The sequence below is a fragment of the Nesterenkonia alkaliphila genome, from assembly GCF_009758175.1.
GTDB lineage: Bacteria > Actinomycetota > Actinomycetes > Actinomycetales > Micrococcaceae > Nesterenkonia > Nesterenkonia alkaliphila.
In genome coordinates, this window is the sequence record NZ_WRPM01000027.1 from 1 (window position 1) to 57,671 (window position 57,671).

Consider the following 57,671-nt stretch of genomic DNA (forward strand, 5'->3'; position numbering starts at 1 on the left):
CAGCTGGCTAGAGCATCACCTTGCCATGGTGAGGGTCGCGAGTTCGAATCTCGTCATCCGCTCCACTCACAACACGTGAACATGACGCCCGGAGTCCCAGTGATTCCGGGCGTCGCTGTGTCTCAGCCCTGCCTCCCCACCGGATCTCCCCGCCGGATGTGGCACACTGGAGTGCATTACTTTTCGTGCTCCGGGGTCGGTGAAAGTCCGAACCGGCGGTCATAGTCCGCGACCCGCAGCCTTCCGTCACCACGGAGGACTGCGGTTGAACCGGTGGAATTCCGGTACCGACAGTTACAGTCTGGATGGGAGAAGCACGGAGGCTGCGGCCCGCTAACCGCGTGCAGCAGCTCAGACGTCTCCTGACGTCCCCCCGGAGCCAGAACCTCCGGAGGAGAGACGGACTGGCATGGAGACCCTGCGATGGCTGCTGGAAGCTGAGATCGTTGTGGCCGGCAGCGCCCTTCTGCTGCGCGAAGTCATCGGTAACGCCTTCGGCCTAGCCTGCGCCCTGGGCGGAATGTTCCGCAAAGTCTGGGCCTGGCCGGTAGGAATCGCCGGCAACCTCATCCTGCTGACCGTCTTCCTGGGCTCCTTCATCGGCTTAGAGGACAGCCCCTCCCTGCTCGGGCAGGCCGGGCGGCAGATCATGTTCCTGGCCGTCTCCGTCTACGGCTGGGTGCGCTGGAGCCGCAGCCGCCGCCAACGCGAAACCCACGGCGCCAGCGGGGCCATCACCCCCGAATGGGCCGGCTGGCGGGTGCGCATCAGCCTCATCCTCGCCCTGACCCTGGGCACCGCTGCCCTGACCCCACTGTTCCGAATCCTGGGCAGCTGGGAGCCGGTCTGGGCCGACGCCTGGACCTTTGTCGGCTCCCTGCTGGCCACCTACGGCATGGCCAAAGGATGGGTGGAATTCTGGCTGATCTGGGTGGCCGTGGACATCGTCGGGGTCCCGCTGCTCTGGTCAGCGGGCTACTACGCCTCCGCCTTCATGTACCTCTTCTACGGGGTCTTCACGCTGATAGGCTTCTTCGTCTGGTGGCGGGCAAGCCGCGGGGCACGCCCCAAACCGAGTGTGGAGACCGTCCACTTGGACCCGCGCATCCACCCCGCCAAGCGCCTCCGGGAGGGCAGATGAACCAGCCTGCAGCCGAACAGAGCATCATGCGCCAGGCTTATGAGGCCGCCATCCAGGGCCACCGCGGAGCAAACCCCCTAGTGGGCGCAGTACTGGTGGAGCACCCAGAGCACGACGCCGCCCCCCACATCCTCGCCACCGGATACCACCAGGGTGCCGGGACCTTCCACGCCGAACGCGACTGCCTGACCAAGGCGCGCGCGGCCGGAGTCACCGACTTCTCCCGAACCACCCTCTACACCACCCTGGAACCCTGCACCCACTACGGCAGACAGCCAGCCTGCACCGATTTGATCACCGAGGCCGGAATCCCCCGGGTGGTGGTCGGCGCCACGGACCCCTCACCCAACGGCGGCGGAGCCCAGCTGCTGCGCGGCAGGGGAGCGGGCGTCGTCGTCGGTGTGCTGGGGGAGCAGTGCCGCGAACTGAACCACCGGTGGAACCAGGCAGCAGCCCAGGGCAGGCCCTTCGTCACCGTGCACCTGGCGCAGAGCATCGATGCCCGGATCGCCGCGGCCGACGGCACCAGCCAATGGATCACCTCCGAGGCCTCCCGGCAGCACACCCACCGCATCCGGCAGCGGGTGGATGCCATCCTGGTGGGCACCAACACCACCCAGATCGATGACCCCCGGCTCACCGCCCGGGACACTCAGGGCCGCCCCACCGAGGCCCAGCCGCTGCGCACCGTGATGGGCCTGCGCCAGATCCCCGCCGCCGCCCGGCTCACACAGGACCGCGCGGAGGGGGACGGCTGGCTGCAGCTGCGCACCCGGGACCCCCTGCAGGCCCTGCAGACCCTGGCATCCACCACGCACAACGGCCACCCGGTCAAACACGTGCTGGTGGAGGGCGGGCAGTCAGTGCTCTCAGCATTCTTTGCCGCCGACCTGGTGGATGAGATCTTCCTCTACACCGCCCCGATCATCCTGGGCGCCGGGCGCTCCAGCCTGGGCGATATCGGGGTCAGCACCCTGGCCGAGGCCCGGCAGTTCGCCCTGGACCCTGCCGAGGGCGGGCCCACCACCATCATGGACAACGATGTCTGCATCCACCTTAAGCCGCATCCGAAAGGAACCCGCTGAATGTTCACCGGCATTATCACCGGCACCGGGCGTATCACCGCACGCACCCCGCACCCCGCCAAGGGGGTGGAACGGCTGAGCTTCTCCGCCCCCGGCCATGTGGCCGGCCTGAGCCTGGGCGGTTCCATCGCAGTCAACGGAGTCTGCGTCTCCGCCGTGGAAATCAGCGGCGAGCAGCTCACCGTGGAGCTGATCCCGGAGACCCTGAAGCGCACCACCTTCGGCGAGCTGGGCCCCGGGGACCGGGTGAACCTGGAGCGCTGCCTGCCCGCCGGCGCCCGCTTGGACGGGCACGTGGTGCAGGGCCATGTGGACGGCATCGGCACCCTGACCGAGCGCGACCTCAACGACGGCCGGCACCGATTCAGCCTCCCCCCTGAGCTGGCCGGATACCTCGCCGAGAAGGGCTCCATCGCCATCGACGGGGTAAGCCTGACGGTCACCGCCGTCGGTGAGGCTGAGGCTGGCCCCTGGTTCGAGGTGGGGCTGATCCCCACCACCCTCGCCGAGACCACCCTGGGGGATAAGGCCATCGGCAGCAACGTCAACCTCGAGGTAGACGTCCTGGCCAAATATGTGCGCCGGATGCTGACCCTCAACGCTGAACCCTCCGAACGCCTAGAGCTGTTCGCACCGCCTAGAGCTATAGCGCTCGGCAGTGTGAACAACGTGCGGCAAACCGTGCCCCAGCCGCAGACCCCGGCCCCTCTCCTGGACCCGGTGGAGGTGGCGCTGAACCAGCTGGCCGCCGGCCGCCCCGTGGTGGTGGTGGACGATGCCGACCGTGAGAACGAGGGCGATCTGATCTTCCCCGCCTCCGCCGCCACCGAAGAGCTGATGGGCTTCACCGTGCGGCACAGCTCCGGGGTGATCTGCGTGCCGATGACCGCCGAGCGCGCCCGGCACCTGCAGCTGCCGCCCATGGTCACCGATAACCAGGACCCCAAGGGCACCGCCTACACCATCAGCTGCGACGCCGCGGCGGTGACCTCCACCGGGATCAGCGCCGCCGACCGGGCCATCACAGCCCGCGCGCTCGCAGACCCCAACACCGAACCTGCCGCCCTGACCCGGCCCGGGCATATGTTCCCGCTCATCGCAGACCCAGCCGGAGTGCTCGGCCGCGACGGGCACACCGAGGCCGCCGTGGACCTCTGCCGGTTAGCCGGACATCCCGAAGTCGGGATCATCGCTGAGCTGGTCCACGAGGACGGCTCCATGATGCGGCTGCCCGCCCTGCGCGAGTTCGCCGACACCCACGAACTGGCACTGATCAGCATCGCCGATCTTATCGAGTACCGCGGCGGGACCCCCAGCCCGCAGGCGGTGCGCGAGTCCTACCTCACCTCCTGGGAGGCACCCCAGCAGGAGGCCGCCAAACTGGTCACCGGCGGCCCGGTGGTCACCCTGCCCACCGACTTCGGAGTCTTCAACGCCCAAGTCTGGACCGAGCACCTCACCGGGCACGAGCACCTGCTGCTCAGCGCACCCTCCCGCGCGGAAACGCCCCTGGTCCGGCTGCACTCCGAGTGCCTCACCGGGGACGTGCTGCACTCCCACCGGTGCGACTGCGGCTCCCAGCTGGCCTCGGCCCTGGAGACCCTGCACGAACACGGCGGCCACCTGCTCTACCTGCGCGGGCATGAGGGCCGCGGCATCGGGCTGGCCAATAAGCTGCGCGCCTATGAGCTCCAGGAGCAGGGCGCAGACACCGTGGAGGCCAACGAGATGCTGGGCCTGGCCGCTGAGCTGCGCGACTTCACCGGAGCCGCAGCCATCCTGCACGCGGCCGGGATCACCAGCCTGAAGCTGCTGACCAACAACCCCGCAAAAGTCGAGGCCCTGGCGGCATCCGGGCTGGATGTCCAGCAGGTGCCCTCCAGCGGCGTCGTCGGCCCCCATAACGCCCGCTACCTGCGCACCAAACGCGACCGGATGGCCCATAAGCTCGACCACCTGGTCCTCAACGAACAAGGAGACACCCACCCATGAGCGGAGCCGGACAACTGATCATCGATACCGAGGAGCTGCACCGGCTGGGGCTCCTCGCCAAAGACCTACGGGTGGCCGTGATCGCCTCCCGCTGGCACACCGAGGTGATGGATGGGCTGACCGCCGGCGCTGAACGGTTTCTGCAGGAGGTGAACCCGGCGGAGATCACTGTGCTGCGCGCCCCCGGCAGCTTCGAACTGCCTGTACTGGCCGCGCGTGCAGCCGCCTCCCATGACGCGATCATCGCCCTGGGCGTGGTGATCCGCGGCGGCACCCCGCACTTCGACTACGTCTGCTCGGCGGCCACCCAGGGGCTGACCACCGTCTCGGTCCAGACCGGAACCCCGGTCGGATTCGGCCTGCTGACCTGCGATGACGAGCAGCAGGCGCTGGACCGCGCCGGGCTGGAAGGCTCCAAGGAGGACAAGGGGTATGAGGCCGCTCACGCCGCAGTGGCCGCCGCCGCGGAGATCGCCAAGCTGGCATAGGGTAGTGCCGTGAAGAATTTTGATGATCTCTACGCCGAACTGGCCCGCAAAGCAGCCGAACGCCCGGAGGGCTCCGGCACAGTGGCAGCCCTGGACGCCGGGGTGCATCAGATCGGCAAGAAGATCGTCGAGGAGGCAGCAGAGGTCTGGATGGCCGCGGAGTACCAATCGCAGGCCGAGGCAGCCGAGGAGATCTCCCAGCTGCTCTACCATCTGCAGGTGATGATGCTCGCCAAGGGGATCACCCCCACCGATGTCTACCGCTACCTGTAGGGAAAGGCCCGCACTGTGACTGAACCGCTGACTGCACCGCGCAATGGGGAGATGCTGCGCGTGGCCGTGCCCAATAAGGGCGCGCTCTCCGAGGCCGCCATGGCCATGCTCACCGAGGCCGGCTACCTGCAGCGCCGCGACCGTAAAGAACTGGTGCTGGTGGACGAGGAGAACGGCGTGGAGTTCTTCTACCTGCGCCCCCGCGATGTGGCCGTCTACGTAGGCTCCGGGATCCTCCATGTGGGCATCACCGGCCGCGACCTCTTCCAGGACGCCCGGGTGGAGACCGGCGCCAGCGAGATCATGGGCCTGGGCTTCGGCCGCTCCACCTTCCGCCTGGCCGGGCCCCGCGGGGCCTTCAGCGCAGCCGCCGACCTGGCCGGAAAACGTGTGGCCACCAGCTACGATGCCCTGCTTCAGCAGTGGTTCGCCCAGCAGGGCATCCCCGGGGTGGATGTGGTCCACCTGGACGGGGCGGTGGAGTCCGCCGTGCGGCTCGGGGTGGCCGATGCCATCGCTGATGTGGTGGAGACCGGCAATACGCTCAAGGCCGCCGGTATGGAGACCTTCGGGGAGCCGGTCATGGTCTCCGAGGCGATCCTGATCTCCGGGAAGGGTACCGACCACGACGACGCCGAGGCCATCGAACGTGCCACCGGCCGGCTCATCCGCCGCCTGCAGGGCGTGCTGGTGGCCCGCCAGTACGTGATGATGGACTATGACATCCGCCGCACCGACCTGCAGGCCGCCATCGCCATCACCCCCGGCCTGGAATCGCCCACCATCTCCCCGCTGGCCGATGAGGGCTGGGTGGCGGTGCGCTCTATGGTCCCGGCCAAGAAGACCAACCAGCTGATGGATGAGCTCTACGATCTGGGAGCCCGTGCCATCCTGGTCACCACCATCCACGCCTGCCGGGTGTAGCCGATGAGCCTGGCGGTACGAGTCATCCCCTGCCTGGACGTGGACGCCGGGCGAGTGGTCAAAGGTGTGAACTTCCAACAGCTGCGCGATGCCGGAGACCCCGTGGAGCTGGCCCACCGGTACAACCTGGCCGGGGCCGATGAGCTGACCTTCCTGGACGTCACCGCCTCCTCCGCCGACCGGGCGACCACCTATGAGGTGGTCACCCGTACCGCCGGAGAGGTGTTCATCCCGCTCACCGTGGGCGGGGGAGTGCGCAGCGTGGAGGATGTGGACCGGCTGCTGAAGTCCGGGGCGGATAAGGCCTCCATCAACACGGCGGCAGTGGCCCGCCCAGCGGTGATCAATGAGATCGTGGCCCGGTTCGGCAACCAGGTGCTGGTGCTCTCCGCCGATGTCCGCCGCAGCCCACAGGCCCCCTCGGGCTTCGAGGTCACCACCCATGGCGGGCGCCGCGGCACCGGCATCGACGCCCTGGACTGGATCACCGAGGCCAGCCAGCGCGGCGTCGGGGAGATCCTGCTCAACAGTATTGATGCCGACGGCACCCAGACCGGGTTCGACCTGGAGCTGATCGCCGCGGCCCGTGCCGTCACCCGGGTGCCGCTGATCGCCTCCGGCGGGGCCGGTGCTCCTAAGCACTTCCCACCGGCCATCGCCGCCGGGGCCGATGCGGTGCTGGCCGCCAGCATGTTCCACTTCGGCCCGGTGGACATGATCGCCCAGGTGAAGGACCAGATTCGGAAAGCGGGGTACCCGGTCCGATGATCCCAGAGGTCAACTACAACAGTGACGGGCTGGTGCCCGCCATCGCCCAGGACGCCGATACCGGGCAGGTGCTCATGCTGGCCTGGATGAACGCTGAGGCGCTCGCCGCGACCCTGCAGACCCGCCGCGGCACCTACTGGTCCCGATCCCGGAACCAGCTGTGGGTCAAGGGAGAGACCTCCGGGCATGTCCAGCAGGTGCGTTCGGTCTCCTTGGACTGTGACGCCGATACCGTGCTGCTGCAGGTGGAGCAGACCGGCCCGGCCTGTCACACCGGGGCGGCCACCTGCTTTACAGACAGGGAAATCGGCTGATGAAGTCCTTGGGCGGCGTCGTACCCTCCCAGGAGGTGTTCCTGGACCTGGCCGAGCGGCACCGGGTGATCCCGGTGACCATGACCCTGCTGGCCGATGGCCACACCCCGCTGAGCATCTACCGGGCGCTGGCCGTAGGCGAGACCGGCACCGCGGAGCCCGGCACGTTCCTCATGGAGTCGGCGGCAGCCGGGGCCTCCTGGTCCCGGCACAGCTTCATCGGGGTCAACTCGCTGGCCACCCTCTCCGAACAGGACGGTCAGGCCCACTGGATCGGCACCCCGCCGGCGGGAGCGCCCACCGAGGGGCCCAGCGCCGAGGTGCTGCGCCAGACCCTGGAGTTCTTGGGCAGCCGGGCCTTCGCCGAGGAGCTTCCGCATCTGAGCAGCGGGCTGGTCGGCTATGTGGGCTGGGATGTGGTCCGCCAGTGGGAGAAGCTGCCGAACCCGCCGGAGGCCGGACTGGGGCTCCCGGAGCTGGCCATGAACCTGATCTCCGATCTGGCGGTGCATGACAACCGTGACGGCACAGTCACCCTGATCGCCAATGCCATCAATAAGGACGGCCAGCGCGCCGGGGCCAAGGAAGCATACGACGACGCCGTGGCCCGGCTGCACTCGATGCGCCAACGCCTGGCCCGCCCGGTCCAGCCCGGGCTGGCCGCCGCTGAGCCGGACTGGTCCCAGCAGGTGGAGCTGGACCTGCAGGACAAAGTGCAGCTGAGCTGGGATCAGAACGAGTACCTGGCCACCCTGGGCAAGGCCAAGCAGGCCATCGTGGACGGCGAGGTCTTCCAGATTGTGGTCTCCCGCCGGTTCGAGGTGGAGACCTCCGTGGACGCCCTGGCGGTCTACCGGATGCTGCGGCTGCTCAATCCCAGCCCCTATATGTACCTGATGCACTTCCAGACCCCCGGCGGGGAGCCCTACCAGGTCGTGGGCGCCTCCCCGGAGGCCCTGGTCACCCTGGATGCCGACCGGCAGGTGGTCTCGCATCCGATCGCCGGCACCAGACCCCGGGGCAAGACCCCGGCTGAGGATGTGGAGCTCGCTGAGGACCTGCTGGCCGATGAGAAGGAGCGCGCTGAGCACATCATGCTGGTGGACCTGGCGCGCAACGATCTGGCCAAGGTCTGCGTTCCCGGCTCGGTGGAGGTCACCAAGTTCATGGGAGTGGAGCACTTCAGCTATGTGATGCACCTGACCAGCCATGTCCAAGGTGAGGTGGCGGCGTCGTCGACCCCCTATGACGTGCTGGCAGCAACCTTCCCCGCCGGCACCCTCTCCGGGGCTCCCAAACCCCGGGCCCTGCAGCTGCTGGACGAATGGGAGCCGCACCGGCGCGGGGTCTACGGGGGAGTGGTGGGCTACTTCGACCTCTCCGGCCGGATGGATGCTGCCATCGCGATCCGCACTGCGGTGCTCACCGGCGGCAAGGCCTATGTGCAGTCCGGCGGCGGGATCGTGGCAGACTCCGTGGACGAGGCCGAGCGGCTGGAGACCGTCAACAAGGCAGCCGCACCGCTGCGGGCCGTACTGGCCGCTGATAGATTGGTGGGCTAATGGGCCATATCGCGTACTTCTTCCAGCGCCGCAACACCATCCTGCTGATCCAGCTCGGTGCGGTGCTGCTGCTGATCTCCACGGCACTGACCTGGGTGACTGCTACCGGCCTGCCTGAGACTGCGGCTGCGGCGGAGGTCAACCTTCTGGGCGGGGAGATGTCGCCCACCCTGCGGGCAATGGGCCTGGTGGGGGTGGCCGGCGGTGTGGCGGCCACTATCGCCCGGAAATGGCTGCGCGCGCTGATCGGAGCAGTGCTGCTGGGCGCCGGAGTGATCTCGGTGATCGGGGCCGGACTTGCGCTGAGCAACCCCGCCGCTGCGGCAGCCCCGGCCCTGGCCGACTACACCGGGGTCACCGAGACTGCCGCCGAGTACTCGGTGGGCTTCGCCGTGTGGCTGGCCGTCCTCGGCTCAGTGGTGCTGACCCTGAGCTCAGTGGCCATGCTGCTGTTCTCCCCGGGCTGGAACGATGAGAAGCGCAGCAAGAAATACTCCCGCGGCCAGGCCCAGGCGGAGAACCCCGACGAGATCGACATGTGGGACGACCTCTCCGACGGCGACGACCCGACGGATAAGAAGTAGCGCACCGATCTGGCAGAATAGAAACCAAGAACTTCGACACTGTGTAGAAGGAGCCCCGCGCATGGCCACATCCCAGAGCCAGACTGCCGTCCGCGATGTGGAGCAGCAGCCCGCATCCGCTGATGAATTCATCCATTACGACCACATTGGCCACGGCTCCACCCCCGCCGCCTGGGCGCTGTCGCTGACCATCGTCGCCGGTGCGGTGATCGCCGGAGTCGGCTTCATCGGTCTCTACTGGTCCGATGCCTGGTGGACCGCCATCTGGGTGGGCGCAGCCTTGGTGCCGGTGGCCCTGATCCTGGGCATTGTGCTGAAGAAGGCCGGCTACGGTGTGGAGATGGACTCCAACGCCGTGCTCAAAAGGGGTGCCGACCCGCGCAGCGAATCCGGCCCAGCAACACCGGACAACACCTCCGGCGGGCCGGAGAAGCGCGAGCCTGAATCCAGCCGCAGCTGAATGGCTACAGTCCTCGACTCCATCACCGAAGGGGTCCGCGAAGACCTTGCCGGGCGGAAGGCAGCCGTCTCGCTCCGTGACCTTGAAGAGCAGATCGCCGCAGCGCCCCCAGCTCTGGACGCCCACGCGGCCCTGGCCGGCGGGCGCAGCGACCCCGCCGGGGTGCGGATCATCTCCGAGGTCAAGCGCAAGTCCCCCTCCAAAGGAGACCTGGCCGAGATCCCAGATCCCGCCGTGCTGGCCCGCGCCTACCAGGCCGGCGGGGCCAGTGTGATCTCCGTGCTCACCGAGGCCCGCAGGTTCAGCGGATCACTGGCCGATCTGCAGGCCGTACGTGCCGCAGTGGAGATCCCGGTGCTGCGCAAAGACTTCATGGTGGATCCCTACCAGTTCTACGAAGCCCGCGCCTATGGGGCGGATCTGGTGCTGCTGATTGTGGCGGCCCTGGATGATGCTCAGCTGCGCGACTACCTGGCCCTGACCCAGGAACTGGGCATGCACGCCCTGGTGGAGGCCCATACCGTTGAGGAGATCGAACGCGCCGTGGCCCTGGGCGCGCAGATCGTAGGCGTCAACGTGCGCAACCTCAAGACCCTGGAGGTGGACGTCACCCACTACGCGGCCATGGCCCAGCACCTGCCCGAGCACGTGGTGCGCATCGCCGAATCCGGGGTCGAGGGCCCCGAGACCGTACGAGACTACGCCGCCCAGGGGGCCGACGCCGTGCTGGTGGGCGAAGCCCTGGTCCGCAACGGCGAGCCAGAGCTGGCCGTCAAAGAGTTCCGGGCTGCCTCACGGGCGCAGACCCCGGCAAAGGAGACCATGTGAGCACCGCATACCGCGAAGCATCCGGACCCTACTTCGGCGACTACGGCGGCCGCTGGATGCCCGAATCCCTGGTCGCCGCCCTGGACGAGCTGGAGGAGGCCTTCGGCAAGGCCAAGGCGGATCCGGAGTTCACCGACGAGTTCGAACGGCTCAGCCGCGAGTACACCGGCCGGCCCTCCCCGCTGACCGAGGTGCCGCGCTTCGCCGCCGAGGCCGCAGGCACCGCCCAGGGCGCCCGGATCTTCCTGAAGCGGGAGGACCTCAACCACACCGGCAGCCACAAGATCAACAATGTGCTGGGCCAGGCGCTGATCGCCCGCAGGCTCGGCAAAACCCGGCTGATCGCCGAGACCGGCGCAGGCCAGCACGGGGTAGCCACCGCCACCGCCGCCGCCCTGTTCGGCATGGAATGCGTGGTCTACATGGGGGCGGAGGACACCCGGCGCCAGGCGCTCAACGTGGCCCGGATGCAGCTGCTCGGTGCCGAGGTCGTCCCCGTGGAGCACGGTGCAGCCACCCTGAAGGACGCCATCAATGAGGCGCTGCGCGACTGGGTGGCCTCCGTGGAGAACACCCACTATGTGCTCGGCACTGTGGCCGGCCCGCACCCGTTCCCGGAGATGGTCCGCTGGTTCCATCAGATCATCGGGGAGGAGGCCCGTGCTCAGATCCTGGCGAGCACCGGGCGGCTGCCGGATGCAGTCGCCGCCTGTGTGGGCGGGGGCTCCAACGCCCTGGGCATCTTCCACGGATTCCTGGACGACCCCGGGGTGGCCCTCTACGGCTATGAGGCCGGCGGCGAGGGCCTGGAGACCGGCCGGCACGCCGCCGCCATCACCCTGGGCCGCTCCGGGGTGCTGCACGGGGCGCGCAGCTACCTGATGCAGGATGAGGACGGCCAAACCGTGGACTCCCACTCGATCTCCGCCGGACTGGACTACCCCTCAGTGGGGCCCGAGCACGCCTATCTGGCCGACGCCGGCCGGGTCACCTATGAACCGGTCACCGATGCCGAGTGCATGGCAGCATTCGAACGGCTCTGCCGCACCGAGGGCATCATCCCGGCCATCGAATCCGCACACGCCCTGGCCGGAGCCACCCGGCTGTTCGCCTCCTGGGGTGCGGACGGGGCGGAGAAGATCATCATCGTCAGCCTCTCCGGCCGCGGGGACAAGGATGTGGCCACCGCCGCAGCCTGGTTCGACCTGCTCCCGGCCGATGACGCCAGCGAGGCACCGCAGACGGGGGTAGAGGCATGAGCCGCACCGCAGCAGCCATCGACGCCGCCCAGGCACAGGGGCGCCCCGCCTTCGTGGGGTACCTGCCCGCCTGCTACCCGGATATGCAGACCAGCATTGAGGCTGCAGTGGCCCTGGCCGAGAACGGGGCCGACATCATCGAGATCGGCGCCCCCTACTCCGATCCGGTGATGGACGGGGCGGTCATCCAGCAGGCCACCACCGAGGCGCTGGAGGGCGGCTTCCGGATGGACCAGCTCTTCGAGGTGGTCCGCGAGGTCAGCTCCCGCACCGATGCCGCAGTGGTGGTGATGATCTACTACAACCTCATCGACCGGATGGGCGCCTCCGAATTCGCCCGACGCCTGGCCGAGGCCGGGGGAGCAGGGGCCATCACCCCGGACCTGATCCCGGATGAGGCCGCCGACTGGATCGCCGCTGCCGAGCAGCACCAGCTGGATCGGATCTTCCTGGCCGCACCCACCTCCAGCCCGGAACGGCTGGCCCGCATCGCGGAGTCCTCCCGCGGGTTCGTCTACGGAGTCTCCCTGATGGGGGTCACCGGCCAGCGCACCGCAGTCTCGGCTGCCGCCGAGCGCGTGGTGACCTCGGCCAAGGCCGCCGGGGCTCAACGGGTCTGCGTGGGCCTGGGTGTCTCCACCCGCGCCCATGTGGCGGAGATCGGCCGCTACGCCGATGGTGTCATCGTAGGAACCGCCCTGGTCGCGGCCCTGCGTGAGGGCGGTCCGGCGGCCGTGGGCCGGTTGGCTTCGGAACTCTCCGGAAACTCCTGATACGGTGCCTGCTGTGTTGACTCCTGAACTGACCAGCCCCGCTGTGACCTCCGCCGCCGGCGTCCTCGCCGGGTTCCCGCCGCCCCCGGCCCGCGGCATCGACCTGCCCGGACCCTTCTTCATCGCCTTCTACACTCTGGCCATCATGGTGGGGATCGTGCTGGCTGTGGTGGTGGCGACCAAGCTGTGGAAGTCCCGCGGCGGCAACAGCGACGATGTCTTCTCCGCCATGCTCTGGGCGGTGCTCCTCGGCATCGTGGGCGCCCGGCTCTACCACGTGATCAGTTCCCCGGACCGGTACTTCGGTGAGGGCGGGGACCTGATGGGGATCTTCCAGATCTGGCAGGGCGGACTCTCGATCATCGGCGCGGTGATGGCCGGCTCCCTCGCGGTGTGGTACTTCTGCCGCCGCAACGGCATCAAGTTCGGGGCCTTCGCCGATGCCGTGGTCCCCGGAGTGATTCTGGCCCAGGCCGTGGGGCGCTGGGGCAACTGGTTCAATCAGGAGCTCTTCGGCCGGCCCACAGACCTGCCCTGGGGTCTGCGCATCGACACTGATCAGGCGCACCAGGCGCTGCCGGCCACCACTATGGAGGACCCCACCTTCCACCCGACCTTCCTCTACGAATCGCTGTGGAACCTGCTGGGCTTCGTCGCGCTGCTGGTGCTGTTCCGCCGGTTCCAGTTCCGCCAGGGGCTCATCGCCTGGACTTATGTGGCCTACTACGCCCTGGGCCGGTTCTGGATCGAGTCCATGCGGATCGATGAGTTCAACAAGTCCACCCAGTACCCGCTGGCCGATCTGGGGCTGGACTGGCGGCTGAACCAGATCATCGCTTTCATCATCTTCGTAGTGGCCGTAGCCGCCCTGGTCTGGCTCTTCCTGAAGCGCCCGGTCACCGAGGAGGCCATCGCCGAGGAGGCTGAGATCTATACTCCGTCAGTCCGAGAGGGTGCCGGAGAGAAAGCCCAGGCGGACGACGCCGCGGTCAGCGTGAGTGCCGAAGCAGACAGTGAGAGCCCCCAGGAGGCGGAACCCGATAAGGGAACCCCGTCCAAGGACTGAAACCTTGGGTCACCGACTTGCACCAGGTCACCCACAGGCGCAAGATAGAAAACCGGCCGCCTGCTGCTCGCACCCAAGATTGAGCCAGGGGCTGCACACAGCACCCACCCACGGTGCTCCCCGCTGAGGACAGAGCTGTCCCGGTGTGCACGAGCGTGACCACTGCCGTGCTCCGCATCACGAGGCCCACAGGAAGGAACCGACGCATGTCCGCACGGCCCCAGGTGATCTCCCCCTACGAGCGCTTCGCTGCCTTTCCTGCCAAGGCCGGACTCTACGACCCGGCCAAGGAGCACGAGAACTGCGGTATGGCAGCCATCGCCACCCTGCGCGGGGAACCGGGCCATGACATTGTGGACTACGCCCTGCACGCTCTGCGCTGTGTGGAGCACCGCGGGGCAGTCGGCGGAGACGTGGGCACCGGCGACGGTGCCGGGATCCTCACCCAGATCCCGGACGAGCTCTTCCGCTCCGTTCTGGACTTCGAACTGCCCGCCGCCGGTGAATACGCCGCCGGCACCGCCTTCCTGCCCCAGGAGCAAGCCGAGCGCGAGGAGATCATCGCCAGCTTCGAGCAGATGGCCGGGGACCAGGGCCTGGTAGTGCTGGGCTGGCGCGATGTGCCCGTGGACGATTCGATGATCGGCAGTCTGGCCCGCGGCGCCATGCCGTTCTTCAAGCAGGCCTTCCTCACCCTGGCCGATGAGGACTCCTACGAGTACCAGGAGTCCGCCGAGGGCACCCTGGACCAGCGGGCCTGGCGGCTGCGCAAGCGCGCCCAGGTGCGGCTGGGCATCTACTTCGCCTCGCTGTCCTCGAAGACCATCACCTATAAGGGCATGCTCACCACCGCGCAGCTGGAGCCCTTCTACCCCGATCTCTCCGATGAGCGGTACAAGTCCACCCTGGGCATTGTGCACTCCCGGTTCTCCACCAACACCTTCCCCTCCTGGCCGCTGGCCCAGCCGCTGCGCCATATGGCCCACAACGGGGAGATCAACACAGTGGAGGGCAATCGCAACTGGATGCGCGCCCGCCAGGCCACGATGTCCGGGCCGGTGCTCGGCGATGATCCCGAGTACCTCTTCCCCATCTGCACCCCCGGGGCCAGCGACTCCACCAGCTTCGATGAGGCCGCCGAGCTGCTGATGCTCTCCGGGCGCCCGCTGTCCATGGCCATGCGGATGATGATCCCGGAGGCCTGGGAGAACCACGAGTCCATGGACCCCGATCTCAAAGCCTTCTACGAGTACCACTCCACCATGATGGAGGCCTGGGACGGTCCGGCCGCCATCGCCTTCACCGACGGCGACCAGCTCGGCGCGGTCCTGGACCGCAACGGTCTGCGCCCGGCACGCTGGTGGGTCACCGAGGACGGGCTCGTGGTGCTCTCCTCCGAGGTCGGCGTGGCTGAGATCGCCCCGGAGAAAGTGGTCCGCAAAGGCCGGGTGGCCCCGGGCATGATGTTCCTGGCCGACACAAAAGAAGGCCGGATCATCGAGGATGAGGAGATCAAAGCCGACTTCGCCTCCAAGCAGCCCTGGCGGGAATGGGTGGAGGAGAACCGGATCACCCTGGACGAGCTGCCCGAGCGCCTGCATGTCAAGCACCCAGCAGGCTCGGTGCGGCTGCGCCAGCAGACCTTCGGCTACACCCATGAGGAGCTGAAGATCCTCATCGGCCCGATGGCCGCCGCAGGCGCTGAGCCGCTGGGCGCCATGGGCACTGACACCCCCATCGCAGTGCTGGCCGAGCGGCCCCGGCTGCTCTTCGACTATTTTGTGCAGACCTTTGCCCAGGTCACCAACCCGCCGCTGGACGCCATCCGTGAGGAGCTGGTCACCGCCCTGGGCCGGCATATCGGCCCGGAGGGCAATCTGCTGGACACCGGACAGGTGCGCTCCAAGCAGATCCAGCTGGACTTCCCGGTGCTCACCAATGATCAGCTGGCCCGGATCGCCAACCACCGCAGCGAATCTGGGTCTAAGGCTGCGCTGCGGGTGCGCGGACTGTTCCGGGTGGGCTCCACTGAGGAAGAGTTCCGCCAGCGCATCCGCACCCTGTGCGAGCAGGTCTCGGCAGCGGTCAACCGCGGAGTGGGCTACATTGTGATCTCCGACCGGGACTCCAACGCCCAGTGGGCACCGATCCCCTCGCTGCTGTTAGTCTCCGCCATCCACCACCACCTGCTGAAGTCCGCCAACCGGACCCGCGCCTCGCTGCTGGTGGAGGCCGGCGATGTCCGGGAGGTCCACCATGTGGCCTGCCTGATCGGCTACGGCGCCTCGGCGGTGAACCCCTACCTGGCCATCGAGTCCGCCGAAGACATGGTGCGCCGCGGCGAGATCAGCAATGTCACCGAGGAGCAGGCGGTGGCCAACCTGATCAAAGCCCTGGGCAAGGGCCTGCTGAAGATCATGTCCAAGATGGGCATCTCCACCGTGGGCTCCTACTGCGGTGCCCAGACTTTCGAGGCCGTGGGCTTGGCCCAGAACGTGGTGGACCAGTACTTCTCCGGCACCCACTCACTGATGGGCGGCGTCGGAGTCGATGTCATCGCCGCCGAGGCGATGGCCCGCCATGCCAAGGCCTATCCGGCAGACGGCAACGACCTCGGCCGCGGCAACGAGCTGGAGGTCGGCGGTGAGTACCAGTGGCGCCGCGAGGGCCCGCCGCACCTGTTCAACCCGGAGACCGTGTTCAAGCTGCAGCATGCCTCACGGACCCGCCGGTACGACATCTTCAAGTCCTACACCAAGGCCGTGGATGATCAGTCCAAGGCGCTGATGACCCTGCGCGGGCTGTTCAAGCTCAAAGGCACCCGCGCCCCGGTGCCGATCAGCGAGGTGGAGCCGGTCAGCGAGATCGTCAAACGCTTCAACACCGGGGCGATGAGCTACGGCTCGATCTCCCAGGAGGCCCACGAGACCCTGGCGATCGCCATGAACCGCCTCGGTGCCCGGTCCAACACCGGTGAGGGCGGGGAGCACCCGGACCGGCTGATGGACCCCGAGCGGCGCAGCGCGATCAAGCAGATCGCCTCCGGGCGCTTCGGGGTGACCAGTCAGTACCTCACCCACGCCAGCGATCTGCAGATCAAGATGGCCCAGGGTGCCAAGCCCGGCGAGGGTGGCCAGCTCATGGGTAAGAAGGTCTACCCCTGGGTGGCTGAGACCCGCCACTCCACCCCCGGAGTCTCCCTGGTCTCCCCGCCCCCGCACCACGACATCTACTCGATTGAGGATCTCAAGCAGCTCATCTACGACCTCAAGCGCGCCAATACCGGCGCCCGGGTGCATGTGAAGCTGGTCTCCCTACATGGGGTGGGCACAGTGGCTGCCGGGGTGGCCAAGGCCGCCGCCGACGTCGTCCTCATCTCCGGGCACGACGGCGGCACCGGCGCCTCCCCGCTGAACTCGCTCAAACATGCCGGCACCCCTTGGGAGCTGGGCCTGGCCGAGGCGCAGCAGACCCTGATGCTCAACGGGCTGCGGGAACGGGTCACTGTGCAGGTGGACGGTCAGCTCAAGACCGGCCGCGATGTGGTCATCGCCGCTCTGCTCGGCGCTGAGGAGTACGGCTTCGCCACCAGCGCCCTGGTGGTCTCCGGCTGCATCATGATGCGGGTCTGCCACCTGGACACCTGCCCGGTGGGTGTGGCCACCCAGAACCCGGTGCTGCGCGAACGCTACACCGGCAAGGCCGACCATGTGGTGAACTTCTTTGAGTTCGTGGCCCAGGAGGTCCGCGAGTACCTGGCTGAGCTGGGCTTCCGTTCCCTGGATGAGGCCATCGGCCATATCGACGCCCTGAACCTGGACGAGGCGGTCCGGCACTGGAAGACCGAGGGCCTGGACCTGACCCGGGTGCTCACCGGCTGGGACCCCACGGATGAGGCCACCGCGGCTCAGCTGCGCCGCACCGGGGAGCAGGACCATGAGCTTCAGCGGCACTTCGACAACTCCGTGATCGAACAGGCCCGCGGCGCCATCACAGACGGCGAACGGGTCACCGTGGAGCGCCGGGTGGTCAACACGGACCGGGCTGTGGGCACCATGCTCGGCCATGAGGTCACCAAAGCACTGGGGCTTTCCACCCTGGAGCAGAACACCATTGAGCTCAACCTCACCGGCCAGGCCGGGCAGTCCCTGGGCGCCTTCATGCCTCAGGGCATCACCATCCGGTTGGCCGGGGACGCCAACGACTACGTGGGCAAGGGCCTCTCCGGGGGCCGGATCATCATCGCCCCGGAGCCGGAGGCACCCTTTGAGGCAGCGGCCAATGTGATCGCCGGCAATGTGATCGGCTACGGTGCCACCGCCGGCGAGATGTTCCTCTCCGGGCAGGTCGGCGAACGCTTCCTGGTCCGCAACTCCGGTGCCACCGCTGTGGTCGAAGGGGTGGGGGACCACGCCTGCGAGTACATGACCGGCGGGCAGACCCTCATCCTGGGGCCGGTGGGCCGGAACTTCGGCGCCGGGATGTCCGGGGGCACCGCCTACGCCCTGGACTTCCAGGAGGCCAAGCTCAACACCCAGGCCGCCAAAGCCGGGGAGCTGCTGCTGCTGGAGCTGGACGAGGAGGATAAGCAGATCGTCCTGGACCTGCTGCGCCGCCACCAGGAGGAGACCAACTCCGCTCTGGCCGCCCAGCTGCTGGAGGACCCGGAGGACACCCTGGGGCGGATCACCAAGATCCTGCCCCGCGACTACGACCGCGTGCTCGCCGCCCGCAGTGCGGCCCTGGATGAGGGGCTGGATCCCGACGGCGACGCCGCATGGCAGAAGATTCTGGAGGTGACCAGTGGCTGACCCGCGCGGATTCCTCAAGCACCCCGAACGCCAGGACCGGCCGTCCCGCCCGGTTCCGGTGCGCATCATGGACTTCAAGGAGGTCTACGAGCGCCAGCAGAAAGGCGTGACTCAGACCCAGGCCGGGCGCTGCATGGACTGCGGCATCCCGTTCTGCCACACCGGCTGCCCCCTGGGCAATCTGATCCCGGAGTGGAACGATCTCATTTGGCGCGACCAGTGGGAGGAGGCCTCGGCCCGGCTGCATATGACCAATAACTTCCCGGAGTTCACCGGCCGGGTCTGCCCCGCCCCCTGTGAGACCTCCTGCGTGCTGGGGATCAACCAGCCGGCGGTGACCATCAAGCAGTCTGAGGCGGAGATCGCCGATGAGGCCCTGGAGAAGGGCTATGTGGAGCCCGTTCCGCCGCGTCGGCTCACCGACAAGACGGTGGCAGTGGTCGGCTCCGGGCCGGCCGGCCTGGCTGCGGCCCAGCAGCTGACTCGCGCCGGGCACACAGTGGCCGTCTACGAACGCGACGACCGTCTGGGCGGGCTGCTGCGCTACGGCATCCCGGACTTCAAGATGGAGAAGAGCCTGGTGGACTACCGGATCTCTCAGATGGAGGCCGAGGGCACCCGGTTCTACCCCGCCACGGAGATCGGCTCGGACATCACCTGGGACACCCTGCGTGAGTCCTACGACGCCGTCGTCGTGGCCACCGGCGCCATGGTTCCGCGCGATCTGCCCGTGCCGGGGCGCGGCCTGGAGGGCATCCACTTCGCCATGGAGTACCTGGTGCAGTCCAATAAGGCAGTGGCCGGGGACTCGGTGCCTGATCAGATCCACGCCAAGGACAAGCATGTGGTGATCCTGGGCGGCGGCGACACCGGAGCCGATTGCATCGGCACCGCACACCGCCACCAGGCCGCATCGGTGACCACGCTGGCCATCGGCAAGGAACTGCCCACTGAGCGCCCCGAGCATGAGCCCTGGCCCATGGATCCGCGGGTCTTTGAGGTCTCCAGCGCCCATCAGGAGGGCGGCGAGGTCAAATGGCTGGCCTCCACTGTGGAGTTCCTCGGCGATGAGAACGGGCGGGTGCGGGCGCTGAAGGTCGCCGAGACTCAGTACAACGAGGACGGCACCCGCACACCCAAGCCGGGCACCGAGCGGGAGATCCCCGCAGATCTGGTGCTGCTGGCCCTGGGCTTCACCGGAGCCGAGCAACAGACCCTGACCGGGCAGCTCAGCGTGGACTTCACCCCCCGCGGCACAGTGGGCCGCGCCGAGGACTACCAGACCAACGCAGAGGGCGTGTTCAGCGTCGGCGATGCCGGCCGCGGGGCCTCCCTGGTGGTGTGGGCGATCGCCGAGGGCCGGGCCGTAGCGGCAAAGGTGGATGAGTACCTGGAGGGTTCCACCCGCCTGCCGGCCCCAGTGGCACCTTCAGATCGTGCGATCTCCCTCACGTAAAACACACTTTCTGCGATAGGCTCGTACCATCTGGCTCAACGTCGCGCCACCATTATTGAACCGCTCGACAACCAGTGAAGGTAGGCATGAGACACGCCAAGATCGTCGCCACATTCGGCCCCGCCACCGCAGGATATGAGAAGACCCGCGAACTCATCGAGGCCGGCGTGGACGTGGTCCGGGTCAACATGAGCCACGGCGATTACTCCGTCCACGAGGCCACGTACAGCACCGTGCGTGAGGTGGCCAAGGATATGCGCCGGGCTGTGGCCATCTTCGCCGACCTGCAGGGCCCCAAGATCCGGCTGGGCCGGTTCAAGGACGGCCCGCACTACCTGGCGGTGGGCGATACCTTCACTATCACCACGCGGGAGGTGGAGGGCACTGCCGAGATCTGCTCCACCACGCTGAAGACTCTCACCGATGATGTGGAGGTGGGCGATACCCTGCTCATCGACGACGGTAAGGTCTCCCTGCGTGCCACTGCGGTCAGCGACACCGACGTCACCACTACTGTGGAGGTCCCCGGAGCGGTCTCCAACAATAAGGGCATCAACCTGCCCGGTGTGGCTGTCTCCGTGCCGGCGCTGAGCGAGAAGGATGAGGAGGATCTCCGGTGGGCGCTGCGCACTGGGTTCGACATGATCGCCCTGTCCTTCGTCCGTGACGCCGCAGACATCGAGGCCGTCCACCGGATCATGGACGAGGAGGGCCGCCGGGTCCCGGTGATCGCCAAGATTGAGAAGCCCCAGGCCGTCGAGGCCCTGCAGGACGTCATCGACGCTTTCGACGCCGTGATGGTCGCCCGCGGCGACCTCGGCGTGGAGCTTCCCCTGGAAGAGGTTCCGCTGGTGCAGAAGCGCGCGGTGGAACTCGCCCGCCGCTGGGCCAAGCCGGTGATCGTGGCCACCCAGGTGCTGGAATCCATGATCGATAATCCTCGTCCCACCCGCGCCGAAGCCTCCGACTGTGCCAACGCAGTGCTCGACGGCGCCGATGCCGTGATGCTCTCCGGGGAGACCTCCATCGGTAAGTACCCGGTGCAGACGGTGAAGACCATGGCCTCAATCATCGAAGCCACTGAGGTCAAAGGTCTGGAGCGGATCCCCCAGCTGGGCACCAAGCCCAAGACCCGTGGCGGTGCCATCACCCGTGCTGCCAATGAGATCGCCGAGCAGCTGGAGGTGGAGTACCTGGCAACCTTCACCCGCTCCGGGGATTCCGCCCGCCGGCTCTCCCGGCTGCGGCCCAAGCAGCCCATCTTCGCCTTCACCCATGTGGAGCACACCCACCACATCTTGTGCCTGAGCTGGGGCGTGCAGCCGCGCTGGGTGGAGTTCGCCTCCCACACTGACAAGATGACCGCCCAGGTGGACAAGCTGCTGCTGGAGGAGGGCATCGCCTCCGACGGTGACCTGGTGGTCATCGCTGCAGGATCGCCTCCAGGCCAAGCCGGCACCACCAATATGGTCAAGGTCCACCGGATCGGTGATCTGCCCGACGGCGGAGCCTCAGTAGAGGCGCTGGCTCGCGGTGAGGAGCTGCCCCACAAGGAGCCGGTGGGCCCCTGGCCCTCATCCAGCGCATCCAGCGCCGCCAGCGCGCACTCGGCGCTGTAGATTCGCAGCCCCAGCTGCTCTCCGGGTAGACTTACCCGGTGCTTCAGCACGCCCGAATGGCGGAATTGGTAGACGCGCTCGACTCAAAATCGAGTTCTGCAAAGAGTGTGGGTTCGAGTCCCACTTCGGGCACCAGGTTGTCTCAGGAGGTGCACCCGGCGCGATGGAACCATCGCATGGTATCGGAGGTGGTCGCATGAAGCGAGTAGATGTGCACGCAGCGCAGCTAGGCCTGTCCCGCAACGAATATCTTCGCCGGCTGATTACTCAGCGACTTCCGGCGGCGCAGCCGCGAACTACCGTGGATGATCTGCAGCGCTCCGCTGAGCGGTTCAAAGATGCCCTCGACTCGCAGGTGATGGACAACGCGTGGTGAGGGACAACCGCTGGCTCATCGATAAGTCGGCAATATGCGGCTTGGGCAGTCCTCGGATGCCCAGGTGTGGGTTGACCGGATAGACCGTGGTCTGGTCTGGATTGCAACGGATTCTCTGCTGGAACTCGGGTACTCAGCTCGTTCGAAGTCTGATTGGGATAGTGAGCTGGAGGCTCCGCCGCTGAAGAATATGCCAGTGGAGCTGATCTCTCCGCGTGCTGAGCGACGAGCCGTAGAGGTACAGGGCGAATTGATGGTGCGGAGTCACCACCGAGCGGTGAAGGTACCTGACCTGCTAGTTGCTGCCACAGCCGAGACAGCAGGAATGATAGTGCTGCATGTGGACAAAGACTTCGACCTGATCGCCGACGTTACAGGGCAAGCCGTCGAGCGATTGATCGGAGATTTCTGAGTCGCGTGTTCTAGTTCTCGCCGCAATCCCGGGGTCAGGAAGCTCCAACGATCTGCCCGTTCCGGGGCAGCGCCCCGCTGAACGTCACAGGCACGGCTGAGGCGCGTTCGATATCCGGACTGTCGATAGCCTGGAGATGAAGGTGCGGCTCGGTGCTGTTGCCCGAGTTGCCGCAGCGGGCGAGCATTTCGCCCGGCCGGACTGTTTGTCCCGCGCGGATTGTCAGCGAGCCCTGCTGGAGGTGGCACAGGGCAACAACGGCCCCGCCAACCTCGATCAGAACATGATTTCCGGCAAGCGCCGTCCAGCCCGCGGCGGCTCGGCGCGATTGGGTCAATGCGTACCGGATCGAGGGCAGGCCTCGATATGCCGAATGATCGGGTTCCTTGTCATGGGCTGCGATGACGGTTCCCTCAACAGGGGAGAGGGTCGGGCGGCCGAAGCCCGGGAACCTCTCAGGAGGCTCTGGACGCAGCAGCGTGCTAAGAGTCACCGGTGCTGTACGGTCTGCCTCGCCCAGGGGCACAAAGTCGATCGCATAAGAGGTGGCGAACAGCTGTGTGCCGTGGCTGGGTACGCGGTTGGCGGGACTGTTCTGCACCAGCCAACGGCCGGTGAATGGGTACTGCAGGTCCATGGCGGCCTTCACACTGCCGTTCAACGCCGCGTGCACCCGGCACATTCCGGTCCGTCAGTGCTGAGCGGGGCGGGGCAGCCGCTGACCGGTTATCGCTGTGGATATCGACGGTGTGCTCAACGACTGAAGTTCCGGCGGGTGATGATGAGTCAATGTTACTGATCTTGCACATTCATGAAAGTGCAGGTACGGTAACACCATGAAGCAGGTCAGGAACCTCCGGGAGCTCGGAGCCATTATCCGCCACAAAAGGGTCGATCTTGGAATGACCCAGGCCCAACTGAGCAGCAAGGCAGGCGTGTCCAGACGTTGGCTGATCGCCCTGGAGACCGCTGATGCTACCTCTCCGGATGCCTCAAAGATCTTTGACACATTGCGAGCACTGAACCTCGCCTTAGCGATCGACGAGCCACAAGCGCAGCGGAAGCTCAACCCCGAGGCAGAAGCAGCGATGAGGGCGCTGGAGGAGTTCGATGAGTAAGACACTGAACGTCCTCCTGTACCGGGAACACGTTGCTGACCTTGTGGAAACCCGTGGCGGAGCCCATGAGCTTCGCTATATTGCGGATACACCGAGAACACCGGTGTCCCTGTCGATGCCTACAGCTGTATCTAAGCACGGTGGTCGAGTGGTCAACCCATTCCTCGAAGGGCTTCTGCCTGATCGGGCTGACGTCAAAGAGGCTATGGGCCGAAAGTTCGGGGTCTCAGGAAACAATCCGTTCGCGATCTTGAGGCACATAGGTGAGGATTGCGCCGGTGCGGTGCAGCTCGTGAATCCCGACAGACGCGACTACATCCTCGCGGGCCAGGGGGAGCTCATTACTATGACTGAATCCGAGATCGGCCAGAGGCTCTCGGAGTTGAGAGAGGACGAATCGACCAGCTGGGTGACGAACCAGGAACATTGGTCACTGGCGGGAGCGCAGGCAAAGTTCGCTGTGAGAATCGAAGGAGGGAATTACTACAGTCCCGAGGGGGCTGAACCTACAACTCACATCATCAAGCCCGGAGTAGCAGGATTCCGTGATCAGGCGCTCAATGAACACATTTGTCAGACAGCGCTACGGAACGTCGGCCTGCGTGCCGCTGAGACAGAATTCCGCAGCTTCGATGGCCAGGACGCCTTGGTGGTCACTCGGTATGACAGGCGCAGAGATCGCGATGGCAATATAATCAGATTGCATCAAGAGGACATGTGCCAAGCCCTGAGCGTGCGCCCAAGGGACAAGTACGAATCCTCTAACGGCCCCAGCGCTGTCCAAATCGTACGACTGCTACGGGAGTCGTCGGGAAATCAGGCGGAACCGAATATCCGCAGGTTTACCGATGGGTTGGCCGCAAACTATTTGCTAGGGGCACCGGATGCCCATGCCAAGAATTATGGCGTGATGCTGGCTGGGGAGCGAGTCACACTGACACCGCTCTATGACGTAGCTTCCGGTCTGCCTTACCGATCAACAGATCCTGATCGGAGTGGCTTATCTGCCGCGGCAATGAGGATAGGACGGGAGAACAGATTTGGGAGAATCCAACCGAAGCATTGGCAGCGGTTCTCTAAGGAATCCGGGGTCGACTATGAATCCGCCTGTAGGAGAGTCTACGAACTTGCTGAGCAGCTCCCCGATGCTGTGAGCGATGTTCTGAAGAAGGAGTCGCCCGCATCTGACGAGCTTGGTGTACGTCTCCTCGACCCGCTGGCAGAACAGTGTTCGATCGCAAAGAGCCAGTACAAGGACTTTAGACCATCACCCCTACCATCTGGCGGCATCGACCGCATCAGAGGTCAGCGGCGCCCAGAGTGAGCACCCTCGCGCTGACGCGTAGAATTCCCCTGTGTGTCTTTCAGGAGCTCGCCCCATCCCGCGGCCACCGGTAGAGGTTCCCTGAGTGCCACCTAGTGAAACCTCATCCGCCGATCTCTCCGACGCAGCGTTCATCGTCAGTCGCGAGCACACGCCACGGGGTGAGCGCATCGAGGCGGTGGTCGCTTCAGGGGTTGCCGGCAAATGGTATGAGCGCGTCGTCGTACTCGCCACAGGCACCGAGGACGCCGCCGTCACCTGCAGCTGCCCGGACTCACCAGAGGGTCCGGGGGCCCAATGTGCGCACGCCCAGGCGGCACTGGTGGCCGCCAGGCTGATCCTGCCCCCGCTGGGCCCCGGGCACCGCCGGGCACAGGAACCCCCGCAGATCCAGATAGCAGCGGCCGAGCCCAGCACTGCGGACTGGTTCGACCTCCAGGTCCGCGTCAGTATCGAGGGCGAACAGGTGGACTTTGAGGATCTCTTCGCGGCCTTAGTGCGGGAGGAGCAGATGTTCGTACTGCCCTCTGGCACCTACTTTCCGCTGATCAGCCCGGAGCTGGAGCAGCTGCGCCGGATCATCGACGAGGCCCGGCAGCTCAATGACCCCCGCGGCCGCGGGCTGCGGATCAGCCGCTACCAGGTGGACCTCTGGGAGGAGCTGGCCGGGCTGCCCACAGTGCAGGCCCAGCGCGAAGCCTGGTGGCAGAATCTGGCCCAGCTCAGTGACCAGGCGCAGCTGGTGCACCTGGACCCACCGGAGGCGCTGCAGGCTGAGCTGCGTGACTACCAGCGCCACGGGTACAGCTGGCTGAGCTTCCTCTACGACCACCGGCTGGGCGGGGTGCTGGCCGATGACATGGGGCTGGGCAAGACTGTGCAGACCCTGGCCATGATCCAGCGCGCCCGGCAGCAGAGTCCCGGCCCGCCATTTTTGATCGTGGCGCCCACCTCCGTGGTGAGCAACTGGGCGGCAGAGGCGGCCCGGTTCACCCCGGATCTGCGGGTGCGCACCATCAGCGCCACCGAAGCCCGCCGCGGCACCGGCCTGAGCGCAGCGGCCCAGGACGCAGACCTTGTGATCACCAGCTATGCGCTGTTCCGCATGGAGGCCGAGCAGTACCAGCAGCTGAGCTGGGCCGGGTTGATCCTGGATGAGGCGCAGATGATCAAGAACCACACCTCCCGCGGGCACCGCGCCGCCCGCACCCTCTCCGCACCCTTCAAGCTGGCGGTGACCGGAACCCCCATGGAGAACAGCCTCCAGGAGCTGTGGGCCCTGTTCTCGATCACCTGCCCCGGGCTGCTGGGCGGCCGGGACCAGTTCAACCGGGTCTACCGCACCCCCATTGAGAAGGAGCGCGACGCCGCCCGGCTCACCCAGCTCAAGCGCAGGCTGCGCCCCTTCCTGCTGCGCCGCCGGAAGGAGGATGTGGCCGCGGAGCTGCCGCCCAAGCAGGAACAGGTCCTGGAGCTGGAGCTGGACCCCGGCCACCGCCGGATCTATGACCGCAGACTGCAGCGGGAGCGGCTGAAGGTGCTGGGCCTGGTGGACAATATGGCCGCCAACCGGTTCGAGATCTTCCGCTCGCTGACCCTGCTGAGGCAGCTGGCCTTGGACGCCTCCCTGGTGGAGGAGGAATCCGCACCCTCGGCCAAGCTCATGGCACTCTCATCCCTGCTGGCCGAGGCAGTGGAGGAGGGCCACCAGGTGCTGGTGCTCAGCCAGTTCACCCGGTTCCTGACCAAGGCCCGTAAGGCGGCGTCGTCGGCCAAAATCCCCAGTGCCTATCTGGACGGTTCAACCACTGACAGGGATGCGGTGATCAGCCAGTTCCGCTCCGGGGAGGTCCCCGTCTTCTTCGTCTCACTCAAGGCCGGCGGCTTCGGGCTGAACCTGGTGGAGGCTGACTACGTAGTGCTGCTGGACCCCTGGTGGAACCCCGCGGCGGAGGAACAGGCCATAGACCGAGCGCACCGGATCGGGCAGACCCGCAGTGTGATGGTCTACCGCATGGTCTCCAAGGACACCATCGAGTCCAAGGTGATGGCCCTGAAGGAGTCCAAGCAGGAGCTGTTCGACCGGGTGCTGGAGAGTACCGGGGCCGCGGAGTCGTCCCAGCTGAGCGCAGCGGATATCCGCGCCCTGCTGGAGTGAAGGTAAGATCGGGGCGCATGAACGTGAGCGGCGCTACAGCGCGCCGTGCCACCGCAACTTGATGAGGAGCCCTGTGAGCAGCCCCGAAAATGAGGACAACCTGGAAGCACCGGATTCCCCCACCAGCAGCACCGCCGGCGAGCAGCGCCGGGTGCTGGTGGCTGAGGATGAGACGCTGATCCGCCTGGACATCGTGGAGATTCTCACCGGCGCCGGCTACCTGGTGGTCGGCGAGGCCGAGAACGGCGAACGCGCCGTGGAGCTGGCCCGCGAGCACAAGCCGGATCTGGTGGTGATGGATGTGAAGATGCCGGTGATGGACGGCATCACCGCAGCCAAGACCATCGCCGAGGAGAAGATCGCCCCGGTGGTGATGCTCACCGCCTTCTCCCAGCGCGACCTGGTGGAGTCCGCCCGGGAGGCCGGAGCGATGGCTTATGTGGTCAAGCCGTTTGGGGAGAACGATCTGGTGCCGGCCATCGAGGTGGCCGTCGGCCGGTTCGAGGAGATGCGCGCTCTGGAGCTGGAGGTCACCTCACTGGCGGATAAGTTTGAGACTCGCAAGCTGGTGGACCGGGCCAAATCCCTGCTGATCTCCAAGATGGGGCTCAGCGAGCCGGAGGCCTTCCGGTGGATCCAGAAGACCTCCATGGACCGCCGCCTCACCATGCGAGAGGTCGCCGAGACCGTTGTGGATCAGATGGGCTGATCAGCTCATTCCACACCGCTGCTTTGCCGAGCGCGGTGTGCCTTGGCGTTGAGCAGGGCAGCCCCGGTGGCGGCGTCGTCGACTGTCACCACTATTTTCCTGCCGCCGGAGCGGGCAACCTCTAGGGCCTCACCTGCGCGGATCACCACCCCGATAGTGCCCGCGGGGTGCTGCAGCGAGCTGCGAATGCCCCAGCCGCCGAACTCACCCATGGGAGACTTCACCTCGCCGAGCTGCGCGCCCTCGACCTCATCGGCCGGAACGTGCAGCTTGGGCCAGCCCATGACGCTGGCCGCGGTCAGCCCGCGGGAGTCCACCCGGACCCGCCAGGCATACAGCACCAGGACCAGGGGCACCGGAAGCAGCGTGAGCACCAGAGTGAACCAGGACTGCACCGACCAGGCCAACGCACCCATACTCACCAGGTAGAGCACTGCGATCACCGTGAACCAGGCCAAGAATCTCCGGCTGGGGGAGACGGTCTTGACCCAGACTGCGCGCTCATCCGGGGCCAGCTCAGCCTGCGCGCCGGTGACCGGACCGGTGGCAGGCATCCGCGGGTCCTTGCCAGCCAATCCGGCGGCAAGTGCCCCGGCGGCCAGGGCGGCGGCCAGCCCGATCAGCATGCCGAGCTCTGGAGCGTCCGGCACCTCGCCCGGTGCCAGGTCCAGCTGCACCGCAACAGACGCCAGCATCAGTCCCGCGAAGAGCACTGCCTGACCAGTGGCCAGCCCCAGCACCATCCGACGGATGAACGCCGTGCGCCCGGTGCACAAGGCGAACCCGGCCAGCACACTGACGCTCAACGCTGCCACGGCGCCCAGTACGCCAACCAGCTCCCACACCGAGCCGTATCGGTTCACATCCTGCGGCCCCCACTGCAGAGCCACCTCCTCGGGCAGCCGCGGAAGCCAGCTGAGCACCAGCAGGAAGGCTGATGCGAGGACGGCCACGGGCACGACGGCGCCCCAGGTCACTCTGCGGCCCCGATAGGGGATGGGCGGCCTGGACTGGACGGTGTCGCTGGTGGCGTCTGCACTCATGGCAGCTCCTTGAGTTCAGGGGTGGTGGACTGGGAGATAGAGGTGGTGGAGAGCGCGGCGGTGGGCTGTTCGATCATCGCGGCAACGGCACTCAGCGGCAGCCCCAGTTCCTGCGCTTCGGTTCGCACTGTGGTGATGGCATCGCGCAGCCTGCCATAGCGATGGGCGGCGTGTGCGGTGATCACCGCCCCGCGGCCGCGGCGCAGCTCAACTAGGCCCTCATCCCGCAGCAGCTGGTAGGCGTGCAGCACGGTGTGCTGGTTGATCTGCAGGGATTCAGCCAATTCGCGGGCGGCGGGCAGCCGCTCACCATCGGACAGCTCGCCGGTCAGCACAGCCTTGTGCACCTGGGAGGCCAGCTGCTCGAACAGCGGGCGCGGCGAACTGGGATCGATACGGAAGAGCACAGCACCAGTCTAGTTGTTCTAGTTGTATTAGAACAAATGAGGCGGGGTCGGGGGTCTGGAATGTGCGGTCAGGGCCAGATGGCGTGGGGAGGTGCTGCGCTGGGCCGTTCTCTAGGGATTGCTGGGCAGCAGGTGACGATGAACGCGGCAGTTGCGGCGCTTGTCGTAGCGAACTGCTCAGATTTGGCAGATAAGGAGAGGTTTTTGGGTAGTTGGCGACGATGTCCCGGCTTGTGCTGCGATGTGTCGTAGCGAACTGCCCAAAGGGGGTGGGGCGGCAGGAGGGCGGCCGGGGCGCGGGGTTCAGGTCACGGGTGCCGGGTGAAGGTCATGAAGATTTGTTGCATGAATGAGCGCAAACCCTTGATCTGGTGATGTGCATCACATTAGGATCGGGGACCAAGTGCTCGGCAAGCGTTTGCTCGGCTTGCTGTGGGCTGACCTTCGACTACTCGTACACCTGAGGGACACTATGCGCACTCGCAGAACATTTGCCCTGGCCACTGCCGCAGCCCTGGCCGTCTCCGCGCTGGGGGGTGCACCTGCCGCAGCAGATGAGACCGCCGAGACCACCCTGCTGAGCACCGAGTTCAGCTCCGGAGAGCTCCAAGGGTGGTGGGACAACGGCGGTGCCGAACGGATCAGCTTCCCGGAGCTTGACGGTGAGACTGTCCTAGCAGTGGACCGAGCGGCGGACTACCACGGCATCCAGTCCCCCCACGGGCTGCTGGCTGAGCACGGGGCGGGCCCCGGCGACACCGTGGTCTACACCGCACAGATCCGGCTGGATGAGGAGGTTGAGGAGCCCGTGGAGGCCCGCTGGGTCGCCCACGACGGGGGTGCCGGGCACAACTACCAGCACGGTCAGGCCACCCAGGTCGAGGCAGCAGAGTGGACCGAGGTGACCTCCAGGTTTGAGATCACCGAGGACACCGACCTAGGCGCATTCCGGGCCTATACCGGCCTCCCGGATGCGGACGGCCTGGAGGACTACACCTACTACATCCAGGCAGCCACGCTGGTGCTGGAACACGGCACCGAGGATGACCAGGACGGCAACGGCGAGGATAACGGCTTACCGGGGGAGCCCGAGTGGACTGTTGTTGCCGAGTACGACTTTGCCGACGGCGTCGGACCCTGGGAGGGCCGCGGCAGTGCCCAGGTAGAGCTGACAGATGAGGCCCACTACGGAGACGGTGCGCTGCTGACCACCGGGCGCAGCGCCAACTGGCACGGCCCTCAACTGCCGTTCAGTGCGATCGAAGGCTTCGAGAACAACGGCACTCTGCGCTTCACACTGCAGGTCAAGCTCCCCGAGGGCGCGGCGGGCACTGACACCCTCGGTGCCTCATTGGAAGTCCCCGGCGGCAGCAACGAGTACCCCTGGGTATCGGGCCGGGAGTCCGTAGGTTCCCAGGAGTGGGTTGAGCTCAGCGGCGAGTTTGAGACTGAGGCTGCCGCACCCAGTGCCTTCTACGTGGAGGCTGAGGGTGCTGACACCGAGCTCATCATCGACTCGGTAGTGATTGAGCATCTGCCGGGGGAAGACCACGGCGGGGGAGGGGACATCGCCGATTCCCCGGAGAGCCTCAGCCACGACTTTGAAGACGGCCAGCTGGGCCCCTGGCAGCCGCGCTACACCGAGCACGAGGACCATACTGTAGAGGTCACCGATGCAGAGTCATTCGGGGGCAGCTACTCCGCAGCAGTCACCGACCGGGTCCACCAGGGCCAGGGCATCGGCGCCGAGGCTACTGAGGCGCTGGCACCGGGGCAGCAGTACGACCTCACCGCCTGGGTGAAGTTTGCAGAGGGGGAGGAGACCGATGACCTCTGGTTCTCAGCGGCCTCCACCACCGGCGGCTCCACCAGCTACTCGACCCTGGGTCAGTTCAGCGGCCTCTCCAACAGTGAGTGGGTGCAGATTGAGCAGCGCTTCACCGCCCCGAGTGCCGATGAGCTGTTCATCTACTTCGAGACCGCCTACACCTCGGGTGAGGCCGGCAACACCTCCACCTTCTACATTGACGACATTGAGGTCAGCCGGGTGGAGGCGGCATTCGATCCGGACCTGCATGACCCGCCGCTGAAGGACACAGTGGACTTCCCGCTGGGGGTTGCCATTGATGAACGTGAAACCACCGGTACCGCATCCGCAGTGGTCAACCACCACTTCGACCGGCTCACTGCGGAGAACCACATGAAGCCCGAGGCCTGGTACGCCGGCGAGGGCGTGGAGACCTTCCGCATGCACCCGCAGACCGAGGCGATCCTGGACTATGCGGTAGAGAATGACCTGGACGTCTACGGCCATGTGCTGGTCTGGCACTCCCAGACCCCGGACTGGTTCTTCGAGGTGGGGTCCCCGGCGCAGATGCGTGAGCGCATGGACTTCCATATCCGCTCGGTGGCTGAGGCCATCTATGAGCAGTACGGGGCCTTTGGCTCCGAGACCAACCCCGTGGTCGCCTGGGATGTGGTCAACGAGGTCATTGACGACGGCGCCGCCCCCAGCCGCAACGGCATGCGGGACTCCAACTGGTTCCGGGCCTACGGCGGGGATGAGAGCTACGTGGATGATGCCTTCCACTTCGCGGAGCAGTACTTCAACGGCGAGTTCGCCGCTGAGGGCGCTGATCGGCCGGTGGCGCTCTACATCAACGACTACAACACGGAGCTGGCCGGTAAGCGGGAACGGATGATCGGCCTGACCGAGCGGCTGTTGGAGCGTGGTGCGCCGGTGGACGGCTTCGCCCACCAGTTCCACCTGAACCTCTCGATGCCCATCGACAATCTGCGCCAGGCGTTCAATGATGTGGAGGCCGCCCTGCCCGGTATCCCGCAGCTGGTCACCGAGCTGGACATCACCATCGGGGAGAATCCCACCGAGGGTCTGCTGATCGATCAGGCATACCACTACCGGGATGCCTTCGAGCTGTTCCGTCAGTGGTCGGCCCAGCACCAACTGGACTCAGTGGCGGTCTGGGGTCTCAACGACGGCCGTTCCTGGCGTGCGGCTCAGCTGCCGCTGATCTTCAACGATGACTTCAGCCCCAAGCCGGCCTACACCGGGATCATCGGTGGGGAACTGCCCCCGAGGGAGAACCGGGCCGTGGTCTTCGCCCATGACGACGACGCCGCCACCGCAGACCCGGAGGAGTACTGGTCTCGACTGCCCCTGCACACCACTGAGCAGGGCGAATCCGCGTTCCAGATGTATTGGGCTGAGGAAGGCCTAGTCTTCTCCGTGGATTCCGAGGCGGACTCCGTCACCGTGGAGCACCAGGGCCAGAGCTACGAGCTGAGCCCGGACGGGGTCAGCATCGCAGAGATCGGCGGACTGAGTCAGGGGGAGAGTTTCACCATTGACCTCCATGCCGGTGATGACTCCTGGCGCAACGGCAACCTGACCCTGGTGGAAGCGCTGAGCTACCACGAGGCACCTGAGGCCGCGCAGGCTCCGGAGCTGAACGCCGAGCTCACCCAAGAATGGGAGCAGGCCCCCGCGCTGGTCACCGAGACCGAGATTGAGACCGGCGCACGGCAGGGCGCCACCGCCGAGGTCTACACCCTCTGGGAGGGTGAGACCCTGCACCTGCTGGCCGATGTCACCGACCCGGATGTGGACGTCTCCGCCTCCGATCCCTGGGTGCAGGACTCCGTGGAGTTCTTCCTGGACCTGGGCAATGAGCGCAACGGTCCCTACCGGACCGCCTCCCGGCAGGGGCACCATCTGCTCTCCGAGCAGTTCGACTTCCAGTTCCGGATCTCCGCGGAGAACCAGGTCTCCTTCGGCTCAGGCGATGAGCAGTTCCAGGCCGAGCAGCTGCAGTCGGCCACCTCGATCACCGAGGACGGCTATATCGTCCAGGCCGCCATCGACCTCCGCGAGCACGGCGGCGCAGGTTCGGTCCACGGCTTTGACGTGCAGGTCAATGACTCCCATGAGGGTGCCCGCCTGGTGACCAGCTGGGCTGATCCGACCGGCAACGGCTATCAGAACACTGAGCGCTGGGGTGCGCTGCGCCTGGTCACCGAGGCCGGGGAGGCCCCCGGTGAGGAGATCTGGCCCCCGGACCCCGATGAGCTGAACGATGAGAACCGCGGGCCGGTGGAGATCCTCACCGATCCCGCAGTGGAGGGCGAGGACATTGAAGCTTTCATCGGTGAGAGCAGCGCAGGGGAGGAGGTCCGCGCCTGGCTGTTCTCCGGGCCCGCTGATCTCGGCTCTGCCACCGCGGATGCCGATGCGGTGATCACCGTGACTCTGCCTTCAGACAGTGCGGGCGAGCACCGGTTCGCCGTCTACACCCCCGAGGGTGAGCTGCTCGGGTGGACCGAGCTCACCGTAGTGGCAGCAGATGACGACGCCGCCCCCTCACCTTCTCCTTCGCCGGCTCCCACGGAGACCCCCACCGGAAGTCCCGCTCCGGAGGAGGACGATACAGGCGGCGCCGGGCAAGACTCCGCCGGGGAAGATACCGAGGATGAGGAGGACGGGGGCGGTCTGGCCGCCACCGGTGCCACTATCGGCGCAGTGCTGCTGGCCGCACTGCTCCTGTTGGGCACCGGCGCCGTGATCCTGCACCACCACCGCCGCCGGGCTGGCTCCGTCTGAGTGGTGGGCATCTGGCCCAGGCCTATGTCAAGGTCACCGACTATGGTGTGGCGTGTTGATCAGAAATGCTGAGCACATCGTCAATGACATTCAGCCCGAAAGTGATGTCTTGGGTGGTGATGTTCAGCGGGGGGCAGATATGCAGCCGGTTCATGTTCATAAAAGGAAGTACCCCCTGTGATTTAGCGGAGGCTACCAGCTGGTTCATCACTGGGTGTGTTTGCCCGTAGGGAGCCAGTGGCTCCTTGGTCTGCTGGTCTCGGACTAACTCAATGGCCCAGAATGCTCCTAATCCACGGACGTCGCCCACTGATGGGTGATCGGCCAGCATCTGCTGGAGCCTGGGGGCGATAAGCTCCTGGCCGAGCGCCGCAGCGTTCTCCACCATCTGTTCCTCACGCATAGCACCGATATTGGCCACAGCGGCTGCCGCTGCCAGGGGATGTCCTGAATAGGTGAGGCCGCCGGGGTATGGCTTCTCGGCAAAGGTGTTGTAGACGGCGTCGTCCATTGCCACTCCGCCTAGGGGAACGTATCCGGAGTTCACGCCTTTGGCGAAGGTGACGATATCGGGTTCAATGCCGAAGTGCTCAAAGGCGAACCATTTGCCGGTGCGGCCGAATCCTGCCATCACCTCATCGGCGATGAACACGATCCCGAATTCATCGCAGAGTTCCCGCACCCCCTGCATATAGCCCACCGGTGGCACGTAGATACCGGCGGTGCCTGGCACCGACTCAAGGATCAGGGCCGCGACTTGGTCAGGTCCCTCCAGCAGCAGCATGCTGCGCAGATGGGTCAGGGCGCGTTCGGACTCCTGTTCCTGAGTCTCGGCACTGAAGTAGGAACGGTAGGGGTAGGCGGGCAGAAAGTGCACCACTGCGGCGTCGTCATCATTGGGGATCCGGCGGGGATCTCCTGTGAGGTTGACTGCCAGCTGGGTTCCCCCGTGGTAGGAGCGGTAGGCAGAGAATACCTTGCGCCGACCGGTGTGCAGCCGGGCCATTCGCACCGCGTGCTCGTTGGCGTCAGCGCCGCCATTGGTGAAGAAAACGTGATTGATGTCATCAGGCAGCAGTTCAGTGATCAAACGTGCGGCCTCAGAGCGGGCGTCATTGGCATGTTGCGGGGCCACGGTACACAGTCGCTGGGCCTGTTCCTGAATGGCGGCGATGATTTTTGGGTGCTTATGCCCGGCATTGGTGAAGACCAACTGGCTGGCCAGGTCCAGGATCCGGTTTCCCTCGCCGTCCCAGATCCAGGATCCGGCTGCGTCGACCACCGTCATCGGTTCGATGGCCTTCTGGGCACTCCAGGAGTGAAAGACGTGCTGACGGTCTAAGGCGTAGCCGGTGCGTCCGGCAGCAAGGCGCTCCTCTGGTTTCGAGGAGGAAGGGGAGAGGCCGGCCGCAGCCGGTGTGTGCACATCAACCATGCAGATCATCATTTCGGAATCTGGGGATGAATCCTGGTGGCATAGTGTCAGGAACATCACAGCGAAAATGACACAGTGTAAAGCGGGTTGCTACCGGCTTAGTGCCTCCAGGCGTAGGGCCATATAGAGCAGGGCTAGGGACTCGCCCTTCAGGGGTATTCCCAGGGCACGTTCTAGCCTGTCAATACGGGCATAGAGAGTGGGGCGGCTGAGCTGGAGGTCCCGGGCCATCTGCGCCTTGTTCCCGCCAGTGTTTAGGGCAGCCCGGATAATCTCTTTGGCCTCCGGTACCTCTGAGGTATCTAGGGGATCCAAGTAGCGGCGGAGGAACCACGCGGTCTGCGGGTCCTTGGCAAGATGGGCCAGCAGACCGTCCATGCCCAGGTGATCAGCAGTCCAATAATGGGGGCGCGGCGCCGGGCCCTGATCTGCTTCTGTCTGAGTCACCAGTTCTGCGCTGCGGGCGATTGCTGCAGCCTCATTGATTCCCGACCAGATGTCCAGAAGGGGCGACAGCCGCTCTGATGAGGCGAGAAGGTGCCGGGGCAGCGGCTGTTGAGTGCGGCGCCGCTCTGCAGTAGTTTCCAGCCCCCGGCACAGCCGTCGAGCAGTCTGCGCCATGGCGGAGCCGGGCAGGTCTGTGCTGCGTTCCTGAGCTGGTAGCAGCACCGCCAGTTGCTGCTGCCCAGCGACTCCCACCAAGGCGGGGATGCGCAGCTGGGCGGCTGTTTCCCGCACTGCAGAGGCTAGGTCCGAGAGTTGATGCTCGGTGCTCTCATCTGGTGAGCCCGGCAAGAGGGCGCTCAGCGGGAAGTAGGCGGCATTGCGGGGCATCCCCAAAGCAGAGGCTCGTTCCTGGGCTTCTGCTGCTGGAAGGCTGCCTGGGGCTGCCAAATCGTTGAGCAGATTGGTCGTAGCACTGATGATCGGGTCCCAGGCCGGAGCTGCGGATCTGTGGTTCACCAGCTGCTGGGCAACAAGCTCATGATGAAGCGCCTGGGTAATATCGATAAACCGCGCCACCCGGGAGAAGAGCAGGATGGGGGTAAGTTCTGCAGCGCAGCTGAGCGTCTCACGCTCGGCGGCGACAGTATCTAAGGCACGGCGAAGCTTCGGCCGGTTCTCCAGCACCTCCACTGCAAGAGCGGAAACCCCCACGGAGTCCAGATCTGCCAGATAGTCACCCAGCACATGAGCCAGATCCGGACGGTCCTCAGTCATCCGGGGAAGAGTAGAGAGCACAAGTTCTCCGCCCTGCAGCAGATGAGCTGGGCGGTCCTGGCCGATGATGTGTACCCACCGCACAGTGCGATCCAGCCCGGAGCTGGGAGTCAGCAGTTCAGGATTCTGCCGAGCCACGGCGGGCAGCGAAAGGGCTTCCTGCAGACTCAGCCCCACACCTTCACTGCTGAACGTCACGCATTGACTCTATCGCAGGGTTTACATTCTGTAAGAAGTTACGGGTACTGTCGGCTTCCACGTTATGAGACGGTGCCGGGGAGCAGACGGAGGCGAGTAGGCGGCGTCGTACTATGGATCACATGTCCGCACCCACTCAGGATTCACCGCACACACCCCCTAAGGCAGTGACCGGCCCCTCCAACCCGGAGAAGCCTCGGTCCTGGCAGGTCACCGACGGCTACACCCGGGCCCCTGCCCGGGGCATGCTGCGCGCCGTCGGCATGGACGATGACGATTTCGGCAAGGCGCAGATCGGCATCGCCAGCTCCTGGAACGAGATCACCCCGTGCAACCTGTCCCTGGACCGGTTGGCCCAGGCCTCCAAGGAAGGCGTGCACGCCGGCGGGGGATACCCTCTGGAATTCGGCACGATCAGCGTCTCCGATGGCATCTCCATGGGCCATGAGGGGATGCACTACTCCCTGGTTTCCCGCGAGGTGATCGCCGACTCCGTAGAGACCGTGATGCAGGCCGAACGGCTGGACGGCACAGTGCTGCTGGCCGGCTGCGATAAGTCCCTGCCTGGGATGCTCATGGCCGCCGCCCGCCTGGATGTGGCTTCTGTGTTCCTCTACGCCGGTTCCATCATGCCCGGTATTGCCCGCTTCAGTGACGGCACCGAGCGCGAGGTCACCCTGATCGATGCCTTCGAAGGAGTCGGCGCCTGCGCCCGCGGCACCATCAGCGAGGCAGACCTGGATGTGATCGAACGTGCCATCTGCCCCGGCGAGGGCGCATGCGGCGGGATGTACACCGCCAACACTATGGCCTGCATCGGTGAGGCTCTGGGCCTCTCCCTGCCCGGCTCCGCCGCCCCGCCCTCAGCCGACCGGCGCCGCGACGCCTACGCCCGCAAATCCGGCCAGGCCGTGGTGGAGCTGCTGCGCAAGGGCATCACCACCCGGGACATCCTCACCAAGGAGGCCTTCGAGAACGCCATCGCAGTCACCATGGCCTTTGGCGGCTCTACCAATGCGGTGCTGCACCTGCTGGCCATCGCCCGCGAGGCCGGGGTGGACCTGCAGCTGGAGGACTTCAACCGGATCGGGGAGAAGGTCCCACACCTGGGCGACCTCAAGCCCTTCGGCAAGCATGTAATGGTGGATGTGGACCGAGTGGGCGGAGTGCCCGTGGTGATGCGGGCCCTGCTGGACGCCGGACCGCTGCACGGCGATGCGCTCACCGTCACCGGCAAGACCGTGGCGGAGAACCTCGCCGAGATCAACCCGCCGGATATCGACGGCACCATCATCCGCCACCTGGACAATCCCATTCACCACAACGGTGGGATCACCGTGCTGCGCGGCTCCCTGGCCCCGGAAGGCGCAGTGGTGAAGTCCGCTGGCTTCGACGCCGAGGTCTTTGAGGGCACCGCCCGGGTCTTCGAGCGCGAACAGGCCGCCCTGAAAGCACTGGAAGAGGGTGTCATCCAGGCCGGGGACGTAGTGGTGATCCGTTATGAGGGTCCCAAGGGCGGGCCCGGCATGCGCGAGATGCTCGCCATCACCGGTGCCATCAAGGGCGCGGGTCTGGGCAAGGACGTGCTGCTGATCACCGACGGGCGGTTCTCCGGCGGCACCACAGGGCTGTGCATCGGGCATATCGCTCCGGAGGCAGTGGACGGCGGTCCCATCGCATATATCGCCGACGGTGACCGGATCAAGGTGGACATCCCTGGCAAGAGCATCGAGCTGATGGTGGAGGAGGCAGAGCTGGCCGCCCGCCGGTCCAGTCCGGACTGGAAACCGCTGCCGCCCTACGTCACCACCGGTGTGCTTGGCAAATACGCCAAACTGGTGCGCTCCGCCGCAGAGGGCGCCTACTGCGGCTGAGTCGACTGCAGGCAGCGGCTTTCGGCCGTGGGTCTCGACAGCCTCAGCCCACCAAAGGCGCTAGCACTTGCTGTTCCTCATCAGTAAGCCTGTCTTTGTAGAACCGGAAGATGTTATCGGCCGCACTCTGCCGGGCACCGATGGGGTCCTGGGCCTGAATGTGATTATTCAGTGTGGCTGCGTCAAGGGCTGATTGCCGCAGACGTGCCGCCAAAGCGGGGCCATCGGCCTCATCGCCGAGCCGTCGCCGCGCGATCGTGGTGAGGGCACCATCGACGGCTTGACCTGTGGCCTGCAGCAGCTGGTTCCCGGAGGCAGCCCGAATGGCGGAATGGAACTCGGAGAGCAGGACTCCGAACTCCTCACGGAGCTCAGTCTGTGACTCAGCGGTGGTGGCCCTATCGGCCAGCGTGGCGAGATCCCCGGCGCAGGCAGAGATCTTGGCTTTGGCATCCTCGTTGTCAGTTGCCGCTGCCAGCAGCGCCGACTGGCTCTCCAGCAGCAGTCGGAACTGGATGAGCTCCACCCGCGTGGTCCCCTCCTGATCGGTCATACGCACCAGCGGCCGTTCCAAGGCTTCGGGCCTGAAAGGCAGGACCTCCGGCCCGCGAGGGTCACCCGCACGGGTGTGGACAACACCTGTCGCGTGCAGCACGCGCATCGCCTCCCGCACTGTGGCACGTGAGACAGAGAACGTCTGCATCAGCACACGCTCACCAGGAAGTCGGTCCCCCGGGTGGAGGCGCCCCTCCCGCACCCCAGCTTCGATCTGCTCTACGATCAGTTCGTAGGAGCTCACCTTCTTCACGGGTTCAAACTTCATCTACGCCGCTCTGTCCCTCAACCGGGGAATGGACTCTACGAGATCCGCGGTGTAAGGGTGACGGGGTGAGTCGAACACTGCCTCCGAGTGACCGCATTCCACCATGTGTCCATTGTGCATCACAGCGACCACATCGCAGCTGTAACGCACCACATTCAAGTCATGGGAAACGAATACCAGCGTGAGCTGATACTCGTCCACCAAATCCTGGAGCAGATTCAGCACCTGGGCCCGCACAGAGACATCGAGAGCGGAGACAGCTTCGTCGGCGACCAAAACTCTTGGTTTGGTGACCAGTGCCCGGGCGATTGCTATCCGTTGCCGCTGCCCTCCGGAGAACTCGTGCGGGTGCTTCTCTGCTGAGCTTCGTGGGAGCCCCACCTGTTCCAGCAGTTCGTGGACCCTCCGGCGCCGCTCAGCGCGGTCAGTGTTACGCAGCGGCTCCGCAATGATGTCGGTGACTTTCATCCGTGGGTCCAGAGATCCCATAGGGTCTTGGAAAATGATCTGCATTGTCTCGCGCAACCACCGCAGGTGCCGTTCCCTGCCGCCGGAGATTCGTTCACCAGTCACATCCACGTACCCTGAGGTGGGTTCATCGAGTGCTGTCAGCAGCCGAAGCAGCGTTGACTTCCCGCATCCTGACTCTCCAACGATGCCGAACCGCTGCCCGGCGGTCACATCAAAGGACACTCCCCGCAGGGCTTCGACCTGACGCCCCCGGCCTAATAAACCTGGCTTTCCATAAGTCCGGGTGAGGTCGCGCACCCGAATGGCGGGGTTCTGCGATTGGTTATATACCAGGTCAGTCCCGTCCACTGAATCGGCGAGGTGATCGATGCTGGGCATATCGAAGTCTGTTGTCCCGGTGCTGCTGCGAGCGGCCTCAGATGCAGCTTCCTTCACCTTTGTGAGCGCTGTGGCTCCCGTCTCGACCGAGGATTCAAGGGTGAGCAGTCGTCCAGTACTCGGATGCGTCTCTAGCGCGGAGGCCGCCAGCAGGGCTCGGGTGTAGGGGTGTTCAGGTGTGGTGAACACTCGATCGATGGATCCGCTTTCCACTATCCGCCCCTGGCGCATAATGATGACGCGATCACATAGTTCGGACACCACGCCGAGGTCATGAGTGATGAACAGCAGGGAGGATCCAGCGCGTTCGACCTGTTCGGCCATGAGGTTCAGCACCTGCTTCTGAACCGTCACATCAAGCGCCGTGGTGGGCTCGTCGGCGACGAGGAGCTCAGGGCCGTTTGCCATCGCCATAGCGAGCATGACTCGCTGCCGCTGTCCTCCAGACATCTGATGCGGGTAAACCTCGGAGGCCCTGGCCGGCTCGGGAATCCTTACCGAGGACAACAAGTCGATGACCTCCGCTTTGACCTGTTTGGTTCTCGGTCGGTGAAGCCGGATGACCTCGCGAAGTTGGTCACCGACTTTCATTAACGGGTTTAATGCAGTCATCGGTTCTTGGAAGACCATTGACAGTCGATTGCCGCGGATCTTAGAAAACTGATCCTCGTCTGCGCTCAATAGGTCGATTGACTGCGATTCAGCAGATTCCTCTTCAGCGGCCGCCCTGCGGCTGCCAAGGATGACACGTCCCTGGGCGTTGAGGCCTTGGTCCAACAGTCCGAGGACGGACAAGCAAGTCAAGGACTTTCCGGATCCTGACTCTCCGATCAGTCCGACACGTTCACCAGGCATGATGTCGAAGCTGATGTCCTTGACGAGTTGTTTCCTTCCAGCATGGACACTGAGGTTCTCAACACGGAGTAAGGGGGCAATGGCGCTGGTGGTCATCGCGATACCTCCATTCGGGGGTCGAATCGATCGCGTAGACCGTCGCCCAGCAGATTGAATCCTAGGACGGAGACTGCGACTGCAAGGCCCGGCCAGAGAATAGTCAGGGGGGCGTTGTGGAGCACAGCCTGTCCGTCCTGAAGCATGCGACCCCAGGATGCCGCGGGAGGTGGAGTGCCGAGGCCCAAGTAGCTCAGCGCCGCTTCAGCCAGTATGGCGATAGCGAAACCAACGGTGGCCTGAACGATCAGTATTCCTCGGATATTAGGCAGGACGTGTCGTATCGCCAGGAACAGTGGGCCTCGGCCTGCGGCACGGGCCGCGAGGGCATATTCGCGACTCAGAACCTGCAGGGTTCCGGACCTGGCAACGCGGGCAACTCCTGGTGCCAGTCCGAGACCCAGTGCGATGACGGCGGTAACAGTGCTGGGTCCGAAGATCGCGGCTAGGACGATAGCCAGCAGAAGAGCTGGAAACGCCTGGAGAATGTCGTTGCCCCGCATGACCCACGTGCCTGCACCCCGGTCGGTCATCGCCGCCAGTATCCCCAGGGGCACACCGATGGCAAAGCCTACGCCGACAGTTCCAAGCCCCACTAATAGTGGTACGCGGGATCCTACAAGAAGCATCGAAGCGATATCGCGGCCCAACCCGTCGGTGCCGAGCCAATGTTCAGCACTGGGGCTCGCCAGGCGATTGACCGCATTTGTGGCGGTGGGACTCTGAGGAGTCCACACGACGGAGACCAGTGCCATCATCAGGACTACAGCGACCAACACGCTGCCAGCGATGATCAGCGGAGTTCCTCCGCGACGGCGGGTGTTCTTCGCCGTCGGTGTGATGCCGTTTGCTGTCTCGGAGCTGCGCTTTGTCATGAGCTAATCCTCAGGCGAGGGTCAATGAGGGGGCGCACCAGATCGACCAGGAGGTTTACCGCAAGTACAAGGATCACCACGCACATCACAATGGACTGAATCATGACAAGGTCCCGGTTGGCCACGGCGCGGATGAGGTTGGATCCCAGACCGGGAATCACGAACACAGTCTCGATGACAACTGCGCCGATAATCAGGTTCGCAAACTCGATACTGGTCACCGTGACTACCGGAACCAATGCGTTGCGCAGCCCGTGACGGAGGAGGGCAGCACCGGGCTTGAGGCCTTTGGCTCGGGCCGTGCGCATGAAATCCTCCCGCATCACTTCTAGTACCGCAGCTCGGATGTACCGGGCAAGGATCGCTCCGTTGACCAAACCCAGAGCCAGTGCCGGCAGCGCAAGATGCCGGAAGAAATCAATCCCGGAGTTCGGTGGTGCCCAGCCTCCCGAAGGCAACCAGCTCAGTGTCACAGCAAAGACAGCGATGAGAAGAAGGCCGGCCAAGAAGTTAGGAACTGAGATCCCCAACTGGCTTATCGCTGAGAACACCATGCCGTCCGGACGGTGGTGCCGCACGGCGGCGAGAATACCCAGTGGCAGCGCGATGAGGACTGCCACGACGATCCCGCCGGTGACCAGCAGAAGTGATACCTGAAGGGCGTCTAACACTTGCGGGCCTACCGGGGACCTGGTGGCGTACGACGTTCCCATGTCCCCGGTAAAGAACCCGGTGACCCACTCCAAATATCGCACCGGCAGCGGACGGTCCACCCCGAGCTGTTCTCGCAGCGCTTGGACCTGTTCCTCGCTGGCTTGCAGACCCAGCTGGGCGCGCGCCGGATCCCCGGGCAGGACTCCCAAGAGGAAGAAGACAAGCACTGACGCGACTAAGACAGTCAGAGCAAATATGCCCAGACGGCGGATCACATTCAGCAGCACGATTCTCCTCAGATGCCGGGGTTACTGGGACACGGTCACATCGGAGAGATCAATGCCGACGCCCAAATCGTTGATCGGCAGGCCAGAGATCCCGGCAGTGGACAGCACCACGTTCGGAGGGTTGTAGAGCCACACACCGGGGGAGTCATTGACAATGCGCTCGGTCACTTCCTCCATGGCGGCAACATACTCCTGGTCGTCAGTGGCGGCCGCCGCTTCAGTGAATAGGTCTTGGGTCTCAGCGGAGTCATAACCCCAGTAATATTCGGGGTTGGCGTAGTTCGCCATATTGCGCGGTTCTACGTGGTTCACCACGGATAGGTCGTAGTCCTGATTCACCATAGTCTCCTCGACCCATACGGCCGGAAACTCCTGGGTGTCCAACGTGACGTCGATGCCGATTTCAGCGAGATTGTCCTGAATGACCTGAGCGGAGGCCTCAGCATATGCTCTGTTGGGCACGTTGAAACTCAGCGAAATGTCTTCGACCCCAGCGGAGGCGAGCATCTGCTCAGCAGTCGCTGGGTCGTACTCGTAAGTGTCGCTGAAGTCGATAAAGTAGGGGTCTGTGGGCACACTCGGTCCACCCAGAATCTCGCCATAGCCGCCGGTTGCGGCAGCCAAGACCGACTCTTTGTCGATCGCGTGTTGTATTGCCCTACGGACTTCAGGGTCGGCGAGCGCTTCATGTTCGTCGTTCATTGCCATGACCACCACGCCCTGAGTGGTACCGACCTGCACATCAATACTGTCGTCTGCTTCGAAGCTCTCCAGCTGATCGTATGCCTCTGAGCGCAGGATGGCATCTACCCCTCCAGTGCGCACAGCGTTAGCGGCTGCAGATGCGTCTTGGTAGTACACCAACTCGACTTCGGCCACGCCGGCCGGATCTCCCCAGTAGTCGTCGTAGCGACTAAGTTCCATGCGCACTGCATTCTCATACGTGACGAACTCGAACGGACCGGTTCCGTTGGCGTCCGTGGCCAAGTCATCAATGCTCTCCGGGGAAAACATAGCTCCTAAGGGCCCGGCCAACCAGAAGAGCGCGTCGTAGTCAGGCTCGGACAGCACGACAGTGACTTCGTGGTCATCTACGATTTCTACCGATTCGACAGCAGCCAGCTGTTCTGGTGTGTTGGCTGACCACTCGTCGAGGCGTTCGAGGGAGAACTTAACGATCTCCGCATCGAAAGTGGTTCCGTCGTGGAAAGTGACTCCTTCCCGGAGGTTGAAGGTGTACTCCAGTCCGTCATCGCTAATCTCCCACGACTCAGCCAAAAGCGGTTGGATCTCTCCCTCGGCATCGATGCGCACCAGGCCCTCGTAGACGTTGTACAGCAGAGCCTCAAAAATTGCGGCACCGCCGGTGGTCGTGAAGTCAAGGTTGGCAGGAACGGCGAACATGCCGATGCTGACGCTGGCGTCGGAGACCTCACCGTTGTTGGTTTCGGTTCCGTTGCTGTCACTATCGACTGTGGCGTCTTCACCTCCGGCTCCGCATGCGCCGAGAGTGAGTGCGCTTACAGCCAGGGCCGCAGTCAGCATTTGTCGGGTTCGTGTCAGTCTCATGGGGAGTCCTTAGGATCTCAGGGTACGGGTGTGGTGTTGTGGGCGGAATGAACGTCAGGCCACGGTCGCCCGGCGTCTTGTGGACGCTCTGCTTCGAAGAAGGCGGCCGCGGCCAAAGCAGTGCGATCATGGTGGCGTTGTGCGGCGATCTGCACCCCCACTGGACTCCCAGCGGCGGTGAATCCAGCATTTATACTCGCCGCTGGCATCCCCGCAAAGTTGTAGCCCACACAGTGGGGAATATGCTCCATCGCCTTGTCCACATTGTTGGAGGGCATTGGCCATTCGGCGGGGAACGCTGGGCCAGGGGCTGCAGGTGACAAGATGAGGTCAAGACCAGCCGTAGCCTCCAGTACGCTGCGGCCCAGAGTCATCTGCGCGTCGTGGGCCTCCAGGGCCTCCACGGCGGTGATTGTTGACGCTCCTCGGCACCAGTCGGCGATAAACGGCAACATTCTGGACTGCCGGTCTGGGGGCAGCTGGTTGAACCTCCGCCAGTGGCTGGCCCTCCAGAACTTGTCGATGAGATTCACAGTGCCTGGATCCAGGTAGGGAGGCAGTTCGACGACTTCGGCGCCGGCGTCGGCGAAGACTTCCGCAGCGCGCCGAATCACGGAAGCAACCTCTGGGTCCACGGCGGCACCGTCACCTACGTCGAGGACCAACCCAACTCTGTGACTCTTCGGATCGAAGCTGAGGTCGAGCCAGTGTGTTTGGTCATCAGCCAGTGACCAGGGGTCGGCGGGGTCGGGGCCGGTGAGCACACTCATGGCGCGGGCTAAGTCGCCCACCTTGCGACCCATGGGTCCGATTGTCCGGCCCGGGTAGGGCGGATCTACAGCTATCCGACCGTAAGTGGGTTTGAAGCCGGCCACCCCGCACCAGGACGCGGGGAGTCGAATAGAGCCACCGATGTCAGATCCCAGATTGATGGGTGCGTAGCCAGCGGCAGATGCGGCACCGGCTCCCCCTGATGACCCGCCGGGGCTCCAATCCAGATTCCACGGGTTGCGGGTGATCGGGTGGGCAGAGGAGATGCCGGAGGACAGCATCCCTAGCTCCGACATGGTGGTACGGCCCAGAATGCAAGCTCCGGCTTCAAGAGCTCTGTCCATCACCGGGGCATTGCGGGAAGCAGGCACCGGCGGGGTTGCGGCGGAACCCAGAATGGTGGGTCGACCAGCCACCTGTTGGTTCTCCTTCAACGTCACCGGTACGCCGTCCAGTACCCCTAGTGGATTTCCCTGCTCCCAACGGCGACGAGAGGCTTCGGCCGCCTCCAAAGCAGCCTCGTCGAACCTGTCACATACGGCACGTAACATCGGCTCGAGCTGATCAATGCGCCGCAGGCAGGCGGTGACCACTTCGACAGGGTCTGTATCTCCTGCGGAGTAGGCCGCGTTCAACTGCTCTGCGTCCAGGTCGGCGAGACTGGGGGTGGCGACTGTTGGCATGTGTAACCCTAGAGTCCTTACTCAGATGTGTGTTGCATCACAATGAAGTCTACATTACTGGTCTGACCAGTAAAGGGGTCAATGAGGTGGTGTGAACCGTCCGTCTATTGCCGTCCACCCTCCGTCTACTCGGAGGTTGGACCCTGTGACGTAGCTTGCTGCACTCGAGGCCAGGTAGACGACTGCTCCGGTCAGCTCTGAAGGAACTGACCAGCGACCTAACGCGGATTTGGCAGCGTAGGCCTGATACCACTCGGGGTGGGACTTGATCTGGTTGGTCAACGGAGTCTCGACGACGCCGGGAGAGACCGCATTGACCCTGACTCCGGCTGCTCCGAACTCAGCGGCCGCGGCCTTGACTAACTGGACTGCGCCGGCTTTGGTGGCGGAGTAGGCAGATTGGCCCGGTTCCACGACCTGGTCACGTATAGAGGAAAAGACGATGATGCTTCCCGTGCCCCGTTGCATCATTGTCTCGCCGAAGTACTTGATGACTGCGAAGGTACCTTTCAGGTTGAGGTCCACTACGCGTTCAAACTCTTCCAACGAATAGTCCACTATCCGTTTGCGCACATTCATGGCCGCGGTGAGAACAACGACATCGACATTGCCCAGGTCGTGAGCCGCTTGGCGCACTGCCTCTGGGTCAGTGACGTCTAGAGTCAATGGTTCCCCGTTGACAGCGGAGGCGGTCGTTGCGGCGACACTGCCGTCTCGGTCTGCGCAGACTACCTCTGCTCCGTGGGCAGCCAGGGCCTGTGCGACCTCACCTCCGATCCCGCCAGCTCCGATGACTAGTGCTCTGAAGTTGTCCAAGCGAAACATCTCCGCATAGGGAGTGGTCTTTTCCATGGTGATGCCTCATACTCATTCCGGCCGGATAATGGCCATTCGGGTGACGGTCAGTTCTTCAATCGCGAAGCGAGGACCCTCACGCCCTATGCCGGAGTCCTTGACTCCGCCATAAGGCATGATGTCTGAACGGAACCCAGGCACTTCGTTGACGACTACGCCGCCGACCTCGAGCTCCTCGATGGCTTTGAAGGCGTGGGCCAGCGAGCGAGTGAAAATGCTGGCATGAAGTCCGTAGCGGGAACTGTTAACTGTCTTCAGCGCTGCATCCAGGTCCGGCACTGAGCGCACCGCGATGACAGGAGCGAATATCTCCTCACACCACGCGTCGGCGGTATCTGGCACATCCAGGAGTACTGTGGGCTCTATTGTTCCGCCCACCACAGATCCTCCGTGAATGACCTCTGCCCCCGCTTGTTCCGCATCGCGGATCCAGCGCAAAGTGCGCTCGGTGGCCGCACTGTTGATCAAAGGGGCGACGTCAGTCTCTGGGTCCCTGGGATCCCCGACTCTGAGGCGCCTGATGCGCGCAGCGAGTTCGGCCAAGAACTGATCACGCACCGGCTCGCACACAATTACTCGCTGAACGGCTATGCACGCCTGACCGTTGAAGTAGTATCCCCCTCGCACCGCCGCGTCGGCGGCTTTGGCCACATCGGCCTCTTCGTCCACCACGAGGGCAGCGTTGGAACCGAGTTCTAACAGAGTCTTCTTCGGGGCTGCTGCACGAGCGATCTCATGCCCCACTGCGTCTGATCCGGTGAAAGATACTGCGGCTACTTGAGGGTCGGTGACCAACATGTGGCCCACCTGTGCATCTCCGGTGACCACCTGCACCATCTCTGCCGGGGCAGAGTGTGCAGCGGCTGCTTCACGCACCAGTGCAGCGAGCCACAAAGTGGATAGTGGGGTAGCTGGAGCGGGTTTGCAGATCACAGGGCAACCGGCAGCAATTGCTGGGGCAATCTTGTGGCTGGCCAGCAGCAGCGGAGCGTTGAATCCTGCAATGCCGACGACCAGACCGATCGGCTTCCGGCTCCAGAATCCAATCATTCCAGCCCCTGAGGTCTGCATGTCCAGCGGGACGGTCTCCCCATGGATATGAGCCACTTCTTCCGCAGCTGCAGACCAGGTGAAAAGAGTGCGTGAGACTTCGACCTCGCAGTCGCGTCTCACCTTTCCCGTTTCGGCGACCAACAGGTCTACGAACTCATCTGTTCGCAGCCTCAGAGCCTCGTGCACGTCCAGAAGGATCGATCTCCGTGCCGCCGAAATGAGTTTTCCGACAGGCTTGACTGCGGCTGCGCCCGCCGAGAGCGCGAGCTGTGCCTGCGCGGGCTGACCGACTGGTGCCTGTGCCACTTCGGCTCCGTCGAAGGGGAAGATGACCGCAGAGGTGGGTACCTCCGTCACCCAGCCAGGCCCGATGGGCAGTCCGTCAGGGATGGGAGGTGGCGCGAAATTCTGATCCTGGCTCATATTCAAGGTCCCTTCACCGGGGATCGTGGCGTACTAGCCGGTGTACTGGTCAGACCAGCTCGCTAGCAGTTACAGTGTGATCCAGATCTCAGTGAACCGTCAAGTTCATGAGATGTACGAATAGCGTCGAGGGCCCGAGGGCCGGAGCAGGAGGACTGGCCGGGATGAGCACATATAAGTTGGCAGTAATTGGCGGCGACGGTATTGGCCCCGATGTCACCCAAGCCGCGTTGGAGGGCGTGGAAGCTGCGGCGCTCCGTTTCGGCTTCACAGTCCAGACGACGGACTTTGACTTGGGTGCTGAGCACTACCTGAGGACTGGTTCAGTGCTGGAAGCGGACACCTCTGCAGCGATAAAAGACCACGATGCGATTCTTCTCGGGGCCGTGGGTGATCCGCGGGTGGCCCCCGGCATACTCGAACGTGGGCTGATCGTGGCACTCCGCGTCGCGTTTTCTCAGGCCGTCAATATTCGCCCGGTCCGTCTCTACCCTGGTGTCGAGAGTCCGGTCAGAGGAGTCACACCAGAAAACTGTGATTTGGTGGTCATCCGCGAAAACACAGAGAGTCTTTACACCGGCGGCGGGTCGCACTTCCACGCTGGAGGCCCGAACGCTGTCGCAATCCAGAACTCCGTCAGCACGGCGGCGGCCACATTCGACGCTGTGGAGTTCGGGTTCCAACTGGCGCGGCTCAGGCGTGGCAGGCTCACCCTGTGTCACAAGACGAACATTCTTGTCCATGCCGGACGCCTGTGGGAGGACGTAGTTACCAGGGTGGCCGAAGAGTATCCGGACGTCGAACACGACTATGTCCACGCCGATGCCATGTGTCAGCATCTGCCGCTGGACCCAGGCCGATTCGACGTGGTCGTGACTGACAACCTGTTCGGCGACATTATCAGCGACCTAGGGGCCACTGTGCAGGGTGGACTAGGCGTAGCCGCTGGTGCGAACTACAACCCTAAGGGATCGGCCCCCAGTATGTTTGAGCCGGTGCACGGTTCTGCACCCGATATCGCTGGTAAGGGCTGGGCCAACCCTGCAGCCGCGGCGTTGTCTGCCGCCCTCTGCCTGGCTGGTTTGGGGGAGCGTGCCGCGGCCGTCACTCTGGAGGCGGCAGTCGCGTCAGTCCTCGCTGAGCTTCCGGCCCTGGCTGGCCCAGGGATGGGAAGCGATACCTTGACCCTGGGGCACCGAATCGCTGAGCGCGTTTCGTCCATAGAGGTACCTCACTCCGCTGAGGCGAACCAGTCTCTGATGGGGGCACTGAGTCACCATGCTCAACAACAGCGTCAAGGCCGCGAACGGTTGACCGGCAACAAGCTGTCCGAATAATGAGACGGGTATGACGAGGGTTGACGCAGGTCACGCGAGACGAAAATATAGTGGTCATGCGCCAGATGCTAGTGGTAGTAGTACCCGTCATTACCCCCGCCGGGGAATGAACGGTCTGCTCACCATAAACTGCTGACGCGAACCGATCGATTACCCCGGCACGAGGGCCCCGCACAGGGACTCCGGAAGCCGGGGTTTCGTCTGTGCAGGGGCAGATAAGGGATTGGACATGCTGACCACAACAACAGCTGAGACCCGGCTCTACGGGCCAGGGCGCTCCGTCGCGCCAGAGCCGGTCACCGGAAGCCAGGCCATCATACGCAGCCTGGAGGAGCTCGGCGTCACGGATGTATTCGGCATCCCCGGCGGCGCGATCCTGCCGACCTATGACCCACTGATGGACTCTGAGCAGATCAACCACATCCTGGTGCGTCACGAACAGGGTGCCGGTCATGCCGCTCAGGGCTACGCCATGGTCACCGGGGAGGTCGGCGTCTGCTTCGCCACCTCCGGCCCCGGGGCAACCAACCTGGTGACCGCCATCGCCGACGCCCATATGGACTCGGTTCCCATGGTGGCCATCACCGGTCAGGTCAACGCCGCAGTGATCGGCACCGATGCCTTCCAAGAGGCCGATATCGTGGGCATCGCCACCCCGATCACCAAACACACCTTCCTGGTCACCGACCCGGACCAGATCCCCCAGGTGATGGCCGAGGCCTTCCACATCGCCTCCTCCGGGCGCCCCGGCCCGGTGCTGGTGGATATCACTAAGTCTGCCCAGGCCGCGCAGACCACATTCTCCTGGCCGCCGAAGATCGGCCTGAACGGGTACAAGCCCACATCCAAGGGCCACCCCAAGCAGATCCGCGAGGCCGCCAAGCTCATCGCCGCCAGCCACCGCCCGGTCTTCTACGTGGGAGGCGGCCTCATCAAAGCCGAGGCCGCCGAGGAGTTCCGCACCCTGGCCGAGACCGTCGGTGCTCCGGTGGTGAACACGCTGATGGCCCGCGGCGCCTTCCCCGACTCCCATCCGCTGAACGTGGGCATGCCCGGTATGCACGGCTCAGTCTCCGCCGTGGCCGCCCTGCAGCAGGCAGACCTGCTGATCACCCTGGGCGCCCGGTTCGACGACCGGGTCACCGGCCAGCTGGACAGCTTCGCACCCGAGGCCAAGGTCATCCACGCTGATGTGGACCCGGCCGAGATCTCCAAGAACCGTTCCGCCGATGTGCCGATCGTGGGCAGCCTGAAGTCGATCATCCCGGAGCTGACCACCGCCTGCACTGAGGTCTTTGCCAGCACCGAGCGCCCGGACCTGAACCCCTGGTGGACCCGGCTGAACCGGCTGCTGGAGACCTACCCCCTGGGCTGGACCGAGCCGGAGGACGGTGCCATCGCCCCGCAGAAGGTCATCCAGCGGATCGGCGCGGCCTCCGGGCCGGAGGCGGTCTACGTTGCCGGAGTCGGCCAGCACCAGATGTGGGCCGCCCAGTTCGTCGGATATGAGCGCCCCCGCCAGTGGCTGAACTCGGGCGGCCTGGGCACTATGGGCTACTCGGTGCCGGCAGCCATGGGCGCGGCGGTGGGCAACCCGGACCGCACCGTCTGGGCGATCGACGGCGACGGCTGCTTCCAGATGACCAATCAGGAGCTGGCCACCTGTGCCATCAACAACATCCCCATCAAGGTCGCGGTGATCAACAACTCCAGCCTGGGGATGGTCCGCCAGTGGCAGACGCTGTTCTACGAGTCCCGCTACTCCAACACCGATCTGAACACTGCGCTGAACCCCTCCGGTGAGGAGGTGGTGCGCATCCCGGACTTCGTGAAGCTCGCCGAGGCCTACGGCTGCGTGGGGCTGCGGTGTGAACGCGATGAGGACATCGACTCCGTGATCGCCCAGGCCCTGGAGATCAATGACCGCCCCGTGGTCGTCGACTTCGTGGTCTCCCGGGACTCCATGGTCTGGCCCATGGTCCCGGCCGGGGTCTCCAACAGCGATATCCAAGTCGCCCGCAACCTCACCCCCGACTTCGACGGAGAGGATGACTGACCATGGCACAGAGTTCATCGAACGACGTCGCCCGCCGCACCCTCTCTGTTCTGGTTGAGGACGTCCCCGGCGTGCTGGCAAAAGTGGCCGGGCTCTTCGCCCGCCGCGCCTTCAACATCCACTCGCTGGCCGTGGGCCCCTCCGAGGTTGAGGGGCTGAGCCGGATCACCGTGGTGGTGGACGCCGACGCCGAGCTGCTGGAACAGATCACCAAGCAGCTGAACAAGCTGATCAACGTCATCAAGATCATCGAGCTGGAACCGGGCAACTCGGTACAGCGCGAACACCTGCTGATCAAGGTCAAGGCCGATGCCGCCGCCCGGCTGCAGGTCACCCAGGCGGTGGAGCTCTTCCGGGCCAAAATTGTGGACGTCTCCACCGATTCGCTCACGGTGGAGGCCACCGGGGCCGCCGATAAGCTGGACGCGCTGCTCTCAGTGCTTGAGCCCTTCGGGGTGCGCGAGATCGTCCGCTCCGGCTCGCTGGCCATCAGCCGCGGTGCGAAATCCATGACCGATAAAGCTTTCAGATAAGAACCCCAACATCGAGGAGAACTCAAGTGACTGACCTCTATTACGACGACGACGCCGACCTGGGCCTGCTGGCAGACAAGACTGTAGCCATCATCGGCTACGGCTCCCAGGGCCATGCCCATGCCCTGTCCCTGCGCGACTCCGGCGTGAACGTCGTCGTGGGTCTCAAAGAAGGCTCCGCATCCCGGGCCAAGGCCGAGGAGCAGGGCTTGAAGACCGCCACTGTGGCCGAGGCCGCAAAGGCCGGCGATATTGTGATGATCCTGGTGCCGGACCAGTACCAGGCCGATGTCTACACCACCGAGATCGCCCCCAACCTGCAGCCCGGCAACGCGATCTTCTTCAGCCACGGCTTCAACATCCGGTTCGGCTACATCCAGCCCCCCGCAGAGGTGGATGTGGCCATGGTGGCCCCCAAGGGCCCCGGCCATGTGGTGCGCCGCGAGTACGAATCCGGGCGCGGCGTCCCGGCGCTGATCGCCGTGGAGCAGAACCCCAGCGGCCAGGCCAAGGAGCTGGCACTGGCCTACGCCAAAGGCATCGGCGGCACCCGGGCCGGAGTCATCGAGACCACCTTCACCGAGGAGACCGAGACCGACCTGTTCGGTGAGCAGGCTGTGCTCTGCGGCGGAGCCTCCCAGCTGGTCCAGTACGGCTTCGAGGTGCTCACCGAGGCCGGCTACAAGCCGGAGATCGCCTACTTCGAGGTGCTCCATGAGCTGAAGCTGATTGTGGACCTGATGGTTGAGGGCGGGCTGACCAAGCAGCGCTGGTCCATCTCCGACACCGCTGAGTTCGGCGACTACGTCTCCGGCCCCCGGGTGATCTCCCCGGAGGTCAAGGAGAACATGAAGGCTGTGCTCTCCGATGTGCAGTCCGGTGCCTTCGCCGAGCGGTTCATGAACGACCAGCGCAACGGCGCCAAGGAGTTCAACGAACTGCGCGAGAAGAACCAGAACCACCCCATCGAGCCCACCGGCAGGGAGCTGCGCAAGCTGTTTTCCTGGATCCCCACCGACGACGACTACACCGAGGGCACTGCAGCCAGGTGAACCATCATTAAGTATTAGAGTGAGTGGGGGCCTGGCGGCGTCGTCGTCGTCTCCCACTCACCGTCATTTTCACCTGCCTCCGCCGAGAAGAAGGAACCTGTGAGCACTCGTCCTGTTGTAGTCCTAGCCGAAGAGCTCTCGCCTGCTACTGTCGAGGCCCTGGGGCCCGACTTCGAGATCCGTCAGTCCGACGGCACCGACCGGCCCCGGCTGTTCGCCGATATCGCCGATGCTGATGCGCTGATGGTGCGCTCAGCCACCACCGTGGACGCCGAGGTCTTCAGCCACGCCAAGAAGCTCAAAGTGGTGGCTCGCGCCGGAGTGGGCCTGGACAATGTGGACATCCCGGCGGCCACCTCCGCCGGCGTAATGGTGGTCAACGCACCTACCTCCAATATCGTCTCCGCCGCCGAGCTGACCTGCGCACACATCCTGGGCCTGGCCCGCAACATCTCCCCGGCCCACCACGCACTGCAGGCAGGGGAGTGGAAGCGCTCCAAATACACCGGGGTGGAGCTGGCTGAGAAGACCCTCGGGGTGATCGGCCTGGGCCGGATCGGCGGACTGGTGGCCGAACGCATGGCCGCCTTCGGCATGGAGATCCTGGCCTACGACCCCTACGTCACCTCCGCCCGGGCCCACCAGCTGGGCGCCCAGCTGGTCACCCTGGACGAGCTCTACGCCAAGGCCGATGTGATCACCATCCACATGCCCAAGACCCCTGAGACACTGGGCATGCTCAACGCCGAGGCCTTCGCCAAGATGAAGGACTCCGTGTTCCTGGTCAATGTGGCCCGCGGCGGCCTCATCGACGAGGCAGATCTCGAGGCCGCCCTGGAGGCCGGCAGCATCGGCGGGGCGGCAGTGGATGTCTTCGCCACCGAACCCTCCACCGACCTGCCCTTCTTCGCCCGGGAGAACGTTGTGGTCACCCCGCATCTGGGCGCCTCCACCCACGAGGCCCAGGAGAAGGCCGGGGTCTCAGTGGCCCGCTCGGTCCGGCTGGCCCTGGACGGCGAGCTGGTCCCCGATGCGGTCAACGTGGCAGGCGGGGCCATCGACGAACTGGTCCGCCCCGGCATCCCGCTGATCGAGAAGCTGGGCCGGGTGCTCACCGCCCTGGCCGAGGAGGCCTTCACCGATATCGAGACCGAGGCCGCCGGCGAGATCGCCGAGCTCAACGTCTCAGCCCTGCAGCTGGCTGCGCTCAAAGGCGTGTTCACCGATGTTGTCAACGATCCGGTCAGCTACGTCAACGCCCCGGTGCTGGCCGAACAGCGCGGCATCTCCACCAGGCTGACCACCACCAGCGAGGTGGAGGACTACCGCAACGCGCTGACCATCCGGGCGGCCACCTCCTCCGGACAGAACCTCTCGGTACGCGGCACCCTCACCGGCCCCAAGCAGATCGAGAAGATCGTGGGCATCAACGGCTACGACTTGGAGATCAGCCTCACCGACCACCTGGTGGTCTTCGAGTACGCCGACCGCCCCGGTGTGGTCGGCGCCCTGGGCAAGATCCTGGGCGCGCATAACGTCAACATCGCCGGGATGCAGGTCAGCCAGAACACCAAGGAGGGCCGCGCCCTGGCTGTGCTGACCATCGACGCCGCGCTGCCCGCCGGGGTGCTGGAGGCCATCGCCGCAGAGGTCGACGCCGCCCTGGCCGCCGAAGTCGACCTGGAAGAGAACTGAGAGACTGAGCCCAATGGCAGAGCAGCCCACCTACTACATCACCACCGCCATTACCTACCCCAATGGGGAACCGCATATCGGTCACGCCTATGAATACATCTCCGCCGATGTGATGGCCCGGTTCAAGCGACTCGACGGATACGAGACCTTCTTTCTCACCGGAACTGATGAGCACGGCCAAAAGGTGCAGCAGAACGCCGAGGCCCAGGGACTGACCCCTAAGGAACTAGTCGATCAGAACGCCGCCGTCTTCAAACAGGTCGATGACGAGGTACTCAACATCTCCTACGACCGGTTCATCCGCACCACTGACACCGACCACTATGAAGCCTCCCAGGCCATCTGGCGGCGCATGGTTGAAGCCGGAGACATCTACCTGGATAAATACTCCGGCTGGTACTCGGTGCGCGACGAAGCCTTCTACGCCGAATCCGAGACCGAGGTCCGCGAAGACGGGGAACGCTACAGCAAAGAGACCAATACCGAGGTCCACTGGGTAGAGGAGGAATCCTATTTCTTCCGGCTCTCGGCCTATCAGGACAAACTGCTGAAGTTCTACGCCGATAACCCTGACTACGGCGGCCCACGCAGCCGGTTCAATGAGGTGATCCGGTTTGTGGAGAATGGTCTGAACGATCTCTCCATCTCCCGCACCACCTTCGACTGGGGAGTTCCGGTGCCCAAGGACCTCACCGAGTCCGAGACCTCCCTAGATCATGTGATGTACGTGTGGGTGGACGCCCTGACCAATTACCTCACCGGGGTGGGCTTCCCGAACACCGACTCCGAGTCCTTCGCCAAGTTCTGGCCGGCCGATCTGCATCTGATCGGTAAGGACATTTCCCGGTTCCACTGCATCTTCTGGCCTGCCTTCCTGATGAGTGCTGGCATCGAACTCCCCAAACGGGTCATCATTCACGGCCACCTGCACAACGCAGGGGTCAAGATGTCCAAATCCATCGGCAATGTGGTGGCACCCTCGGCCTGGGTGGACACCTACGGGTTGGACCCGGTGCGCTTCTTCCTGCTGCGCGAGTTTCCCTACGGTCAGGACGGCTCCTACACTCATGAGGCCGTGGTGGGCCGGAAGAACTCCGATCTGGCCAATAACCTCGGCAACCTGGCCCAGCGCAGCCTGTCCATGATCGCGAAGAACTGTCAGGGTGCCATCCCCGAACCCGGGCAGCTGACTGAGGCTGACCAGGCCATCCTGGAGCAGGCGTCGTCGTTATTGGAGACCAGCCGCAAGGCCTACGAGGTCCAGGAGTTCCACAAAGCCCTTGAGCGCACCTGGCATGTACTGGGTGAGACCAATGCCTACTTCGCCGAGGCGGCGCCCTGGAAGCTGGCCAAAGGCGATGCCGCCGAGCAGCAACGGATGCGCACTGTGCTCTATGTGACCGCCGAGGTAATCCGCCGGGTGGCGCTGCTGATCCAGCCGGTCATCCCGGACTCGGCCACCAAACTGCTGGACGCCCTGGCCGTGGAGGCATCCGGTGACGCCGGGGCCACCAACGCCTCCAACACCGGGCCGCGGTCATTCGCCGCCTTCGGCGATGCCCTGGTACCCGGCACCCCCATCGCCAAACCCCAGCCCATCTTCCCGAGGCATGAGGAGAAGGAGGACGCATGAGCAGCTTCAGCATCGCGGTGATCGGTGGAGACGGGATCGGTCCCGAGGTCACCGCTGAGGCCCGCCGGGTAATGGACGCCGCCCTGGAGAACGACGACGCCGCCACCCTCGAGTACACCGAGTACAGCCTGGGCACCCAGCACTGGGTGGAGACCGGGGAGACCCTCAACGATGACACGCTTGAGGCGCTGCGCGGACATGACGCGATCCTCTTCGGGGCAGTCGGCGCGGATCCCCAGGACAAGCGGATCCCCTCCGGGGTGATCGAGCGTGACCTGCTGCTGAAGCTGCGCTTCGAGCTTGACCACGCGGTCAACCTGCGCCCCTCCCGGACCTACCCCGGGGTGATCACCCCGCTGGCCTCCGATGAGGGCTTTGACTTTGTCGTGGTCCGTGAGGGCACCGAGGGACCCTATGTGGGCAACGGCGGCAGCATCCGCAGGGGCACAGCCCAGGAGGTCGCCACCGAGACCTCGCTGAACACCGCATACGGGGTGCACCGGGTGGTGCTGGAGGCCTTTGAGCGTGCCGCCGCCCGCCGCGGCCACCTGACCCTGGTGCATAAGCACAATGTGCTCACCCACGCCGGGGACCTCTGGCGCCGCACAGTGGAGGCGGTCGCCGCCGAGCACCCCCGGGTGAGTTGGGACTATATGCATGTGGACGCTGCCACCATCCACATGGTCACCAACCCCCAGCGCTTTGATGTGATCGTCACCGATAACCTCTTCGGCGATATCCTCACCGACCTGGCCGGAGCAGTCTCCGGGGGCATCGGACTGTCCCCCTCGGCCTCGATCAACGTGGCCGGCACGGCGCCATCCATGTTTGAACCCGTGCACGGCTCCGCCCCGGATATCGCCGGGCAGGGCATCGCTGATCCCACCGCAGCAGTGCTCTCCGCGGCCTTGCTGCTGGAGCATCTGGGAATCCGCGACGCCGCCACACGGATTGAGCAGGCCGTGCTCACCCAGCTCACCGACTGGGCCGAGCAGGGAACCGGCGCCGGGCTGAGCACATCGCAGAAGGGGCAAGCCTACGCCGCCGCGGTCTCCCGTTAGACTGACCCACACAACCTGCCCGCTGCTTCACGAAGGGACGCCCAGCATGACCGCCTTCCAGTACATCCAGCATCCGAGCCCCACCTCTGAGGACCAGATTGCACAGATTCTGAAAGACCCGGGGTTCGGCACCAACTTCACCGACCACACTGCGGTGATCGACTGGACCCTCGACGGCGGCTGGGCCAACCCCAGGGTGGAGGCCTACGGGCCGA

The 57,671-nt window shown here is 64.9% G+C and carries 47 protein-coding genes, 1 tRNA gene and 1 riboswitch (1 of these 49 running past the window's edge); of the genes, 35 read left to right on the top strand and 13 right to left on the bottom strand.

From position 1 onward, the window contains the following. The first annotated feature begins 181 nt into the window (after positions 1–181). Positions 182–322: riboswitch (FMN riboswitch) on the top strand. 87 nt (positions 323–409) lie between these two features. The 21 genes from pnuC (at position 410) to GNZ21_RS04010 (ending at position 22,191) form a co-directional block, all read left to right on the top strand. Continuing rightward, positions 410–1,141 (top strand): nicotinamide riboside transporter PnuC, encoded by a 732-nt coding sequence (gene pnuC / locus GNZ21_RS03910; protein ID WP_157321537.1) that lies wholly within the window; start codon positions 410–412, stop codon positions 1,139–1,141. After that, positions 1,138–2,226, top strand: coding sequence for a bifunctional diaminohydroxyphosphoribosylaminopyrimidine deaminase/5-amino-6-(5-phosphoribosylamino)uracil reductase RibD (ribD, locus tag GNZ21_RS03915; RefSeq protein WP_157321538.1), 1,089 nt, complete (start codon positions 1,138–1,140; stop codon positions 2,224–2,226). Before pnuC ends, ribD begins: the two co-directional genes overlap by 4 nt. Beyond that, on the top strand, positions 2,227–4,218 hold the full coding sequence (ribB, locus tag GNZ21_RS16160; protein ID WP_157321539.1) for a 3,4-dihydroxy-2-butanone-4-phosphate synthase: 1,992 nt from the start codon (positions 2,227–2,229) through the stop codon (positions 4,216–4,218). Then, entirely contained in the window at positions 4,215–4,706 is a 492-nt protein-coding gene (gene ribH / locus GNZ21_RS03925) for a 6,7-dimethyl-8-ribityllumazine synthase (RefSeq protein ID WP_157321540.1), read from the top strand. The genes ribB and ribH overlap by 4 nt, the downstream gene beginning before the upstream one ends. 9 nt (positions 4,707–4,715) lie before the next feature. Then, the gene (locus tag GNZ21_RS03930; protein WP_188503701.1) at positions 4,716–4,979 is read left to right on the top strand and encodes a phosphoribosyl-ATP diphosphatase; all 264 of its coding nucleotides are present in this window, start codon (positions 4,716–4,718) and stop codon (positions 4,977–4,979) included. Between the two features lie 51 nt (positions 4,980–5,030). Then, positions 5,031–5,903 carry an ATP phosphoribosyltransferase gene (gene hisG, locus GNZ21_RS03935; RefSeq protein ID WP_157321608.1) on the top strand — a complete coding sequence of 291 codons (873 nt, stop codon included), beginning with the start codon at positions 5,031–5,033 and terminating at the stop codon, positions 5,901–5,903. Positions 5,904–5,906: 3 nt separating this feature from the next. Beyond that, on the top strand, positions 5,907–6,671 hold the full coding sequence (gene hisF / locus GNZ21_RS03940; RefSeq protein WP_157321541.1) for an imidazole glycerol phosphate synthase subunit HisF: 765 nt from the start codon (positions 5,907–5,909) through the stop codon (positions 6,669–6,671). Beyond that, complete coding sequence (gene hisI / locus GNZ21_RS03945) at positions 6,668–6,985, top strand: phosphoribosyl-AMP cyclohydrolase (RefSeq protein ID WP_157321542.1); 318 nt, start codon at positions 6,668–6,670, stop codon at positions 6,983–6,985. Before hisF ends, hisI begins: the two co-directional genes overlap by 4 nt. Next, positions 6,985–8,547 (top strand): anthranilate synthase component I, encoded by a 1,563-nt coding sequence (trpE, locus tag GNZ21_RS03950; protein WP_157321543.1) that lies wholly within the window; start codon positions 6,985–6,987, stop codon positions 8,545–8,547. The genes hisI and trpE overlap by 1 nt, the downstream gene beginning before the upstream one ends. Next, a complete protein-coding gene (locus tag GNZ21_RS03955; protein WP_157321545.1) occupies positions 8,547–9,131 on the top strand; it encodes a Trp biosynthesis-associated membrane protein in 585 nt (194 codons plus the stop codon). Before trpE ends, GNZ21_RS03955 begins: the two co-directional genes overlap by 1 nt. A gap of 61 nt (positions 9,132–9,192) precedes the next feature. After that, the gene (locus GNZ21_RS03960; RefSeq protein ID WP_157321547.1) at positions 9,193–9,591 is read left to right on the top strand and encodes an HGxxPAAW family protein; all 399 of its coding nucleotides are present in this window, start codon (positions 9,193–9,195) and stop codon (positions 9,589–9,591) included. Continuing rightward, positions 9,592–10,419 (top strand): indole-3-glycerol phosphate synthase TrpC, encoded by an 828-nt coding sequence (trpC, locus tag GNZ21_RS03965; protein WP_157321549.1) that lies wholly within the window; start codon positions 9,592–9,594, stop codon positions 10,417–10,419. A gap of 56 nt (positions 10,420–10,475) precedes the next feature. Further along, positions 10,476–11,678 carry a tryptophan synthase subunit beta gene (trpB, locus tag GNZ21_RS03970; RefSeq protein ID WP_157321610.1) on the top strand — a complete coding sequence of 401 codons (1,203 nt, stop codon included), beginning with the start codon at positions 10,476–10,478 and terminating at the stop codon, positions 11,676–11,678. After that, entirely contained in the window at positions 11,675–12,451 is a 777-nt protein-coding gene (gene trpA / locus GNZ21_RS03975; RefSeq protein ID WP_157321551.1) for a tryptophan synthase subunit alpha, read from the top strand. Before trpB ends, trpA begins: the two co-directional genes overlap by 4 nt. A 13-nt stretch (positions 12,452–12,464) precedes the next feature. Then, entirely contained in the window at positions 12,465–13,517 is a 1,053-nt protein-coding gene (gene lgt / locus GNZ21_RS03980; protein WP_229659517.1) for a prolipoprotein diacylglyceryl transferase, read from the top strand. Positions 13,518–13,723: 206 nt separating this feature from the next. Then, entirely contained in the window at positions 13,724–18,328 is a 4,605-nt protein-coding gene (gltB, locus tag GNZ21_RS03985; RefSeq protein WP_157321552.1) for a glutamate synthase large subunit, read from the top strand. Beyond that, the gene (locus GNZ21_RS03990) at positions 18,321–19,784 is read left to right on the top strand and encodes a glutamate synthase subunit beta (RefSeq protein WP_188503700.1); all 1,464 of its coding nucleotides are present in this window, start codon (positions 18,321–18,323) and stop codon (positions 19,782–19,784) included. The genes gltB and GNZ21_RS03990 overlap by 8 nt, the downstream gene beginning before the upstream one ends. 86 nt (positions 19,785–19,870) lie before the next feature. Continuing rightward, complete coding sequence (gene pyk / locus GNZ21_RS03995) at positions 19,871–21,403, top strand: pyruvate kinase (RefSeq protein WP_157321554.1); 1,533 nt, start codon at positions 19,871–19,873, stop codon at positions 21,401–21,403. A 50-nt stretch (positions 21,404–21,453) separates the two neighbouring features. Next, positions 21,454–21,538, top strand: a tRNA-Leu gene (locus GNZ21_RS04000). A 61-nt stretch (positions 21,539–21,599) separates the two neighbouring features. Further along, entirely contained in the window at positions 21,600–21,779 is a 180-nt protein-coding gene (gene vapB, locus GNZ21_RS04005) for a type II toxin-antitoxin system VapB family antitoxin (protein ID WP_229659516.1), read from the top strand. A 34-nt stretch (positions 21,780–21,813) separates the two neighbouring features. Then, positions 21,814–22,191, top strand: coding sequence for a PIN domain-containing protein (locus GNZ21_RS04010; protein ID WP_157321558.1), 378 nt, complete (start codon positions 21,814–21,816; stop codon positions 22,189–22,191). A gap of 34 nt (positions 22,192–22,225) precedes the next feature. On the opposite strand, the gene GNZ21_RS04015 is transcribed toward GNZ21_RS04010, so the two are convergent. Beyond that, positions 22,226–22,828: a M23 family metallopeptidase gene (locus tag GNZ21_RS04015; protein WP_232532669.1), complete on the bottom strand. Its 603-nt coding sequence runs from the start codon at positions 22,826–22,828 to the stop codon at positions 22,226–22,228. 199 nt (positions 22,829–23,027) lie between these two features. On the opposite strand from GNZ21_RS04015, the gene GNZ21_RS04020 reads away from it, so the two are divergent. The 4 genes from GNZ21_RS04020 to GNZ21_RS04035 all read left to right on the top strand — a co-directional run bounded on the left by GNZ21_RS04020 (position 23,028) and on the right by GNZ21_RS04035 (position 27,500). Then, positions 23,028–23,309, top strand: coding sequence for a helix-turn-helix domain-containing protein (locus GNZ21_RS04020; protein ID WP_157321562.1), 282 nt, complete (start codon positions 23,028–23,030; stop codon positions 23,307–23,309). Continuing rightward, positions 23,302–24,633, top strand: a complete 1,332-nt coding sequence (locus GNZ21_RS04025) for a type II toxin-antitoxin system HipA family toxin (RefSeq protein ID WP_157321563.1) — start codon at positions 23,302–23,304, stop codon at positions 24,631–24,633. Before GNZ21_RS04020 ends, GNZ21_RS04025 begins: the two co-directional genes overlap by 8 nt. A gap of 85 nt (positions 24,634–24,718) precedes the next feature. Then, the gene (locus GNZ21_RS04030) at positions 24,719–26,791 is read left to right on the top strand and encodes a DEAD/DEAH box helicase (protein ID WP_198345963.1); all 2,073 of its coding nucleotides are present in this window, start codon (positions 24,719–24,721) and stop codon (positions 26,789–26,791) included. Positions 26,792–26,852: 61 nt separating this feature from the next. After that, positions 26,853–27,500 carry an ANTAR domain-containing response regulator gene (locus tag GNZ21_RS04035; RefSeq protein WP_157321565.1) on the top strand — a complete coding sequence of 216 codons (648 nt, stop codon included), beginning with the start codon at positions 26,853–26,855 and terminating at the stop codon, positions 27,498–27,500. Between the two features lie 5 nt (positions 27,501–27,505). Here GNZ21_RS04035 and GNZ21_RS04040 read toward each other — a convergent pair whose 3' ends face one another. Both GNZ21_RS04040 and GNZ21_RS04045 read right to left on the bottom strand, forming a co-directional pair. Continuing rightward, complete coding sequence (locus GNZ21_RS04040; RefSeq protein WP_157321567.1) at positions 27,506–28,543, bottom strand: hypothetical protein; 1,038 nt, start codon at positions 28,541–28,543, stop codon at positions 27,506–27,508. Beyond that, on the bottom strand, positions 28,540–28,950 hold the full coding sequence (locus GNZ21_RS04045) for a GntR family transcriptional regulator (RefSeq protein ID WP_188503699.1): 411 nt from the start codon (positions 28,948–28,950) through the stop codon (positions 28,540–28,542). Before GNZ21_RS04045 ends, GNZ21_RS04040 begins: the two co-directional genes overlap by 4 nt. Positions 28,951–29,422: 472 nt before the next feature. Between GNZ21_RS04045 and GNZ21_RS04050 the strand changes: the two genes are divergently transcribed. Next, complete coding sequence (locus tag GNZ21_RS04050) at positions 29,423–33,568, top strand: endo-1,4-beta-xylanase (RefSeq protein ID WP_157321569.1); 4,146 nt, start codon at positions 29,423–29,425, stop codon at positions 33,566–33,568. A gap of 40 nt (positions 33,569–33,608) precedes the next feature. Here the strand turns inward: GNZ21_RS04050 and GNZ21_RS04055 are convergent, their stop codons facing one another. Then, a complete protein-coding gene (locus tag GNZ21_RS04055) occupies positions 33,609–35,003 on the bottom strand; it encodes an aspartate aminotransferase family protein (protein ID WP_229659515.1) in 1,395 nt (464 codons plus the stop codon). A 90-nt stretch (positions 35,004–35,093) separates the two neighbouring features. Then, positions 35,094–36,422 carry a PucR family transcriptional regulator gene (locus tag GNZ21_RS04060; RefSeq protein ID WP_157321572.1) on the bottom strand — a complete coding sequence of 443 codons (1,329 nt, stop codon included), beginning with the start codon at positions 36,420–36,422 and terminating at the stop codon, positions 35,094–35,096. A gap of 122 nt (positions 36,423–36,544) precedes the next feature. On the opposite strand from GNZ21_RS04060, the gene ilvD reads away from it, so the two are divergent. Then, positions 36,545–38,296, top strand: a complete 1,752-nt coding sequence (ilvD, locus tag GNZ21_RS04065; RefSeq protein ID WP_157321574.1) for a dihydroxy-acid dehydratase — start codon at positions 36,545–36,547, stop codon at positions 38,294–38,296. 43 nt (positions 38,297–38,339) lie between these two features. Here the strand turns inward: ilvD and GNZ21_RS04070 are convergent, their stop codons facing one another. The 8 genes from GNZ21_RS04070 to GNZ21_RS04105 all read right to left on the bottom strand — a co-directional run bounded on the left by GNZ21_RS04070 (position 38,340) and on the right by GNZ21_RS04105 (position 48,089). Next, complete coding sequence (locus tag GNZ21_RS04070) at positions 38,340–39,119, bottom strand: FadR/GntR family transcriptional regulator (RefSeq protein WP_157321577.1); 780 nt, start codon at positions 39,117–39,119, stop codon at positions 38,340–38,342. Beyond that, the gene (locus tag GNZ21_RS04075; RefSeq protein WP_157321579.1) at positions 39,120–40,919 is read right to left on the bottom strand and encodes a dipeptide ABC transporter ATP-binding protein; all 1,800 of its coding nucleotides are present in this window, start codon (positions 40,917–40,919) and stop codon (positions 39,120–39,122) included. Beyond that, positions 40,916–41,794: an ABC transporter permease gene (locus GNZ21_RS04080; RefSeq protein WP_157321582.1), complete on the bottom strand. Its 879-nt coding sequence runs from the start codon at positions 41,792–41,794 to the stop codon at positions 40,916–40,918. Before GNZ21_RS04080 ends, GNZ21_RS04075 begins: the two co-directional genes overlap by 4 nt. Further along, positions 41,791–42,735 (bottom strand): ABC transporter permease, encoded by a 945-nt coding sequence (locus GNZ21_RS04085; protein ID WP_188503698.1) that lies wholly within the window; start codon positions 42,733–42,735, stop codon positions 41,791–41,793. The genes GNZ21_RS04080 and GNZ21_RS04085 overlap by 4 nt, the downstream gene beginning before the upstream one ends. Positions 42,736–42,756: 21 nt before the next feature. Continuing rightward, positions 42,757–44,280 carry an ABC transporter substrate-binding protein gene (locus tag GNZ21_RS04090; protein WP_157321583.1) on the bottom strand — a complete coding sequence of 508 codons (1,524 nt, stop codon included), beginning with the start codon at positions 44,278–44,280 and terminating at the stop codon, positions 42,757–42,759. 41 nt (positions 44,281–44,321) lie between these two features. After that, the gene (locus GNZ21_RS04095; protein ID WP_157321585.1) at positions 44,322–45,758 is read right to left on the bottom strand and encodes an amidase; all 1,437 of its coding nucleotides are present in this window, start codon (positions 45,756–45,758) and stop codon (positions 44,322–44,324) included. A 78-nt stretch (positions 45,759–45,836) separates the two neighbouring features. Next, the gene (locus tag GNZ21_RS04100) at positions 45,837–46,610 is read right to left on the bottom strand and encodes an SDR family NAD(P)-dependent oxidoreductase (RefSeq protein WP_157321587.1); all 774 of its coding nucleotides are present in this window, start codon (positions 46,608–46,610) and stop codon (positions 45,837–45,839) included. A 15-nt stretch (positions 46,611–46,625) separates the two neighbouring features. Then, positions 46,626–48,089: an aldehyde dehydrogenase family protein gene (locus GNZ21_RS04105; RefSeq protein WP_157321589.1), complete on the bottom strand. Its 1,464-nt coding sequence runs from the start codon at positions 48,087–48,089 to the stop codon at positions 46,626–46,628. Between the two features lie 164 nt (positions 48,090–48,253). Here GNZ21_RS04105 and GNZ21_RS04110 point away from each other — a divergent pair, with 164 nt between their 5' ends. The 8 genes from GNZ21_RS04110 to GNZ21_RS04145 all read left to right on the top strand — a co-directional run. Beyond that, positions 48,254–49,426 carry a 3-isopropylmalate dehydrogenase gene (locus GNZ21_RS04110; protein ID WP_157321591.1) on the top strand — a complete coding sequence of 391 codons (1,173 nt, stop codon included), beginning with the start codon at positions 48,254–48,256 and terminating at the stop codon, positions 49,424–49,426. Positions 49,427–49,655: 229 nt separating this feature from the next. Continuing rightward, entirely contained in the window at positions 49,656–51,482 is a 1,827-nt protein-coding gene (locus GNZ21_RS04115; RefSeq protein WP_157321593.1) for an acetolactate synthase large subunit, read from the top strand. A 2-nt stretch (positions 51,483–51,484) separates the two neighbouring features. Then, positions 51,485–52,015, top strand: a complete 531-nt coding sequence (gene ilvN, locus GNZ21_RS04120; RefSeq protein ID WP_157321595.1) for an acetolactate synthase small subunit — start codon at positions 51,485–51,487, stop codon at positions 52,013–52,015. A gap of 26 nt (positions 52,016–52,041) precedes the next feature. Further along, complete coding sequence (gene ilvC, locus GNZ21_RS04125; protein WP_188503696.1) at positions 52,042–53,067, top strand: ketol-acid reductoisomerase; 1,026 nt, start codon at positions 52,042–52,044, stop codon at positions 53,065–53,067. Positions 53,068–53,166: 99 nt separating this feature from the next. Continuing rightward, on the top strand, positions 53,167–54,762 hold the full coding sequence (gene serA, locus GNZ21_RS04130; protein WP_188503695.1) for a phosphoglycerate dehydrogenase: 1,596 nt from the start codon (positions 53,167–53,169) through the stop codon (positions 54,760–54,762). A 13-nt stretch (positions 54,763–54,775) separates the two neighbouring features. After that, positions 54,776–56,395 (top strand): methionine--tRNA ligase, encoded by a 1,620-nt coding sequence (metG, locus tag GNZ21_RS04135; RefSeq protein ID WP_157321597.1) that lies wholly within the window; start codon positions 54,776–54,778, stop codon positions 56,393–56,395. After that, positions 56,392–57,456 carry a 3-isopropylmalate dehydrogenase gene (locus GNZ21_RS04140; protein ID WP_157321599.1) on the top strand — a complete coding sequence of 355 codons (1,065 nt, stop codon included), beginning with the start codon at positions 56,392–56,394 and terminating at the stop codon, positions 57,454–57,456. Before metG ends, GNZ21_RS04140 begins: the two co-directional genes overlap by 4 nt. A 46-nt stretch (positions 57,457–57,502) precedes the next feature. Further along, positions 57,503–57,671, top strand: partial view of a branched-chain amino acid aminotransferase gene (locus GNZ21_RS04145; protein ID WP_157321601.1) — the start only. It continues 908 nt past the right edge of the window; 169 of the gene's 1,077 nt are visible here — the first part of the coding sequence; its start codon is at positions 57,503–57,505; its stop codon lies off the right edge, out of view.

Excerpts from the sequence above, each read along its gene's own strand:
- pnuC (WP_157321537.1), top strand. The coding sequence starts at position 410 with ATGGAGACCCTGCGATGGCTGCTGGAAGCTGAGATCGTTGTGGCCGGC.
- ribD (WP_157321538.1), top strand. The coding sequence starts at position 1,138 with ATGAACCAGCCTGCAGCCGAACAGAGCATCATGCGCCAGGCTTATGAG.
- ribB (WP_157321539.1), top strand. The coding sequence starts at position 2,227 with ATGTTCACCGGCATTATCACCGGCACCGGGCGTATCACCGCACGCACC.
- ribH (WP_157321540.1), top strand. The coding sequence starts at position 4,215 with ATGAGCGGAGCCGGACAACTGATCATCGATACCGAGGAGCTGCACCGG.
- hisG (WP_157321608.1), top strand. The coding sequence starts at position 5,031 with ATGCTGCGCGTGGCCGTGCCCAATAAGGGCGCGCTCTCCGAGGCCGCC.
- hisF (WP_157321541.1), top strand. The coding sequence starts at position 5,907 with ATGAGCCTGGCGGTACGAGTCATCCCCTGCCTGGACGTGGACGCCGGG.
- hisI (WP_157321542.1), top strand. The coding sequence starts at position 6,668 with ATGATCCCAGAGGTCAACTACAACAGTGACGGGCTGGTGCCCGCCATC.
- trpE (WP_157321543.1), top strand. The coding sequence starts at position 6,985 with ATGAAGTCCTTGGGCGGCGTCGTACCCTCCCAGGAGGTGTTCCTGGAC.
- GNZ21_RS03955 (WP_157321545.1), top strand. The coding sequence starts at position 8,547 with ATGGGCCATATCGCGTACTTCTTCCAGCGCCGCAACACCATCCTGCTG.
- GNZ21_RS03960 (WP_157321547.1), top strand. The coding sequence starts at position 9,193 with ATGGCCACATCCCAGAGCCAGACTGCCGTCCGCGATGTGGAGCAGCAG.
- trpC (WP_157321549.1), top strand. The coding sequence starts at position 9,592 with ATGGCTACAGTCCTCGACTCCATCACCGAAGGGGTCCGCGAAGACCTT.
- trpB (WP_157321610.1), top strand. The coding sequence starts at position 10,476 with ATGCCCGAATCCCTGGTCGCCGCCCTGGACGAGCTGGAGGAGGCCTTC.
- trpA (WP_157321551.1), top strand. The coding sequence starts at position 11,675 with ATGAGCCGCACCGCAGCAGCCATCGACGCCGCCCAGGCACAGGGGCGC.
- gltB (WP_157321552.1), top strand. The coding sequence starts at position 13,724 with ATGTCCGCACGGCCCCAGGTGATCTCCCCCTACGAGCGCTTCGCTGCC.
- pyk (WP_157321554.1), top strand. The coding sequence starts at position 19,871 with ATGAGACACGCCAAGATCGTCGCCACATTCGGCCCCGCCACCGCAGGA.
- vapB (WP_229659516.1), top strand. The coding sequence starts at position 21,600 with ATGAAGCGAGTAGATGTGCACGCAGCGCAGCTAGGCCTGTCCCGCAAC.
- GNZ21_RS04010 (WP_157321558.1), top strand. The coding sequence starts at position 21,814 with ATGCGGCTTGGGCAGTCCTCGGATGCCCAGGTGTGGGTTGACCGGATA.
- GNZ21_RS04015 (WP_232532669.1), bottom strand. The coding sequence starts at position 22,828 with ATGGACCTGCAGTACCCATTCACCGGCCGTTGGCTGGTGCAGAACAGT.
- GNZ21_RS04020 (WP_157321562.1), top strand. The coding sequence starts at position 23,028 with ATGAAGCAGGTCAGGAACCTCCGGGAGCTCGGAGCCATTATCCGCCAC.
- GNZ21_RS04025 (WP_157321563.1), top strand. The coding sequence starts at position 23,302 with ATGAGTAAGACACTGAACGTCCTCCTGTACCGGGAACACGTTGCTGAC.
- GNZ21_RS04035 (WP_157321565.1), top strand. The coding sequence starts at position 26,853 with ATGAGGAGCCCTGTGAGCAGCCCCGAAAATGAGGACAACCTGGAAGCA.
- GNZ21_RS04040 (WP_157321567.1), bottom strand. The coding sequence starts at position 28,543 with ATGAGTGCAGACGCCACCAGCGACACCGTCCAGTCCAGGCCGCCCATC.
- GNZ21_RS04050 (WP_157321569.1), top strand. The coding sequence starts at position 29,423 with ATGCGCACTCGCAGAACATTTGCCCTGGCCACTGCCGCAGCCCTGGCC.
- GNZ21_RS04055 (WP_229659515.1), bottom strand. The coding sequence starts at position 35,003 with ATGGTTGATGTGCACACACCGGCTGCGGCCGGCCTCTCCCCTTCCTCC.
- ilvD (WP_157321574.1), top strand. The coding sequence starts at position 36,545 with ATGTCCGCACCCACTCAGGATTCACCGCACACACCCCCTAAGGCAGTG.
- GNZ21_RS04070 (WP_157321577.1), bottom strand. The coding sequence starts at position 39,119 with ATGAAGTTTGAACCCGTGAAGAAGGTGAGCTCCTACGAACTGATCGTA.
- GNZ21_RS04075 (WP_157321579.1), bottom strand. The coding sequence starts at position 40,919 with ATGACCACCAGCGCCATTGCCCCCTTACTCCGTGTTGAGAACCTCAGT.
- GNZ21_RS04080 (WP_157321582.1), bottom strand. The coding sequence starts at position 41,794 with ATGACAAAGCGCAGCTCCGAGACAGCAAACGGCATCACACCGACGGCG.
- GNZ21_RS04090 (WP_157321583.1), bottom strand. The coding sequence starts at position 44,280 with ATGCTGACTGCGGCCCTGGCTGTAAGCGCACTCACTCTCGGCGCATGC.
- GNZ21_RS04095 (WP_157321585.1), bottom strand. The coding sequence starts at position 45,758 with ATGCCAACAGTCGCCACCCCCAGTCTCGCCGACCTGGACGCAGAGCAG.
- GNZ21_RS04100 (WP_157321587.1), bottom strand. The coding sequence starts at position 46,610 with ATGGAAAAGACCACTCCCTATGCGGAGATGTTTCGCTTGGACAACTTC.
- GNZ21_RS04105 (WP_157321589.1), bottom strand. The coding sequence starts at position 48,089 with ATGAGCCAGGATCAGAATTTCGCGCCACCTCCCATCCCTGACGGACTG.
- GNZ21_RS04110 (WP_157321591.1), top strand. The coding sequence starts at position 48,254 with ATGAGCACATATAAGTTGGCAGTAATTGGCGGCGACGGTATTGGCCCC.
- GNZ21_RS04115 (WP_157321593.1), top strand. The coding sequence starts at position 49,656 with ATGCTGACCACAACAACAGCTGAGACCCGGCTCTACGGGCCAGGGCGC.
- ilvN (WP_157321595.1), top strand. The coding sequence starts at position 51,485 with ATGGCACAGAGTTCATCGAACGACGTCGCCCGCCGCACCCTCTCTGTT.
- metG (WP_157321597.1), top strand. The coding sequence starts at position 54,776 with ATGGCAGAGCAGCCCACCTACTACATCACCACCGCCATTACCTACCCC.
- GNZ21_RS04140 (WP_157321599.1), top strand. The coding sequence starts at position 56,392 with ATGAGCAGCTTCAGCATCGCGGTGATCGGTGGAGACGGGATCGGTCCC.